The following is a 57,340-nucleotide window of genomic DNA, read 5'->3' as shown; positions in this document are numbered from 1 at the left end:
CACGACGCCGAGCTCTACAAGGCGAGAAACACCGTCGAGCGCCTGATCAACAAGATGAAAGCCTGGCGCGGCATCGCGACCCGCTACGACAAGACCCCCGAGAGCTACCAAGCCGGACTCCACCTCCGGGCCTCCATGATCTGGATCAAAGACCTCAGCCGAGCCACGTGATCACGACTCAATACGCGCCCTAGCGTGCTCGGTCCCAGGTAATTGATGCCGGCCATGAAAGCTCATCGTTCAGAACTCGAAATCCAGGTAGTCGATGTTCTCCAGCTCGATTTCGTGGAGGTCTCGTGCCCGGCGTCCGCCGTCCTGAAAATACTCTTCCCGGATTCCGTCTGCGACGATTTCCTTCATCTGCTGGTCGCTGGCCCCTTGTTCGCGGGCGTCGAACAGGCGGCGCGCGTGGGCTGCGGAGAGCTTGATCGTCACCCGGCGCATGCGCGCTTCGTCGGTCGATCCCCCGGCGGCCTTGTAGCCGAAGGCGGGGCGGGTTTCCACCTTGAGTCCGCTGCTGGCCGGCTGCCTACTTACTGATCGTTTCAGAATACGATTCGGAGGCGGCGGAGGCATATGAGGCTGCAGGTCAGTTCGAGCAGGCCCTGGTGGAGGTCGGCGCGTCGCTCGTAACGGGTGCGGGCCGTGGCACACGCCTCTTACGGGCGGGGGAGCGGTGCCAGTTCGGCGTGGGTGACGGTGTAGCCGCCCTTGACGACGGGGGCGTACGGGGCCGGGGCCATACAGGTGCCGACTTCGGCGTCCTCACTGTTCGGCAGCAGGTTCACCCCGTTCCACGAGAAGCCCACCCGATCGGCCTTGCCGCCCTTTCCGCCGTCGTGCACGCTCAGTCCGACGCGCTTGCCGAGCAGGCCGGTCTCCTCGTGGCTGACCTTCGTGATGAGGGCCGTGACCGTCGCCGTGTTCGGGCCGGTGACCAGGCACTCCACTTGGCCCTCGGAGGTATAGGTGACGTTCTGGTCAGCCGAGTGGTGCGAGATGCGTACTGTCCCCCGCGCGTCGACGGGCAGCCCCGTGGGAATCTTGGGCCGCGGGATGCTGTACGGGGCGGCCACCGCGTCGAAGCTGAAGGAGCGTACATCGTTGTCGTTCAGGTACGGCAGTACGAAGTCCCCGCTGCCGACAATTCGCGCCGCGCCCGGCCGGCGGTGGTCCGTGCGCTGCTCGGCGGACGAGGCGATGGACGAGGTGCACAGGGTGAACCCGGCCACCAGGGCAGCGATGGCAGCGGTGGCGGTGCGCCGAGCAGGCAGCGACAGCGAAGTCATGACGATCTCCTTTTCTGCGAAGGGGAGTTGGCTGGCGGAACGCGACCCATTCTTCGCTTTGACAGCCGCCCGGTCGTCATCCCAAGGCCGCAAGATCGATGCCGCCTCATCGCCCGCGCGGCTGACCAGACGACAGCCGAGAGTCGCACAGGGTGGATCACCGCCGGCCGCAGCCGTTCGCATATCAGTTGTCGCGCTGGCGCCGCCCAGGCCCCGGCTCAAGTGGGGCACTACGAAGACACCGTCCGTAGGAAGGACGGGGTCCTGCTGCACGCCGACCGGACCCTGTGCTTTGCCGGGCGGCTGGTGAGCGGCGGGCCAGCGTTGGTCCGATACCGGCCTTCGGCGACCGCGTACGCGGCCGCGTCGAGCTCGTGTCGCAGCAGGTGGTCCTCGGCCTCCGCGGTGCCCCGCTCATCGCCCTTGCCACCGCCGCCGGGTTCATACCGAACTGCAACGGCCTCACACCCTGGCCTGCGGTTTTTGATGATGTGCGTTACATCCTCATGTGCGTTACGTGCCCCTCTTCGACGCTCGAATGACGCTCTGGGAGGCATCCTGACGCTCAAGCGACGGGCGGTGCCGCCCCTCCCGGGGGCCGGCGAGGTGGTTCGGGGTTCATCGGGGGCCGGGCGGGTCGTAGCGCAGGGGGGTGATCTGCTCGATGTCGTACCGGGTGCGGAGGGCGTCGATCGCGGCGTCGCGCTCGGCGGGTTGCGCGCCGGAGGTGAGGATGTCGAGCAGTTCCTCGAAGTAGCGCTCGTGAGCGGGCGGCGGGGAGGACTGGAACAGCATCTTCGCCGTCGCGCCGCTGGTGTTGGCGAAGGCGTGCGGACAGCCCTGCGGTACGTGGATGAGGGTGCCGGGGGTGGCTCTGGTTCTCCGTTGTCCCGCGTGCGACTCCCAGGAGCGCCAGTTGTCGGGGGTGCGCACCCGGGGTTCGAACGCGAGCACGTCCAGTTCGCCCTCCAGCACGTAGAAGAGTTCCTCGCTGTGGGCGTGGGCGTGTGCGCCGACATCGAAGCCGGGCGGCACCAGCACCTCGAAGGTCGAGGCGGCGGCGGAGTTTTCGCCGGTCACCTTGTACGTGACGTGCTGGGCCTTCGCGGCCAGGACGCGGCCCGCGCCGGGCGGTACCACGAGCCCCTGGCCGCTTCCCGTGCTCAGGCCGGGGCCGGTCATACGAGGGCCCCCTGTCCGTCCAGGTCCTCGCTGTCCGCCAGCCCGTCTCGGAGCCGGTTCGGGGTGCGGGCGGCGGCTTCGGCCGTGGTCCAGGTGCCGAGTGCGACCTCGGCGGTGATGCCGGGGCCGAAGCCCGCGATCATGCCGTGGGCGCCGACGCCGGGGCCGCCCTCGGCGAAGAGGCGGCGCAGGGCGTCCAGCACGACGGCACTGGCGATGTTGCCGTACTCGGTGAGTGTGGCGCGGCTGAAACGGAACGACGCCGGCGGGACCTTCAGATGGGTGCACAGGTCGTCGAGGATGCGCGGGCCGCCCGCGTGGATGATGTAGAAGTCCATGGCGGAGGCGGACTGGCCGTGTTGGCGGGCCAACGAGGCCAGTACCGGAGCGAGTTGCTCCATCGTGCCGGGCACCCGTTTGTCGAGCATGAAGTGGAAGCCGGTCTCGCGGACGTCGTAGGCGATCCAGTCCTCGGTGTCGGGCACCAGGTGGCTGCCGTTGTGGCGCAGCTCGACGCCGGTGCCGCCGTCGCCGCGCACCACGGCCGCGGCGACGGCGTCGCCGAACAGCCCGTTGGAGAGCAGATTGCCCACGCCGAGGTCGGTGGGCTGGTAGCAGAGGGAGGAGAACTCGCAGGCCACCACGAGGGCATTGCGGCCGGGGTAGGCGGTGCAGAAGTCGTGGGCGCGGTTGATGGCGGCGCCGCCTGCCGCGCAGCCGAGTTGGGCGATGGGGATCTGCCGGGTCTCGGGCCGGAAGCCCATGGTGTTGATCAGCCAGGCGGTCGGCGAGGGCATGGTGAAACCGGTGCAGGACACGAAGACGATGAGGTCGATGTCGCGTGCCGTGAGGCCCGCGTGGCCGAGTGCCTCTTCGACCACCGCGGGGATCCGGGCCCTGGCCTGCGTGACGTACATGTCGTTGCGGGCGCGGAAGCCGGGGTGCTGGAGGGTCTCCTCGATGGGGCGCACCAGATGGCGCTCGCGCACTCCGGTGTTGCCGATCAGACGCAGCGCGAGGGGCAGCTGCGGATGACCGTGGTGCAGTCTGCGCGCCAGGGCGAGGGTCTCCTCCTGGGTGATGACGAATTCCGGAACGGCGACGGCGGGACGGCACAACGTGGGCATGGGATCACCTCGGGCGATGGGGGCGTACGCACGGCTGTCGCCGCGCCCGGGGACGGGCAGGGCACCCCACCCTCGGAACATCTGCTGGCATTCACACAAAAAGCGCATATAGAAGGGTGTGTCCACCGCTCGCGTCCGCTCGGCACGACGGAGGGTGGGGCGGCGGAGTGCTCCGGCCGCACAAGGGTGGTCTCTGCTATTTGTTCGCATTAGAGCACGAGTTGATCGGGTAAGACAGTATTTACACCTTTCTGGGTGAGACAGACGTGCGGCGGTCCGGTACGCGACGGCCGCCCCGCCGTCACCGAACGGCGGCGGTGAACGAACGCATGACGGCGAGGAGTGGTGGCGTGAGCGAGGGCCTGATGAGCGGAACGCGGCATCCGGACGAACCGGCGCACGCCTGCCCCGCGTCCGGGGTACGGACGTACGACGCCCACGACCTTCCGGCGCTCGACTTCGACCCCTTCCTCCGCGCCTCCCTGACCGACGCTCCCGTCTCGCGCATCCGGCTGCCGCACGGCGAGGGCGACTGCTGGCTGGTCACCCGCTACGAGGACGTCCGCTTCGTGACGTCGGACGCCCGCTTCAGCCGCGACATCGTCGGCCTGCCCATCCCCAAGATGACCAAGCACTTCATCCCGCTGGACCGGGCCGTCAGCTTCGTCGATCCGCCCGACCACGCCCGGGTCCGGGCCGTGGTCGCATCCGCCTTCACCCAGCGCGCCATGGACCGGCTGCGCCCCCGCCTCCAGGAGCTCGTGGACGGCCTGCTGGACGCCGCCGAGGCCGCGGGACCGCCCCTGGACCTGGTCGCCGCGGTCACCTCGCCCTTCCCGCTCGCCGTCATCGGCGAGGTGCTCGGCATGCCCACCGCGGAACTGCCCCAGGTACGCGACTGGGCGCAGACCCTGCTCACCCGAGCCTCCGACGCGGCGGCGGCCGAACGGGCCCGCGAGGTGAAGGAGCACGCCCGGGAGTACTTCCGGCAGCTGGCGGACCAGCGTCGCCGCCAGCCGCGCGAGGACCTGATGAGCACCATGGTCGCCGCCGTCGACGCCGGACGCATCGACGAGGAGGAACTGCTCGCCCTGGCCACCTTGATGGGCCTCAACGGCTGGCACGCCGTCTGCAACAACACCTCCAACATGGTCTTCGCCCTCCTCACCCGCGACGGCCTCGCCGACCGGCTGCGCGCCGAACCCGCCCTCGTACCGCGCGCCGTGGAGGAACTGCTGCGCTGGATCCCGCACAAGCACGGCGTCGGGCAGCCCCGCGTCGCCACCGAGGACGTGCGTGTCGGAGACACGTTGGTCCGCAAGGGCGAGTTCGTCTACGTGTCGTACGTGGCGGCCAACCGGGACGACCAGGTCTACCCCGAACCCGACCGTATCGACTTCGACCGCCAAGGCCCCCCGCACCTGGCCTTCGGGCACGGCCCGCACTTCTGCATCGGCCCGCTCCTCGCCCGCACGGAGGCCGAGATCCTGCTGGCCGCCCTGCTCACCCGCTGGCCCGGGCTCCGACTGGCCGTGCCGCCCGAGGAGGTGCCTTGGCAGACAGAGGTGCTCATCCGCGGACCCGAAGCGCTCCAGGTGCGTTGGTGAGGACCCGCCGGGGTCCCGGCCCCGGCCCCCGGTGGACCGGCGCGGCGACGCCCCGCTCAGGAAAGCCGCTCGCGAGGCTCCGACGAGCTCGCTCCCGGCGAGGGCTCCGCCCGCTTCCACCGCGACGGTGATCGCCGCGGCTGCCACGGGCGGGCCAGCGCTCCGCCCAGGCCGGTGACCACCGCACGGATCCGGCGTTCGGTCGCGATCCGGTGGTGTCCGGCTCCCCGCGGACCCGTCTGGCCGACGCCTCCCAGTGACGGGATGCCACGGCGGGGGCTGCGCCGGCCGTTCCGTTCAACAGGCTGGAGTGGCAGGTCGATCCCGACACGACGACCTGGTGGCACCATCCGCCCAGCGCGCCGCCCGGGATGCAGGAGATTCAGGTCCGCAGGGTTCGATGTCGATCGGATGGTTCAGGGGAGTTCGTGCCGAGTGCCGTCTGCGACGGCGTGGAGCTTGTCGGGGTTGGCCACGTTGTGGATGGTCGAGATGCGGCCTGCCGGGTCGAAGTCGAAGGTCAGCGTGGCGACCACGCGGTCCGGGCCGCGGAAGACCACGCCCGGGCCGCCGTTGATCGAGGTGAGTTCCGCCCGCATCTGCCCGGGCTCGATGCCCTGGTAGGTCACGGTGCCGAGCGCGGCGAACCAGCCGGCCACGGTCTCCAGGCCGACGACCGGCTTGAGGGCCTGGCGTACCTTGCCGCCGCCGTCTGTCCACAGCGTCACGTCGGGGGAGAGCAGCTCCATGAGGGTGTTGATGTCGCCGCCCGTCGCCGCCGCGAAGAAGCGTTCGGTGACGTTGCGTTGGCGGGCTCGGTCCGCGGTGAAACGGGGGCGGCGGGCCTGGACGTGCTCGCGGGCGCGGTGCGCGGCCTGCCGGACCGCCGGCTCCGAGCGTTCCACCGCCTCCGCGATCTCCGCGTAGCTGAAGGCGAAGGCCTCCTTCAGTACGAAGACCGCGCGTTCCAGGGGGCTCAGCGTCTCCAGCACGACCAGCAGGGCCGTGGAGACCGAGTCCGCCGCAGCAATGCCGTCGGCGGTGTCCGGGCCGGTGAGGATCGGCTCGGGCAGCCAGGGGCCTACGTAGGTCTCGCGCTGGTGGCGGGTGGAACGCAGCCGCTCCATCGCCAGGTTGGAGACGATCCGGGCCAGATAGGCCTTGGGATCGGCGACCTGGGAGCGGTCGGCCGCCGACCACTTGAGCCAGGCGTCCTGGACCGCGTCCTCGGCGTCGGCGGCGGAGCCGAGGATGCGGTAGGCAACGGAGAAGAGCAGGGTGCGGTACTGCTGGAAGGCGAGCTGGTCGGGGCCGGCCTGCTGCGGCTGGGTCACTTGGCGCTCCTGGTACGGGTGTAGCGGCCGCCGTGCGGCCAGAGGGCGCCCGAGGCGGGCACCTTCTTCATGCGGGCGAAGGTCGCCCACGGCGCCGCGGTGACCGTCTCCTTGTACTTCGCGGCCCGCTTGCCGGTCAGCACGATTCGGCGTGGGCTGTCGTCGGGGTGGGTGAACTGTACGACGGCGTCGTGGCGGCCCAGGCTGACGGGTGTGTGGTAGTAGCCGAAGCGGAAGGGCTTGGGCTCCTTGCCGGCGATCACCCGCAGGATCGAGAGAGCCGCGTGCACGCCGGTGGGCATGCCGCCCTGGCAGGTCCCGTGCATGACGCCGTAGCCCTGACGGACCGCCGCCGCGTCGCCCACGGCGTAGACGTCCGGGTGGGAGACCGAGCGCAGCGCGCTGTCGGTGACCACCCGGCCGCGCTCGTCGACCGTCAGGCCGGCGGCGGCGGCCAGCGGCGAGACACGGGTGCCGCTGGTCCACAGCACCGCGGCCGCCGGGATGCCGGTGCCGTCGGCGAGCTCGACGCTGTCCGGCAGCACCTTGACCACCTCGACGCCGCTGCGCACCTGCACGCCGAGCCGGGCGAGCGCCGCGTCCAGGTGCGCCTTGGCCTTCGGGTGCATGCCCGCCCCCGGCTCCTGGCGGCCCAGCAGCACCACCTGGAGCTCCGGGTGCCGCTCGGCGATCTCCGCGGCGGCCTCGACTCCGGTGAGGCCGTTGCCGCCGACCACGACGGTCCCGCCGTCGAGCCGGGTCAGCCGGTCGGCGAGGAGGGCGGCGTCCTGGGGGCTGTTGAGGGTGTAGGCGTGGTCGTCCACGCCGGGAACGGCGGCGGTGTCCGCGATGCTGCCCAGGCCGTAGACCAAGGTGTCGTAGCGCAGGACCCGGTCGTCGTCGATCCGGACGGTCTTCTCCTCGGCGTCCACGGCGGTGACCCAGCCGCGGACGAAGCCGGCCCCGGTGCCGTCCAGCAGGTCCGGGATGTTCATCTCGGCGGTCTCCTGGCCGGTGGCGGTCATGTGCAGCCGGAGCCGCTCGGTGAAGGTGTCGTACGGGTTGACCAACGTCACGCGCAGGTCCCCGCGCTTCCTGGTGCGGGCCGCGAGCTGGATCGCCGCCGAGAGGCCGGCGTAACCGGCGCCCAGGACCAGGACCTCGTGCTGCTGTGCTGCTGTCGCGTTCATCGCTCTGCCGCTTCTTTCCGGTGGTCGTTCCCGCCGTTCGGACGACCACCAGACGCAAGCTGCCTTCCCGTTCGTGACACGGGATCGAAGTGGCCTGCGTCACATCACGAAGAGGGGGCAGGCGCACGGCGTCAGCCCCCCGAGCGCCACGACGCAGCATTCAACCAGGATCGAACCGGCTGCGCGCAGGAACTGCTATCCCAACAGAAACCGCAGGTCAGCGGCAGGAATCGCGGTTTCCGCGCCACCCGCGAGCACGACCGTCTCCCCACTCCCAGCACCCGCTGACCGCACCATGCCGGTCTCGGGGAGCACCGGCACCGGATACAGCGGTGAGCGCGACCTGCACTGCCGCAGAACCGGAAGACCGCCCGTCTTAGCCGGGCGTCGGGCAGCAGCACCACCCGAGCGAACTGGTCTTCTCCGGCTGAAGGGGACAGGCTTGGTCGGGCCGTCCCGCCCGCGCGGTGTCGGCGGGGACAGCCGGGTGTCGGTCCCTGCCGGCACACCACGGCTCGACACCTCTCGCAGCGATCAACGGCTTCACCCGGCCGGACTGCGGTCGCCCTGCGATGGCAGTACGGACGACTCGAGCGTGCGGAGACTGGTGCCGTCGTGACATGCCGCGCGGCCGGTCGGGTATCCGGTGGTTCTGGTGTTCCTCGTGTACAGAGGAGCACTGAACCAAAGAGCGAGCTGTGAGGTGACCGTGAACAGATGCCGGCCCGACGAGAGCGGTGAGACTTCGGTGCGCGGTGCCGGAACGGGAAGCGGTACGGGCATGGCACTGACGTTGGCGGGTGCCCTGGCCGCGGCCGAGAGCGCGGCTCCGGTGGAGTCGCTCGACGTCGTCGCCGCCATGCTCCAGAAGCATCTCGGGGCGGTGACGGTGTCCTTTCTGATCAGTGACTTCACGGGGAGTTCCGTGGTGCGCCTGGGCGCGGCCGGCAGTGTGGAGACCCGGGAGATCGCTCGGCGCATTCCGCTGGCGGGCACCGTCTACGACGACGTGATCCGTACTCAGCGGCCGGCTGTGGAGGACAAGGACGGCGACGGGGGCGGGTTGGTGCGGGTAGTGGCTCCGGTGACCAACCGCGGGGACGCCATCGGGCTCCTGGAGCTGTTCCTGCCCGCCGCACCGGAGGCCGGGATGATGCGTGAGATCGGCGAGGCCGCGCACGCGCTCGCCTACATCGTGATCGCCAACCGTTCCTTCACCGATGTGTACCAGTGGGGACGGCGGACCTCCCCGCTGAGTCTGGCCGCGGAGATCCAGCACCGGCTGCTCCCGGCGTCGCTGGCCTGCGAGGCGGCACAGTTCGCCGTCGCCGGTTCGCTGGAGCCCGCCGACCACGTCGGGGGCGACACCTTCGACTATGTCGTGGACCGGGACACCGTCCAGCTCTCCGTCACCGACGCCATGGGCCACGATGTCGACGCCGCGCTTCTGGCGACCCTCCTGGTGGGTGCCCTGCGGCGGGCCCGGCGGGCCGGTGCCGGCCTCGCCGAGCAGGCCCGTCAGGCCGACCGGGCCGTGCGTGAGCACGGCCGCGGAAGTTACGTCACCGGCCAGCTCCTGCGGATCAGCCTGGTCGACGGGAGTACCGAGTTCATCAACGCCGGACATCCCTGGCCTCTGCTGATGCGCGACGGCCGGGTCCAGGAACTCACCCCGAAGGTCGACATGCCGTTCGGCTTCCACGTCCCGCACACCTACCAGGTCCAGGCACTGGACCTGCGGCCCGGCGATCGCCTCGTGATCCTGACCGACGGCATGCTCGAACGGAACGCCGACGCCCTCGACCTCTCCGCCCTGATCACCAGTACCCGCACCCTGCACCCCCGCGAGGCCGCCCGCACCCTCATCGGCGCCGTCGTCGCCGCCAACCACGGACATCTCCAGGACGACGCCACCGTCATGTGCCTGGACTGGCACGGAGTCGACCAGTCCCGCCGCAACGCCGACACCGGCGCAAGCCTCATCGACGCATCCCCCGCAACAGCGGGCCCTCCCCCTGTCTCCGGGGCGTAGGCAGCCGCGCGTCTAGGCGTCACGGGCTCCGCAGCGTGGTGGTGTTCGGCGTTGAGGCGCTGCGGTTGTACGAGCCGCCGAAGGCCGGCTCGTACAGAACCCCGCCCCCCGGACAGCACGACCCTGCTGCATGACGCCGCCGAGGATCCCTGAGAGGTGAAGGACGCATAGCCGTCAAGAGACAGCCCCGCGCCAACGCCTGCCCGCGCGGCAGGCACGGGCTCGATCGATCCGCTCCGTGTCCTCCTCGCACACGACTCGCTGAACGAGCGGGTGCACAACTCCCCTCCGGTCCGCTCCCCTTCCTGGGCGGGCCGACTGGTCATGAGCCGCAGGCCATGGTGTTCTCGCGCTCCCGGCGGGATCCACGAGAACACCACCGTCTGAGGCACCCCTCCCCCACGTCCTCACCACAGCACAAGGCGAGCAGGACCCGCGCGCACAGACGGTCAACGGAGCGGTCCGCCGTGTGGACGCCGAAAAGGCTTGTCCGGACTCACGAGATCCGGACATGACTTCCTCCTTCACCCCACCTCGGCGGCCCCACGCTGCTCGGCCTCCTGGCGCTGGGCCGTGTCGACGCCCCGTGACGTTCCGGGTGGGTGTCACCCCCTCGGAGACCCGCCGGCACACGGGTGTCGGGTGCTCCGACCGCTCGAACCAGGCGTCGGGCCGGTTCGTCGACCCGCGGGGCAGACCGGCCGGGCGAGGGCAACCGCGTCGTACGGCGGACGGCGCGCCCGCTCCCCGGCCCCGCCCGCCCGTCCCGACCCGCCCCGGTTCAGCCGAACCGGAGGATGCGGGGCGCGAAGGTGGACTCGGGGCCGCCCGCGCGGCCGACCGACCACACCGTCGCCGTTCCCGGCACCGGGGCCAGCGTCAGTGCGGAGGAGGCCCCCTCCCCGGCCACGGCCGGTTCGTCGTACGGGGTGAACGACTGGCCGTTCCAGGAGAGGAAGGCGGGCCCGGGGACCAGCGGCGGGTGACTGCCCGGCGGCCCCCACTTCAGCGAGCGGGCCACCGCGACCCAGCCGAGCGCACCGGAGGCCGAGGGGGCCAGGGAGGTGATCCCGCCGAAGTCCGTGGGAACGGTCACCCGGCTCCACGTCTGCCCGTCCCAGCGGACCAGCAGCGGCGGGATCGGCTTGCCCGCCGGGCCGCCGATGAAGCCGGCCGAGCCGCCCGCCCACACCTCCGTCGGCGAGACCGCCAGCACACTGCCGACCCCCGCCCGCGGGGACCCGCTCACGATCGTCTGCTGCCAGGCGGTGCCGTCCCAGTGCGAGACGGTCGCACCCTCTCCGGAGGAGCCGGCGGCCCACACGTCGTCTGCCGCCAGGAGGTGCAGGCCGTACACGGAACCCGGCGGCACCGGCAGATCCCGCCAGCCGCGCCCGTCCCAGCGCAGCAGCGCCTGCGCACCCTCCCGCGAGCCGATCAGCCAGGTCTCGCCGCCGCCCGCGACGACCTTGTTCAGCACGACACCGCGCGGCGCCCGGCTCTCCGACCAGCCGGCGGCGGTGAGGCGGAGCAGCCGGGCGGCGCCCGCCGTGTCACGGCCGACCGCCCAGGCCTCGGTCGGCGAGGCGGCGGCCACCGACAGCAGCTCTCCCTGCCAGTCGCCGCCCGGCAGGCTCTGGCGCTGCCAGGCGGTGCCGTTCCAGCGCAGCATCAGCGGATAACCGGGGGCCGTGCGGCCCACGGCGTCGGCGCCCACGGCCCAGGCCCGGTCGGGTCCGCTCGCGGCGGCCTCGTTCAGCCCGGCCTGCGGGCGCACCTGCGCCGGGACCGGCACGTGGTGCCAGGTCGGCGTGTCCGCGGCGGCCACGGGTGCCAGGGTCATGGCAGCCGCGAGGGCCGCGACGAGAAGTCTGCGTGCCATGGTCAGCCTCCGAGCCGCTCACTCATCGGATGGGGTTTCGAGCCGTAGATCTCGGCGGTCCCGAAGGACAGCAGTGCGGATCCGGCCCTGGCCAGCACTCGTGCCTGGACCTCGATCGCGTTCGTGCGCTGCGGGCCGTAGGAGAAGGTGGTGCGCGCGCCGTCCACCCGCGCGTACTTCGACTGGAACGCGCGGTCGCTGCGCATCGGCAGCCACAGCGCGCCGTCCGGGCCGCGCACCACGGCCTCGGTGGACGCGTTGCCCAGCGGCGGGTGAGTGGTGCGCCAGGCGGACCCGGTACGCGTCATCAGATAGGTGCTGTTCACGCCGTCGGCGTACTGGCTGCCGGCGATCGTGACCCGGCCGGACGGTTCGAGAAGGACCGACTGCACGTTGCTGTTCGGCGGCAGTGGCACCTTCGCGTCCCGCCACGTCGCGCCGTCCCAGCGCAGGACAGCGGGACCGGTGGCGGTGTCCGCCCAGGCCCAGGCGTCGTCGGCGCTGCGCGCGGTGATCCCCATCAGGAACGTCACGCCCTCGGGCGTGGGCTGTTCGGTCCAGCGGGAACCGTCGTAGTGCAGCACCTTCAGCCCCGTGTCGTCCTCGCCGACTACCCAGGCCGCGCCCGGGACCGCGGCGAAGTCCTGGTGGACCCACAGGGGCCGGGGCAGCGGGACGGTGCTCCACCCTCCCGCCGAACGGCGCAGGATCTCGCCCGCGCCGTCGCGGAGATGGAAGATCCACGCCTCCTCGCCGACGAACTGCACCTTGCCGAGCCGGCCCGGTTCGCCGGCCCCGGGGAAGGTGCTGTCCCGGCGCCATGCCGAGCCGTTCCACCCGTACAGGACAGGCCGCGGTCCTTCCGACACGTTCTCGGACCCGGTCGCCCACGCCTCGCCCGGTCCGCGGGCGGCGAGGTCGGCCACGTGCACCGGCGGAACCGCCGTCGGCACCGGCAGCGCGGACCAGCGCGGTGGCACGGCTCCGGCCACCGCGCCCGCGGCAGTCGGCGACAGTGCTCCCGCACAGGCGATCACCAGGCAGACGACGACCGTTCGGAGACGGTTCACGAGACCCCCAGGAGTACGAAGGTCGCACAAGCTACCGACGTCTTCGTCCCCGTGGACAGACGACAACCGGCCGAAGAAGGCCCCTTCCTTCGCGTCCTTCGCGCGCCGGGGCCTGAGGGCGCAGGAAGGCCGGGTGTGCGAACCCCCAGAGGGGCTGCTCCGCGGAGACCCTCCCGCGCCCTCTGTTTCCCTGGAGGATCTGAGCCGGCGCCGACGGCGCGGTTCACGTACGCGGCCACCGCATCTCGGTCCTGCCGCCCCGGTTACTCCGATGTCCGCACGAACCACGGGCCGCGCCGGGTGGCTTCCGTCGCCCCGGCGAAGGCCGGCGTCCAGCCGAGGCCCGCGGCGTCCTCGGCGCCCGGCTCGCCGCTCACCCGCCCGCCAGCTCAGTTCCTCCGTGAAGCCCGCCGGGTCCCCGGCGTTGCCGGTTCCGGTGCACCTGAACCCCGTGGTTGTCCAGGCGGCGGGGGCCTGGCCGCGCACGTGGGTGCTGCCGCCCCCTCCGGCCCCGCCGCCGTACCACTCCCGCTCCGCGTACAGCACCCACTGACACCGCACCCGCGTTGTCAGTGCCTCCGTCTACGGTTCGATCATTGGAATTCGCCGGTCGGACGGCGGATGCGCAGGGGAGGGGTCTGTCATGTCCCACGGTTCCGCCACGGTGTCGGCGACGTATCTGGAGCTGTCCCAGGAGGACGGCGCGGCGCACAAGTTCTACGAGGTGACGGTCGCCGGCCTGACCGTGAGCGTGCGGTACGGCCGGATCGGCGCCGAGGGGCAGACGCAGACGACGACGTTCGCCACGGCGGACAAGGCCCGCGCCGCCGCCGCGAAGAAGATCGGCGAGAAGGTCCGCAAGGGATACGCCCCGGCGGTCCCCGGGCAGCGCGCACCGCGCGCGGTCACCCGGCGGCAGGTCTCCTCCGCGCCTTCCACCGCGCGCTCGGCGGCACCCGTGCTGTGGCGTTTCCGCACCGGTTCGGCCGCGTTCGGGATCCACGTCGACGACGACCGCTGCTGGGTCGGAAACCAGCGTGGCGACGTGTACACCCTGGACCACGAGGGCGGCGTACTGGCCCGCTTCCGCCTGCCGGACGGCGTGAAGTGCCTGGTGGCCGACGACTTCTGGATCTACGCGGGCTGTGACGACGGCAAGGTGTACGACCTGTCGTCGAAGCTGCCGTTCGCGGCCTACAACATCGCGGCGGACGTCGACATCTTCTGGCTGGACATCCACGAGGGCGAGTTGAACGTCTCCGACCGCGACGGGCGTCTCACCGTCATCGACCACGAGGACGAGCACCAGTGGGCGCGCCGCAGCCAGGGCGAGCACGCCTGGATGGTCCGCGCCGACGACCGGGCCGTCTACCACGGCCACAGCAAGGGCGTCACCGCCTACGCCCCCGACGGCAGCGGGGAACTGTGGCACACACGCACCAAGGGCGGGGTGCTGTTCGGCTGGCAGGAGGGCGACGTGGTGTACGCGGGCACCGCGCACAAGGCCGTCCAGCGGCTGTCGAAGGCGACCGGTGCGATCGAGGCGACGTACACCTGCGACAGCGCCGTGTACTCGTGCGCGACCTCGCCCGGCGGGCGGTTCGTGTTCGCCGGTGACGCGTCCTCGTCCGTCTACTGCTTCGACCAGGACGGCACCCGGCTCTGGAAGCTGGGCACGGGCGACGGTTCCGCGCTGTCCATGCAGTACCACGACGAGCGGCTCTATCTGGTGACCACCGACGGCTCGCTGCTCTGCGTGGACGCGAGCGAGGCGGCCGTCGCGGCGGCGCAGCAGGGCACGGTGCCGGTGGCGCGGGACGTCAAGCTGGCGGCGGCCATGCCCGCCAGCGCGCCGGCCACGGACGCGGGCTCGGTGGCCACCGTGGCCCAGGCGCCCAGCGGGGCGATCGTCGTGGAGTGCGTGCAGGAGGCGGGCCGGGTACGGGTGCACGTCGTGTCCGGGGGCTACGACCCTTCGCTGAACGTTCAGTTCCCCCGGGCGATCCGGGAGCCCGGGGCCCGTTACGTGGTGGACGCGCTGCACACGGCGGCCGGCGGTTTCTACCGGGTGCGCGGAGACATCCAGCGACTGCTCTGACAGAGGCCGCGGTGAGGGCGGATGCGGCGGGCCGGACCCGGTGCGGGCCCGCCCTGAAGCAGGCCAGGCCCCCGTGGCTGAACCCCGTTCCCCCGCAGCGGAGTCGACGCGCCTGCCCCCGCGCGGTCAGGGCGTCCGACCCTCCCACGTGAAGGGAGCCTTGGATGAGGAAGGGGCTGGAGTTCTCACTGGCGCGCGGAGGCACGGACGGCCCGTCCGACTGGGCGTGGACCGCGAAGACCGCGAGGACCGCAAGGATCCCGAGGCCCGCAAGCCGGGCCTGTACGCCTGAGCCGACGCGAGCGGGGGCCGCCGGCCGGCCGCGGCGGGGCCGGCCGGCGGTTCTGCATCATGGGCATGCCGGAGGCGGGCCGAAAAACTGCTCAAGTAGGTTGGGCGGTGCCCGACTTGGGCGCAGACCGGAGGACCGACATGACGCTTCCGCCAGGACAACGTGCCCTCAGGGGATTTCCCAGGTTCGGCAAGGACCTGAAGAATCCGCCGCCGCCCGTCCCCGCCGACCCGGTGATCAAGCTGGTCGGTGCTCTGGCGGAGGACCTCACGCTGCCGGTGAAGGATCTGGCGGGGCTGCCCCGGCGCGAGGTGCGGGCCGACTTCCACTGTGTGGCCGGGTGGTCGGCGACCGGGCTGGTGTGGGAAGGAGTCGGGTTCCGTGACTTCTACCGGGAGGTGGTGCAACCGGCCCTGCGGCCCGGGGCGTTGGTGAGCCACCTGGTGTTCGTGGGTGCTGACGGGGTACGGGCGTCGGTGCTGCTGGAGGACGCGTTGGGTGAGGACGTGCTCCTCGCCGAGCGTCTCGACGGGGAGCCGCTCACCGGTGAGCACGGCGCCCCGGTACGGCTCGTCAGTCCCTGGCAGTACGGCTACGTGAACATCAAGCACCTCTGCCGCATCGAGTTCCACGTCACCGCGCCCCCGCCCGCCGACCGCTGGTCACCCCTGGCGGCGCACTCCCGGGCCCGGGTGTGGAAGGAGGAGCGGCACCGCCGGCTGCCCGGCCGGGTGGTGCGGCCGCTGTACCGGGTACTGGTCGCCGGGATCCGGGCGGCGAGCGCGCGGCAGGGACGCAAACAGGGGTGACGGCGGTCGTTCGGAGTCGGGGCGGCCGGGGCCTTGGTGCGGCCGTTGCGCAGACATGCGCACAACGGGGTTGGGCTGTACGCCACCGGGGAAGTGTCCGTCCCGCAGACCATCGGCGGAGAGGACAGCGGGGCAACGACCCTCCGTGACGCAGGCAGCCGTCGCCCGCGCGCACGGGGAACTTCGGCGAGGGAGTCCGTGGATGGTGGAACGACGCATATCGGTGGCGACCCACTGGGGCAGTTATGTCGCGGTGGTCGATTCCGGCCGGCTCGTACGCGTGGAGCCGAGGGGCGACGACCCCGCGCCGTCACCCATCGGCCCCGGAATGGTGACGGCTGCCGACGACAGCGCTCGCGTGCTGCGCCCCGCGGTCCGCAAGGGCTGGCTGGACGGCCTGCCGCGCGTCCACGACACGGCCAGAGGTGCGGACGCCTTCGTGGAGGTGAGCTGGGACGACGCGCTCACCCTGGTCAGCGATGAACTCCGTCGTGTGCGCTCCCAGCACTCGGACAGCGCGGTGTTCGGCGGCTCCTACGGCTGGGCGAGCGCGGGCGGGTTCCACAACGCGCAGGGGCAGCTCCAGCGTTTCCTGGCGCTGGGCGGGGGATACACCGACTCGCGCAACACGTACAGCACCGCGGCTCTGGAGGTCGTTCTCCCCCATGTGATCGGCGGGCACCCGTGGAGCTACCAGTCCCGGATGCCGATGTGGGACGAGATCGCCGAGAGCTGCGAACTCGTGGTGGCGTTCGGAGGGCTGGCCCTCAAGAACAGCCAGATCAACCCCGGCGGACTGGCCAGGCACCGGACGCGGGACCTGCAACGGCAGTGCCGTGAGGCCGGGGTGCGGTTCGTCAACGTCAGCCCTCTCCGCAGCGACACCGCCGGCTTCCTGGACGCCGAATGGCTGCCCGTCGTCCCCCACACCGACACCGCGGCGATGCTCGGCATCGCCCACACCATGCTGGTCAACGGATGGCACGACGAGGACTTCCTCCGCCGTTGCTGCGCCGGGTTCGACCGCTTCGCCTCCTACCTGCTCGGCGAGCTCGACGGCGTCCCCAAGGACGCCGCCTGGGCAGCGGGGATCACGGGCATCGGCCGCGACGTGCTCTGCGACCTCGCCCGCCGCCTCACCACCCGGCGTTCGCTCATCATGGTCAACTACGCGGTACAACGGGCGGACCACGGCGAACAGCCCATCTGGATGTCCGTCGTGCTGGCCGCCATGACGGGTTCGATGGGCCGGCCGGGCGGCGGCTGGGGCGCGGGTTACGCGACGATGGACGCGACGGGCGTCGCCAGGGGCCGCCCCTCCGTGGCGGCGGTGCCCAAGGTCCCCAACCCCGTTCCGGATTTCATCCCGGTCGCGAGGATCGCGGACACCCTGCTCCATCCTGGCCGGACCATCGACTACGACGGCCGGCGGCTCACGTTGCCCGAACTTCGCCTGATCTACTGGTGCGGAGGGAATCCGTTCCACCACCACCAGGATCTGCACCGGTTGACCCGGGCCTGGCAGGCCCCCGACACGGTGGTGGTCCACGAGGCATGGTGGAACGCCACGGCGAAGTTCGCGGACATCGTCCTCCCCGTCGCCACCAGTCTGGAGCGCGACGACTTCGCCGCCGGGTTCTCGGACCCCCACCTCGTCGCGATGCCGAAGGCCCGCGAGCCGGCGGGCGAGTCGCGCACCGACCACGACATCTTCCGGGGCCTGGCGGCGCGGCTCGGGTACGAGCAGGAGTTCACGGAGTCGCGCTCCGAGATCGAGTGGGTGCGGCACCTGTACGAGCAGACGAGGGCCGAGCTCGGCGTCGAGGCGTCCTTGCCGGGCTTCGACGACTTCTGGCGAAGCTCCACCGTTGAACTGCCGGCGTCGACCGGACCGTTCCCTGGCGACTTCGGGGCGCTCCGCGGCGCCCCGCGGCGCTTCCCCCTGCCGACACCGTCGGGCAGGATCGAGATCTTCTCCGAGGTGATCGACTCGTTCGGCTACGACGACTGCGCCGGGCATCCGAAGTGGTACGCACCGGTCGAGTGGCTCCGCGCCGATCTGGCCGGCCGGTTCCCGCTGCATCTGCTCTCGAACCAGCCCGCCTCCCGCCTGCACAGCCAGTACGACAACGGCGGACACAGCCTGAGTTCGAAGATCCGCGGCCGCGAACCGGTGACGATGAACCCGGGGGACGCCGCGTCGCGCGGCATCGAGAGCGGCATGGTCGTGCGCCTCTACAACGACCGGGGGAGCTGTCTCGCGGGTGCGGTCCTGTCGGAGGACGTCATGCCGGGCGTCGTACAACTGTCCACGGGAGCGTGGTGGGATCCGGTCCGGCCGGGCTTGAGCGGAACCATGGACCGCCACGGCAATCCGAACGTCCTCACGGCGGACCGGCCGTGCTCGCGCCTGTCCCAAGGGCCCAGTGCGCTCAGCACGCTGGTCGACGTCGAGCGGTACGACGGCCCCCTGCCCGACGTACTCGCCTTCACCCCGCCCCCTCTCGAACAGTGACACGAAGGGTCTCCCGCCCCGACGAACGGATCCTTCTCGTACGCCACCGCCGAGCGCGTCACGGGCCGACCCCGGACGCCGAGGAGCTCCCCTCGCGATTTGCGTATGCGTAATCGCATGAATACTGTCCGCGTTCGTGACTGCACTTCAAGAACGCAAGTACGGCCAGTGGTTCCGCGGCGCGGACGTCGACGGCGACGGGTTCATCACCCAGCGGGACGTCCGGATGATGAGTGAGCGCTACATCGCGGCCCGTGGCGCGGCGCCGGACTCCGCGACAGCCCGCACGCTCACCGAGGGGATGGACGGCTTCTGGGCGAACGTGATCGCTCCGATGGATCAGGACGGCGACGGGAAGATCGACCTGCGCGAGATGACCGAAGGGTTCAGGCGGGCGCTGACCGACCGCGCCCGGTACCCGGAGCAGATCGAGCCGGTGACCGACTGCTTCTTCGACCTGGCCGACCTCAACGGGGACGGCAGGATCGACCGGGCGGAGTTCCAGCAGATGTACGACTCGGTCGCAGGCGTTCCCGGCGAGGACTGCGCCGCGGTCTTCGCGGCCTTGGACCGGGACGGCTCCGGTGCGCTGGACCGCGCCGAATTCCACCAGGCGGTCGCGGAGTTCTTCTACGGCGACGACCCGGACGCTCCCGCCAACCACTTGTTCGGCAAGTTCGCCGGCTGACGCCCCGGACACGGACACCGCATGCCCGCACCACTCCTGGTGTGGGCATGTGTCGTGCGAGCTCGACGGCAGGGCTCAGGGCGCGGGGGTGCGGGACGGTGCGGTGCTCGCTCCGCCACGGCCGGGTGCGGGGGCGGAGCGGGGGTCGTACGGGGATTTCAGGCCGTGTGGGTGCGCCGGCGTCGCAGGAGCACGGCGGCGCCGCCCGTGACGGCGAGTGCCGCGCTGGAACCGCCGGCCAGGAGCAGGGTGGAGGACGGGGCGTCGTCCGTGCCCGTGGGCAGGGAGTAGCCGCTGGAGTAGCCCCTGGTGTCGTACTCCGAGCCGGGCAGCTTGTCGGCGTAACGGCTCTTGAGCAGCTTCTGGTAGTCGCTGAGCGACACCGACGCCTGGCCGCCCAGGCCTTGCCGCGCCTGGTCGTTGAGCGGCGTGACGGTGGTGAGCCTGAGCTGGTACCAGCCGCGGATCTGCGGTTCGGCGAAGACTACGGTGCCGGCGGCGGCCCTGCTCGCGAACGCGGCGTCGCTGTCGCCGTCGCGCACGGCCGCCAGGTGCCAGCCGCCGCCCTGGGTCGGGGCGAGCATGACGGTGGCGGTGCGGCCGTTGACGGTGGTGCTCAGCGAGGAGACCAGCTGGGTCAGCTTGACCGCGTTCGTGGGCAGCGGCGCGGCGGTACCCGCGACGAAGGCCGGGGTGATCTCGTTCAGGGCCACGGGGTCCTTGATCGTGAAGACCGGGAGGCCCTGGCACGGCTCGGCCGTGTCGGGGATCGGCTGCGCCGCACCGTTGGCTCCGGTCGGCAGCGGCGTGCGCAGGAAGCGGCAGACGGTATCGCGGACGTCGGCGGACTTCACCGCGTCGAGGGCGGCCCGGTAGTCCGGGATGTCCACCGGCAGCGGGTCCTTGGCCGGAGCCGCGTGCACCGGGCCGGCGGCGGACAGCAGCGCGGACGCGCTCAGGGCGAGGGCGGTGGACAGGAGGGAGAAGCGGGACGTGGCCCGCTCGCTGAATGCTCTGGTACCGCGGGTGTCGGGCATGTCGCCTGCCTTAGCGGGAGATACCGATGCGGGAATGGGTCCACTTGGAGGAGCTGTTGCTCACGTAGTCGCTGTAGTTCCACCACGTGTACGTGGTGGTGTCCGGCCACGGGTCGGCCACGGCGATCGTGGTCTTCGCCGTGTCGAAGCCGTAGACCACGTTCATGTGGCCGCCGCCGGAGGTCCACCCGATGCGGGCGCCGATCGGACGGGCCGCCTTGACGTCGGTGTACACCTGGTTGAACGTGGCCGCGGTGTTCAGGCCGGACCCGGTGCGGGTCATGCCGAGGCTGTGCCAGCCCTTGGCCATGTCGTCGAGGGTGGCGGGCTGGTTGTTGCAGCCGTAGTAGGGCTGCGCCCGGCTGCAGAAGTCGGCCTGGGTGGAGCCGAGTCCGTGGAACTTGGCGATGGTCAGCCCGGAGGCGACCCAGCACCACTGGGTCTTCTCCTGTTTCAGCATGGTGATGTTGTCCTGGCCCGCTTCCGCGTGAGCGGTGCCCGTCGCGGCTGCGAGAGAGCCCAAAGCGGCCAGCGCGAGAGCCGCTTTCGCTCTTCCGTACCTGAATCTGCCCATGTTCCTGCCTTCCCTGAAGGGTGCAACGCAACGAATGGGGTGATCAGGGACGAATATGCCAACGTGTTACCCATCGACACACCCGACTTGCGGAGACGTACCCGTGCGGCCTAGTTCTGGCGGACAGCCGTGGGTCCGCCCGCCCCGCCGGCCGCACCCACTGACGCCCGTAGGGGTACGGCGAGCGGGGATCGCGGCCGGGCAGGTGTCCCACGGGCCGTACCGGTCCGGCGCTCCCGGTGGGCTCCGGACCCGGCCCTCGCCCCACCGGCTCGGGCGTCGAACGACTGCGACTACGAGGACGCGGCGTGCTCCGCGGTGGTCGCCGAGCCGTTCCCGGCAGCGGGGAACCGGGCGGCGGTCTGCTGCAGGGCGAGCTCGCGCGCGACGGCCATGTCGCTGAACGGGATCAGTTCCTCCCGCACGGTCTGGTGCGGTTCGCTGCCCTTGCCCGCGAGGAGGACGATGTCGTCCGGCCCCGCCGCCGACAGCGCGAAGGCGATCGCCTCGCGCCGGTCGGCCAGCCGCTCGAACGGCGTGCCCGTCGAGGCGAGCCCGGGAGTGATCTCGTCCAGGATCGCCTCCGGAGCCTCGTTGCGAGGGTTGTCCGAGGTCAGGACGCACAGGTCGGAGTAGGTCCCGGCGATCCTTCCCATGTCGGCCCGCTTCGTGGTGTCCCGGTCGCCGCCGCAGCCGAACACGGTGATCACCCGGCCGCGCGAGTAGCCGCCGATGGTGGTCAGCACCTTCTCCAAGGAGTCGGGCGAGTGCGCGTAGTCCACGATCACCGAGGTGCCGTCCGGGGTCTCGAAACGCTCGAACCGGCCGGGCACCGGCGGCATCTGGGCCAGCGCGGCGACCAGGGAGTCCAGGTCGTGCCCCAGGACGTGGCAGGAGGCGAGGGCCGCGAGCGCGTTGGCGACGGAGTACCGGCCCGGGAAGGGGATGGCGGCCGGGCGGGCGCGCCCGCCGTGGTGGAGGGTGAAGCGGGTGCCGGACGCGCTCACCACCAGGTCGGTGGCCCGGTAGTCCGCCGGCTGGTCGAGGGCGTACGTGGTCACGGCGCCCGGCATCATCGCGGGGATGCCCGCCCCGACCGGGTCGTCGGCGTTGACCACCGCGTGCCGGCACAGGCCCTGGAAGAGGCGGAGCTTGGCGTCCCGGTAGTTGGCCATCGTGCCGTGGTCGTCCAGGTGGTCCTGGGTCAGGTTGGTGAACACCCCGACGTCGATGAACGTACGGTCCACCCGGTGGGTCAGCAGTGCCATCGAGGTGGCTTCGAGCACCACGCCGGTGGCCGCGCGGTCGCGCATGTGCCCCAGGAGGTACTGGAGGTCGGGCGACTCGGGGGTGGTGAGCACCGAGGGCGGCATCGGGATCAGCTCGTCGCCGATCCGGCTGCCCGACGTCCCGATGACTCCCACCTCGGCCCCCGCCGAGAGCCGCAGCACGGACTCGACCATGTACGACACCGAGGTCTTGCCGTTGGTCCCGGTGACCGCCACCATGTCCATCTGCCGCCCCGGCTCGCCGTAGTACCGGGAGGCCACCACGGCGGCGGCCCGCCGGGCGTCCGGCACCCGCACGGTGCACCTGTTCGCCGGCCAGAGCGTCTCCGGGAGCGCGGGGTCGGCCCCCTCGACGAGGACGGCCGCCGCTCCGCGGGCGAGAGCCGCCGGGATGGAGGCGGTCCCGCCCTCCCGGTGGCCGGGCACGGCGACGAAGACGGAACCGGGAGTGACCCGGTCGACGTCGAAGGTCACGCCCGCGGTGATCGACGTCGTACCCGGGTCGCCCTGGAGCACCTGGTGTTCCTGTCCGGCCAACAACTCGCTCAGCTGCACGATGATCCCTTCGAAGTGGCGCGGCCGTTGAACGCGGTCGCAGCCGGGCGGCAGCACCGGCGGTGGCCGGACGCTGCTGTGGTGGGGCGGAGCCGAGCGCGGTGCTCGCTCGGGTCGGACCGGGCAGCTCACGACCCGGCAGGAAGGCCCGGCGACCGGGCGCGGCGGCGCGGCGCACCGCCACGGGCGCGCTCACGTGCTGACACAGGGCGAGTTCGTCATCGGGCGCACGCAGTGGGACGTGCTGCCGGAGGGGCCGTGGAAACCGGCCGGATCGTTCGCCGCTCCTTGAAGCTACAGCGAGTTCCGTGCAGTGGCCAACCGCCCCCGGTGCGGGGAGCCACGGAACCCGGTTCGCGCGGTGCCGGTGTGCGCGCCGCCACCGGGTCGCCGCGGCCTGGAGGTTCTGCTCGGACGCGGAGGGTACCGGCCACCGCCGGGCCGGCGGCCACCGAGGCCCGGCGCCGGATCCCTCACCCGGTCCCTCACCCGCGAGAGCGGTCAGCGGCGGGTGTCCCCCTGGACGCGGCACGGTTCCCGGAAGGAGACGTCGGGGAAGTAGTGCTCCCACTGTGCTCGGGTGAGCGCGGCGGGGTTTCCGGCGCATCCCAGCTCGATGGCGTGCCGGGGGTCGGTCGGCCAGAGGCGGGCGGTGTGGTCGGTGCCCCCGGTGAGCAGGAACCGTCCGTCGGGGGACAGCGCCACCGCGTTGAGTGCCCCGCCGTTGCCCAGTACCCCCGCCGTCGCCGGGCGCCGGGGGTCGGCGACGTTCCACAGGCGTGCGAAACCGTCGTAGCCCCCTGACGCCAGCAGCCGCCCGTCCCTGCTCAGTGCCGCCGCGATGACGACTTCGCGGTGCCCGGTGAGGGTGGACAGAGTGGCGGGGCGGGTGGGACGGGAGATGTCCCAGATCCGTACGGTGCGGTCGTCGCTGCTGGACACCAGCGTGCGGTCGCCGGGACCGAACGTCACCGAGGTGACGAAGTTCCGGTGTCCGGTGAGGACGGACAGCCTGACCGGCTCGTGCGGTTGGGCGACGTTCCACAGCTGTACGGTGCGGTCGTCGCCGCCGGTGGCCAGGAGACGGCCGTCACGGCTGAACGCCACCGCCTTGACGTTCAGCCGGTGGCCCGTGAGCGCGGCGCGGAGAGCGGGTGGGCGCGCGGTGAGGTCCCAGAGCCGGACGGTGTGGTCGTAGCTCCCGGTGGCCAGGGTCCGTCCGTCGGGGCTGGAGGCGACGGCGTAGACCACGTCGGTATGACCGGTCAGCGCGGCCGTGGGCGTCGGGCGGTCCCGGTCGGTCACGTCCCAGAGCCGCACGGTGTGGTCGAAGCCGCCCACCGCCAGCGTGCGCCCGTCCGGCGTGAACGCCACGGACGCCACCCGACCGGTGGGCCGCGTCGCTCCCGCCCTGACCGGCGGGCCGGCCTCGGGCGTGTTCCACAGCTGAACGTCGGTGTCGCCCCCCGCGGCCAGCCCGCGCCCGTCCGGCGTGAAGGCGACGGAGGAGACGATCTCCCCGCGGCCGGGGAGCGGTTTGCTCACGGCCCCGAGAAGTCCGTCACGGGCCTCGGCGGTGGGGGAGAGCTGATAGGCGGCCATCATCAGCTGGGTGTGGAGGGCCGGTCGGCTGTCCCGCAGGGAGCTCGCCTCACCGGCCACGTTCCGGGAGAGGATCTCGTTGCGCTGCTGCGTGATCTCCCGGTGGGCGTGCAATGCGTAGGCGGCCGCACCGGAGGCGGCCAGCGTGGCGACGGCGAGGAGGGCGACGAGCCGCCGCAAGCGCCGGGCCCGGTGGAGGAGCCCGCGGTTGCGCAGGTCCTCGGCCGCCCGGCTGGCGTCCAGGAACGCCCGCTCGCGCACCGTCAGCTCACCGCGGTGCGCCGACGGATCGGCGAACTCCCCGACCATGGCCAGTCGCGCACCGCGGTACAGCACGTCCGGGTCGCGGTTCAGGGACTCCCAGAGCTGGGCCGCTTCGGTGAGCATGCGGTGGCGGCGCAGCCGTTCGCGGTCCTCGGTCAGCCACCGGTGCAGGCGTGGCCAGCAGCGGATCAACGCCTCGTGCGTCACCTCGATGTGGTGGTCGTCGAGAATGAGCAGCCGGGCGCGCGCCGCCTGTTCCAGCACGGTCGTGACGTCGGCGTCGCGGTCGAGCTCCCGGTGCGGCAGCCGGCGTCTGGTGTCCTCGGTCCCCTCCCCCAGGCTGGTCAGCCGCAGGAAGAGCTGCCGGGCCGACCGCTGCTGGGCAGGGGTGAGCGAGGTGTAGAAGGTCTCCGCGGTCCGGGCCAGCGCACCCTCCATTCCGCCCGCGGCCCGATATCCGGCCAGGGTGAGGGCGTTGCCGCGGCGGCGGCGCCACGTCTCCAGCAGGGCGTGCGAGAGCAGCGGCAGCGTCCCGTGCTTGCCGTGGCACTCGGCGACCAGCGCCGCCACCAGCGCGCCTTCGACGCTCAGCCCCGCGCGGGCGGCCGGCTGGACGATCGCCTGGCGCAACTGCTCGCTGGTCATGGGGCCGAGGGGGAGCTGCGACGCGGCGAGCGCGGCGAGCAGTTCCGCGTGATGTGTGCAGTGCGCGTAGAAATCGGCGCGCACCCCCAGCACGACTCGGCAGCGGCTGTTCGGCGCCCCCGTCGCGGTGACCAGCGCGGAGATGAAGGCGGCCCGCTCCTGCTCGCTCCGGCACAGGGTGAAGACCTCTTCGAACTGGTCCACCACCAGGATGACTTCGGCGGCCGGCGGCCGTCCGGCGAGCAGCTGCCGGACGAGGCGGTGCAGGTTGGCCGGATCGGCCGCGAGTTCCGCGCACAGCCGGCCCGCGGTGGTACCCGCCTCGGTGGCGAGTCCGATCGCGCACTCCTCCAGCGGGTGCGGGCCGGGCGTGAAGAGCAGCACGGTCGAGGTCTCGACACCGGCCGCCAGCCGGGGCAGCAGACCGGCCCGCAGCAACGAGGACTTGCCCGACCCGGAAGCTCCGAACACCGCGACGAACCGGTGCCCGGCCAACCGGCGCACCAGGTCATCGGTGACGTCCTCCCGCCCGAAGAACCGCTCTCCGTCCTCCCTCTGGAACGCGGCGAGCCCCGGATACGGCGCGGCCGGCCCCTCTTCGGCGCCGCACGCCTCCGGCCCCGCCGAGGCCGCACCCGCGGCGATCCGGGCAGCGGATCGGTGCCACAGCTGCTCCCACTCACCGACGTCGCCGTCGCAGGCACGCACGTAGGCGAGCGCCACCGGCAACGAGGGCAGTACGCGGCCCGCGGCGGCGCTGGAGAGGGTGGTGACGGAGTAGTGCGTACGCTGCGACAGCACCCGGTAGGTGGGACTGCCGGCCTTCTCCCGCAACTGCCGCAGGGATGCCGCGAACGCCAGCTCCGGAGTGTCCCCGCTGTCCAGCGGCCGTTCCTTGCGCGCCACCTTCGCCACCCCCGCACCATGTGCCCGTTCCGTGCCGGGAATGCTCCCCAGCCCTGTGCTCGCCTGACCGCTCCTTTGCCGATTCGGCTGTTTTCTGCCGGTGCTCACGTGCCCGGTGCGACCGGACACCGCCCTTGCCGACGGCTGTGACCAGCGGGAACGCGGACCGCTGCGCCGTGCTCTGTACGGAGTTGTTTGTCCGGCAAAGGTGTCCCGACGCCGAACAATCCCTTCGGGCTAGACAACTCCCTGGGCAGGACGGCGAGGACGACACGGGAGGAGGCCGGGAATGCGAGCGACGGCACGGGACGCGGCACGGGCGGTGGGAGCGGCAGCAGTCGCGTCACTGGTACTCGGATGCGCGGCGCAGTCGCAGGACACGGCATCGCGGCCGCCGGAGGCGGTGATCCGCCCGGTGGGTTCGCAGCAGACGCTGGACGTCGCCGAGAACCTGCTGGAACGCGACTGCATGCGGCGCAGCGGCTTCGACTTCTGGGTCACCCCGCCCGCCGCCCCCGGCACCCGGCGCGAATTCCCCTACGTCGTCGACGACGTGGCGTGGGCGAAGGAGCACGGCTACGGATCCGACCAGCGCGCCGCACTCCGGCGGGCCGCAGACGCCGATCCGAACAAGCGCTACCTCCTGTCACTGGACCCCCGTCGCCGCACCTCTCTGGTGGCGGCCCTGAACGGGCCCCGCCCGACCGGGCTCGCCGTCGACCTGCCGAACGGCGCGCGCATCAGCCACAGCGACGAGGGCTGTACGGCGGAGGCCGAGCGCCGTCTGTACGGCGACCTGCCGGCCTGGTTCCGGGCGACGCGGACCGTCCGCTTCCTCAAGGGCGAACGCGTCGCGGCCGTCCAACAGGACGCGCGCTACCGGTCGGCCCGGGACCGCTGGGCGGCATGCATGCGGGCCGACGGACTTCCGTACTCCGATCCCCAGGAAAGCCGCGCCGCGGCCGACCCGGAACGCGGCGCCGACCGGGCCCGGGAGACCCGGACCGCGGTGGCGGAGGCGACGTGCGCGGTGTCCACGGGCTTCTCCCGGGTCGCCGCCGACCTCGACACTTCCTACGGGACGACGGCGCGACGGCGCCACCCGAGGGTGTACGCCGACCTGGCCCGGCTCGCCAGGGCGGCGCTCCCCCGGGCCCGCGCAGTGGTCGCCCGCGGCTGACCTCCGCTCCCCACGCTCCCCCGGGACCGTGCACCGGCCACCGGAGGCCGAACGCACCCTCCCGGTGATTCCCCGGGCCCGCACACCGATCGGCCGAAGTCGGCCGCGCGCCCCCTCATGCTTCCCCGGCGACATCCGCCGCGGGACGGCCGGCCCACCGGCCACCACCCGAACACGGGCGGCATCCGCCGCCGGACAAGGAGAATTCCATGATCCGCAAGCACCTCACCGCCGCCGGAGCGGTCGCGGCAGGACTGGCGCTCGCGCTGTTCCCGGCGATCGCCTCCGGCGCCCCCGTCGGTCCCGACGACCGCGGGGCCGCCCCCGCGAACCGCAGCACGGCCGCAGCCGACGGTCTGCTGCACGCCTGGACCGACCCCTACGGCGGCGGCACCCCCTGCTTCTGGGGCGGGAACGCCGACACCTGGGGCCCGTGCCGGAACAAGGCGTCCGACATCTGGAACAACGGCTACGCCACCACCCTCGACGCGGTCGATCTCTACTACGGCCTCAGGGCCACCGGGGCGCATGCCTGCATCAGCCGGGGCGACTCCTGGAACAACCTCCCGTCGGGGAAGTGGAAGTTCACCTACGGCGCGGGCCAGGGCGGCTTCGGCCAGTCGGTCAACGACAACATCTCCTCGCACCGCTGGGTCGACTACTGCAGTCAGGGCTGACCCGCCTCGACACCCGGGGCCCACCGGCACACCGGTGGGCCCCGGGCCACGTCCGGCGTCACGGCCGGGGGCCGCCCCCCGGCCCTTCGGCTTGCGGGCGGGCCTTCGGCTGCCTGTCTCCTTGGATCACCCGCAAGGACTGCGCCGCACATGACGCGCTGGTTCGGTCTCCGGCAGGACCCGGTCCTCGACGCAGGTCATCACGAACAGTCGCCGAGGTCGGCGCTCTTGGGCTCTGGGGCTCTGAGGCTCGATGTCGTGCTCGACCGCTGTCCGCCGACGCCGGAGGATGCTGCCACCGGGAGATGATCAATGCCGACGCCAGATGCGGTTCCGCCGCCGGGTCGAGGTCTCCTCGGCTCAGGTCTGGTGCCCGGCGGCCAGTGGGTGTGCAGACGTGTACCGCCCGCGCGCGGGCGGTACACGGGCCTCGAGGAATCCCGGCACAGCGGTTCTCGCCGAGCCGGTGATCAGGTGTTCACCGGCTCGGGTCAGTCGGTGTCGATGCGGACGTCGTCGCCGCGGGAGGACTTGCCGAGGAAGGAGCAGTCGTAATCCAGCACCAGATGGCCGAGATCGTTCGTCCTCACCCGTGCCTGTGCGTAGCCGTCGCGGTCCCGGTACTCGACCTTCAGATCGTCGTCGTCGGCCTTGCCCTTCGCCGTGCCCAGGGCCACCGTCTTCTGCTCGGGCTCGCCGTACGCGGCCGTCAGCTCGTACACGACGTATCCGCTCCTTCCGTCCCATCCCCCTTTGAGCTGGAGGATGTCGTCGGAGAAGCTGAGGGGGGCGTCGAGCTCGTACTTTTCCCCGTCCTCGTTCTCGTACATGTAACCCATTGGTCTCTGCACCTTCCCGTCCACGCCGGCGCTTCACGTATGTCCGTCATCACTAGCCGTGACGCCCTGTTCTGGCCGGCCTCCGCTCCGTTCCTTCGCGGGGCGGAACTCGGAACCAGCGTGGGGCCGCCACGGGGGCTGGACGCCATGATCACCGTTCCCCGGGCGGGGCCGTGCATGCGCGCGACCGCAGCACCGGTGCTGGGGTTTCGCTGCTGGGGCGGTGCCCCGGCCGCAGGGACACCTGACGGACGGGGCAAGGCGCCGACGGAGATCGTGCTGGTCGTTGGTTTGAGAACCACTGCCGAACGGCGGTGCGCGCCATCGGTTTTCTTCGAGAGAGGGAAGCCGCGGACCAACCGAGGAACGCAGGCGTGCGTGGTCGACGGACAGCTGTCCAGGACTTCGTCAACGGCCGTTCGCGGAAGTTTCGTCCGGGGCGGGGGTGGTCGCTTCCGGTCCGGTCGTGCGAAGTGGGGTCACGGGGGCTTGTACGGGTCTGGTCTTCGCCAGCCACAGGCCGGTGAAGACCGCGGTGGCGAGGGTGACGGCGCCTGCGGTGAGGAAGGCGCTGTTGAGGCCGGTTTCGAAGGAGGCGCCATCGGACTGGCCGGCGCGGACGACAGCTCCGAGCAGGGCCACGCCGAGCACCGCGCCGATCTGCCGGGTGGTGCTGCTGACGCCTGAGGCCAGGCCGCCTTCTTGTGGGTCGACGGCTTGGATGGCGGCGCCTGTCAGCGGGGACATGGTGAGGGCGAAGCCGGTGCCGACGACTGCCAGCCGCCACCACACGTCTCCGTAGGGGGTGTCGGCGTGCACCATGCCGAGCGCCAGCAGGCCCAGGCCCGCCAGGGTGAGGCCGAGGGTGACGACGGCGCGGAAACCGCAGCGGGCGGCGAGCCGGCCCGCGTACGGGCTGACGACCACCATGGCGAGGGAGACGGGCAGGGTCTGCACGCCTGCGCGCAGGATCGAGCTGCCCTGGACGTGGACGAAGAACTGGGAGAAGAAGAACGACGAGCCCATGAGCGCGAATCCGACGACGACCATGGCGGTGTTGGACACCGTGAACAGGCGTTGGCGGAAGAGGTGCAGCGGCAGCATGGGGGCGGTCCTGCGTGCTTCCACGGTGAGGAAGGCGGCCAGGAGAGTCGCCGCGGCGGCGAAGCTGCCCAGGATGACCGGGGAGGTCCAGCCGCGGGCGCCGCCTTCGATCAGGCCGTAGGTCATGGCGCCGACCGATAGGACGGACAGGACGGCGCCCGGGACGTCGATCGCGGGCGCGTCGGGGTTGCGGGACTCGCCGAGGTGGCGCAGGCCGATGAGGAGGAGGACCACGCCGATGGGCACATTGACGTAGAAGATGGCGGGCCAGCCGTAGGCGTCCGTCAGGATGCCGCCGGCCACGGGGCCCGCGGCCAGGCCGATGCCGCTGAGTCCGGCCCACAGTCCGATCGCCTTCATGCGTTCCCGCGGTACGGGGTGGGCGGCGGCGAGCAGGGCGAGTGAGGCCGGGCTGAGGGCCGCGGCTCCGATGCCCTGGAGGACGCGGCCGGTGACCAGCCAGCCGAGGGAGGGTGCGAGGGCGCACACCAGGGAGGCGGCGGTGAAGACGACCACGCCGGTGAGGTAGACGCGTTTGCGGCCGAACCGGTCGGCGAAGACGCCGCCGGACAGCAGGAGCATGGCGACCAGCAGGACGTATGCGTCGACGATCCATTGCAGGCCGGTCAGCCCGGTCTGCAGCCTGTGCTGCATGTCCGGCAGGGCTGCTCCGACGATCGTGTTGTCGAGCAGGACCATGAACTGGCCCAGGCAGGTCACTGTCAGCAGCACGCCCCGGTTCGGCCGGCTGTCCGCGGTCGCAGGCGTTACCGCCATGGGACTCCTTTCCGTTCGTGCGTGTCTTCCACGGCCGATGTGATCGGTCGGCCCTCAAGCACGCTAATGCAGTCCTCGACTGCGTTAGAGGACTGTAAGGGCCGTCGCCCACAAACGCAACCAACGACTGCGTTAGGGTGAGGGCATGAGTGAGACAGAGCCGGCCCGGCGTCCTGGCGGGCGCAGCGCCCGCGTCGGGGCGCAGGTTCACCAGGCCGTCACCGAACTCGTCCACGAGCGGGGTTACGGCAACTTCTCCGTCGGCGAGATCGCGGCCCGTGCGGGCGTGGCCGACAGCAGCGTCTACCGGCGGTGGGGCAGTCTGGAAAGCCTCCTCAGCGATGTGGTGCTCACGCGCCTCAACGCGCGGTCGCCGATGCCCGACACCGGGAGCCTGGCCGGTGATCTGCGCACGTACGCCGCCCAGGTGGCCCGCGAGATCACCGGCCCGGACGGCGTGGCGGTGGTGCGCCTGGCCGTCGCCCTGTCGGGCGACGGTCCGCAGGGGCTGGGGGCCGGTGACGGGCTCCTCGCCGAACGCACGCGGCAGTTGCAGTCCATGCTCGACCGGGCCCGTGAGCGTGGCGAGCGGCCGCCGGACGCACTGGACGTGCTGGACCACGTCCTGGCCCCGATGTACATCCGCGTGCTGTTCGGCATGGGGATCACACCGGAGTACGTCGACGGGCTGGTCGACCGGCTGCTGTGAATCGGTGTGCACCAGGCGCGGGCACGCACGGGGGCGCCGCCTCAGGCGGGCTGCGCCGTGACGGTGCACAGCCGCGCGGGTGGCCCGGGCCAGGGCCACGTACAGGTCCCTTTCGCCGCCGAGGCGTGCCGTGACGGTCCCTTCCGGGCGCAGGACGACGCCGCCGTCGAAGTCGAGTCCGCGCGCTTCGGGGGCCAATACGACACGGGCGTGCTCGGCACACCCCGGGCCGTCAGTTCGTCCGCTCGGGCGTCGACGCAGACCGCGCCCGGGAGTCCGCCCGGGTGCGCGGCGCTCTGGGTGCGCAGTTCCTCGACGACGGCCGTGCCGGACTCGTCCGGCGGTGTGGTCACGGTGCGGGGCTCCCGCCGCTCCGCAGCGACCGTGTGGGCTCCTGGTGCGGGGCGATCCGCGAGAGCAGGTCGCTGACGCTCCATGGGATTTCCTGCGCGGGGCGGGTAGCTGACGGTCAGGTCGTGCGGTTTGGGCCGGATCCCATGGGCGGGGCCAGTACCTCCTTCCCGTCGCGTGCGGTCGTGATCGGGCCCGCCCGGGCGAAGTCGCCGACCAGCGCCATCGCCCTGTCCGGGCAATGGCGGACCGAACATCCGTCCCTGCATGACGGTGAGTTCCCGCGCTTCGCCTACGACGATGTGTCCGTATGACCGCTCGGGGCCCCTCGACCAGGGCCGCCGCCTCGTCCGGCAGCGGCACGTCGGCGACGGTCCACGGGTCGTGCGGGACGCGCAGCAGCAGGGAAACGGTGACCTCGCCGCGGACGTCGGCCTCCGAACACCGCCGGCCTGCGAAGCCGCCGCACACGAGGAGGCGGGGCTGTCGACAACCGGCCGACGCACCCGGGTGCCGCGGCGGCCGAACCGTCCGGCGTCATGCGGCACCCGAGCGAGATGTCCCCAGGCCACGCGCCGTGCCGGGGGCCCCTTACCGGCGACTGACCGCGTGTGGTTTTATTTGCCGTACGACAAGAGTTTAGACGGCAACGGCCCCGGGGTTCCGACCGATCCGCAGTCGTCCCAGGCGCGAGGGGGCGCGGGATGAAGTTCAGCAACAGGACGCCACGGGCTGTGGCGGGCCTGGGGGAACATCGCGTCGTCGCCGGCTCTGCCTCCGGAACCGGCTCCGCCTCCACCACGCGCCACGGGGCTTCGCGATGACCGCGGGAAAGCCGTCGGTGCGCACGGGTCCAGCACTGAGGGCGACGCCCGCTCTTCGGCAGGAAGTCCGACGCATCGCCAAGATCTATCATCTCGGCCCCGACACCGTCGCGCGGCTCGTGCTGACGGTGAGCAGCCTGGCCGCGAGGACCCTGGACGAAGGGGGCTCCGTCACCCTCGGCGAGGGCACCTGCGAGCCGCCGCCCCCTGCCGCGGGGCATGCCGTCCTCACCCTGGAAGGGCTGGACACCACGGGCGAGCCGGATCCGATGGACCTCCCCCTCCCGCCGACGCGCACCCGGCCGCACTCCGTGTCGTGGCACTTCCCGCTGCCGGATCGCCAGGGGCCCTTCCTTCCCTCGCCGCGGGCCGGATCGCCGTCGGCCTCGGACGTCGACGCCTACGAGATGGAGCTGCGGGCGGCGCTGGTGCGCCTGGACGGCCTGGAGCGTCAGCAGCAGCTCCTGGAGGACGAGCTGTCGGAGACGAACGACGGCGTACTCGCCCTCTACCTGCAACTCGAGGAACGCGAAGAGCAGTTGCGATGGGCCCAGGGCCAGACCCTGCTCGCGATGGAGGACGCGCTGCGCCCCGCCGCCCTGTCGGTTGCGGGGCTGGAGCTGGCTGTCCACTACGCGCCGTCCGATCCGGCGGCGCCGACCGGCGGAGATCTCTACGACTGGTTCCAACTGCCCGACGGCACGGTGCACATCACCGTCGTCGATGCCCTCGGACACGGCATCGGCAGCACCAAGAGCGCCCTGTCGGTGACCCACGCCGTACGCACGCTGGCACAAGAGGGTCACCCGTTGGAGTCGATCCTGGCGCGTGTGGACCGCCAGCTCTCCCCGGTCGTCCCGGGGTTGCAGGCCACGGTTCTGCTCGCCCGGCTCGATCCGACCACAGGTGTGCTCACGCTCGCCGGCGGCAGTCACCCACCCGCCCTGCTGCTGCGCGCACACGACGGCACCGCCGAGTTCCTGTCCGTCCGCGGGCGCGGGGTGGGATATCCGCTGCCGGGCAGCGAAACCCTGCGGCACGAGGTCCTGACACCGGGAGACCTCGTCGTCCTCTACACGGACGGGCTCACCGAGAGCCGACGCGACCCCCTCGAGGGCGAGATACGGCTCATCGCTGCCGCCCGTAAGCACGCCGTCCTCCCCCTCGGTGAGATCCCGTCCGCGATCGCGGCCGACATGCACACCGTCGTTCTGCACGCCGACGACACCCTCGCCCTCGCCCTGCGCCTCGCCCCGGGGCCGCACCACCGCAGCGACGCCGGCCGGTAGTCCCTCCGAGTGGGCATGCGGCCCGCACCGGCGGACGGCAGCGGAGAGCCGGTTTCCTCACCCGTCAGAATTTGCCGTTTGACAACAATGACTGTTGGCAACATTCTTGCGTCTGGTTCCGGAAACCGCCGCTACCACCCAGCGGGACCACAGTCCGCCGGCGCAGGACGAGAGAGGCTGGGGTGCACCAACTCATCTGCCACGCCGCGGCGTCGCCCCCGAAGTCAAGCGGTCCAGGACATCCCGTGCTGAGTATCCGTCAGTTCTACGGCATGCTCCGCGCCCGCGGGTCTTTCGTCTTCCTCGCCACCCGGCTCAGGGCTCGGGGCCGCACCCGCCCGGGCGGCCGCTCGTGGGGTGGCGGCGTCGTGGGCCTTGCGGAACGCGGCCAGCCCGCTCATGAGAGCGTCCCGCTCCTGCGCCGTCATCGCCGCGAGGGTCGAGGCGAGCTCCTGTTCGCGGTGGGCGCGCAGATCGGAGAGATAGGCGCGGCCCAGAGACGTGATCCGCAGCGTGACCTCGCGGCGGTCGGTGCTGCTGAAAGAACGGTGCAGATAGCCGATGGCCTGGAGCCGATCGCACAGCCGGCTCGCCGATGACGCGGCGGCCCCGATCTGCCTGCCGAGATCGCGAAGATTGATGCCGTCCTGCTGGTCGAGGGTGTAGAGGACGCGCAGCTGCGAGGTGGACACCGGCGCGGTCGGCACCGCGTCCCGGCCCCGTTCCCACAGCATCTCCAACTGCTCGACCACCGCCCGTGCCACCTCAGCGGCCTTGCCGTCCGCGAGGTCCGCAGCAGCCGGTTCCATTCTCCGCACCGTGAATCTCCGATTCAGCCCGTCGGCGTCCCTACCGACCGGGCGCTCAGTCTGCCAGTCGAACTGTACGAAGGTCGAACCCTTCGACCCGCCGAGAAAGGCCCCCAGCCGTCCATGGACCGTTTCGCCACCGCCGCTCAGGCACTGCGCACCGCGCTGCCCCACGCCCTTGTCGACACGGTCCGTGCCGTCTGCGCCGACCAGTACGGGGCGATCGCGGTCGATTTGTGGATGGCGGACTACGCCATGACCATGCTCCAGCCCGTCACCGTCCCGCCGTACACCGCGCAGCCCGTCCCCATACGCACCAGCGAGCCCGGCCGCGCGCTGGGAGCCCAAGAACCCTTCATCTGCAGGGCCCGCTACCCGAAGCCGACCCGTACACACCTGTCCCGTCCGACGAAACCGCTGGCCAAGCAGCCCGAACCCGTTCCAGCCGTGACGGCCCACCTGCCCGTCAGCGTCCGCGGCGACCGCCTCGGCGTGCTGTCCGTCACCGTCCCCGAAGGGGGCGACTCCCCGCAGGTCCTCGCCGAGCTCGTGCAGCTCGCCGATGTCCTGGCGCACGAGCTCGTCGTCGCCGACCGCGACACCGACCTCTACCTGCAGGCCCGTCGGGCTTCCCGCCTCACCCTCGCCGCCGAGATGCAGTGGCAGCTCCTGCCCGGACGCTCCTGCACCCGCCCCGAGTACACCCTGGGCGCCCAGCTGGAGCCCGCCTACGCCATCTACGGCGACAACTTCGACTGGGCCACCACCGCCGACACCCTCACCCTCACCGCCACCAACGGCATGGGCGAAGGCATCAAAGCGGCCCTCCTCACCAACCTCGCCGTCAACGCCCTGCGCAACGCCCGCCGCGCCGGACTCTCCCTGGCCGACCAGGCCGCCCTCGCCGACCAGGCCCTCTACGCAGAGCACCGGGGCGCCCAGCACGTCGCGGCCCTGCTCTTCGAGTTCGATCTGGCCACCGGCGCCTTCGAGGTCATCGACGCGGGCTCCCCGAAGATCTGGCGTCTGCGCAAGGGCTCCGTCGAACCGATCGAGCTCGAAGCCCAGCTGCCGCTCGGCATGTTCGAGGACACCCCGTACATCCCCCAGTACCACACCATCGAGCCAGGCGACCGGCTCCTGATCGTCAGCGACGGCGTCTACGCCTCCACCTCGAAACACGGCGAACTCTTCAGCGCCCGCCACCTCACCCGGGCACTCTCCGAAACTCGGCTCCTCCCCGCCACCCAGGTGCCGCACGCCGTCCTCGAAACACACGCCGCCCACCACGTCCCCGGGGCCGACAGCGACGATGCCATGATCATCTGCCTCGACTGGCACGGACGCCCCACGGACGGACACCTCACGGCGGGAGAGCGCACGCCCACGACGTGATGCCATATGCGGTCGAGGACGCACGGCGATCGTCGGGGGGTGGTCTGCGGGACATCGCAGGTGTACGGGAACCCCTCCCCCGGCCGGGCGGCCTCCCCGTCGAGAACTCCGTACGGCCGGGGCCGGTCCGGCCAGTGGCAAGGCGACCCTCCCGGACGCCCCCCCCCGACACCCGACCCGGGCTGCCGTCGCGAGCCCGGACGCCTCTCCCGCCTGGTCGGTGACGGTGCCGCTGTCCGGTTCGGACAGTACGCAGCGACGTCGCGCGGGAAGGCGAGGGAGCTGGCGCAGTCGGCAGGAATTCCCTCATTCCGGGACGGTTCCTCGTCAGAAACGCGTCTGGCGGGGTAGGCGTGGTTCATGGAGCAGAGTGCGGTGGTACCCCAGAACGCAAGTGAGGCCCGCGCGACAGTGAAGAAGGCGCTGCAAGCCCGAGGCCGCCCGGAACACACAGGAGTCGGTGCTTCCCTCCAGGACGCCCTGATGGTGGCCACGGAACTGGTGTCGAACGCGCTCAAGTACGCGGGACGCCTTACGGACTTCACCGTCAGCCTCCGGGACAACCGCATCGTCATCAGCGTGAGCGACACCAGCGACTCGACTCCACCAGCGCGCCCCGAGCGCCCTGCGGGCGCGACGCCGGGAACGTGGGGGTGGTGGATGGTGCACCACCTCGCGCACGCCGTCAGCGTTGTCCGGGTGTCCGGCGGCGGGAAGACCGTCACGGCCTCCCTGGTGCTCGCCTGAGGCACGCGGCATTCCTGACGTCGCCGGGTTTCGACTGTTCCCGCAGGACGATGCGGCGGCGCGGGAGCTTCGTCTGCGGCGACCACGGCGTGGTCCCACCGTGCGGTGCCTGGCCCGGCCGCCGTCGACGCGCCGGCGGTCCCGGGCCACAGGCTGATGTGGCGGCAGTGAAGCGGGGGATGGTCCTGGGCACCATCCGTCAGCGAGCCGACGAGCTCGGTGAAGAATGCCGGGCTGAGCTGGACGCGCTGGGGATGCGGTGGGCCTTCCCTGTCGACAGGCACTAGGGGGACGCTGAGCCCTTCGGCGCCCGCGAGCTGTCGGCTGACGATGATCCGCAGGCCGTACGGTGCGCCCGACCTGATGACGGCGGCCTGCTCCTGGAGGTCGGCCTCGGTGAAACTCGGCAGGACGCGGTCTGCGGCACGGCACAGCAGGGGGCCATGGCCGCTGGCGGATGCTCCCGGTGGGGGCGACGGGCTCGGCGACATCGCGATCACGCGTGTGGCTCTGCTGAAGCGCGAGGCTCGCGCGGCTCGGCCGAGGTCGACGGTGGTCGAGTCCTGCTGGCGCGGCGAGATGAGGTCGACGTCGAGCTTCGGGTCGTACGCGTCGGGCCGGTCGCGCGGGGTCGCGAACGTCACGCACTCGAGGATCTTCGCCGTCCCGGGCTTGTCCGGCACATCCTCGGCGGTGCACCGGCGTCGGCCCAGGTCCTGTTCGGCGTAGCGCGCCTGGATGCCGGTGGTCTCCAACGCGCCGGGGTCCGTCGGCGCGGGGGTCGTTCCCGCGAGCAGGCCACCTGCGACCGCGGGGATCACCACGGCGAACCGCGATCTCCTGTGCACACAGCGATCACTGGGACCGCCGCGTCCCGTGTGGCGGTAGTTGCTGAGACCGCTCCTGGCAGTCCAGTACGACGCTGCGGTCACGGTCGGCAACCGGCTCATGGGAACGGAGGCCACGGCGGGGTGTACTGGGCGGGCTCGGACTCACCGTCAGGGGCGGAGAGTCGTGCTGCCGCCCTTGATCAGTTCTCCGTTGTGTCCCGTGGGAGCGAACCCGCCTTCGCCACGTCCTGGTGCGCCGTTCCCACCGCCGGCCGGATCTCCGGGGTGTCGGCCAGGTCGTGCACCACGGCCAGCGTCTCCGCCGCCGCGGCCGGCCCCGGGTCGCCGACCGCGATGCAGGCCGCTCCGCTCGCCCTCGCTGCCTGGATGCCTGCCGTCGAGTCCTCGAAGACCAGGGCCTGGCGCGGGTCAACACCCAGGCGGCGGCAAGCGAGCAGGTAGCCCTCGGGATCGGGCTTGCCATGGGTGACGTCGTCCGCCGTGACGAGAGTCGCGAAGTGGTCGATCTCCAGCCGCGTCAGGTGGTGGGTTGCGTACGTCAGGCCGCCCGAGGTGACCAGAGCAGTGGGGATTCCGGCGTCCCGGAGCCGGGTCAGCAGGATGCGGGCGCCGCGCTTGAGCCGCACCTCGGGCAGGCCGGTCTCCTCGTCGAGCCTGCGCAGGTCAGCGCGGAGGTCGTCCGGAGTGAGGCCGGGGCCGAAACGGTGGAGGTGTTCGGCGATGACGTCCGCGCTACGGCGCCCGCCGAACGAGGCGAGCAGTGCGGGCGTGAGGGCGATGCCACGGGCGGCGAAGAGCCTTCGCCACAGCTCCTGGCTGCGGGGCTCCGAGTCGATGAGAGTGCCATCGAGGTCGAAGAGCGCCGCTGCGGCCGTGAGGGGGGTGGTCGCGACGCCTGACATGTGGGCTCCGTTGGTGCGGTGGGTGAGAGAGGGGCGGTCCTGGACGGTTGTCGATCGGGAGGCGGGTGCGCGTCCTGGGGGCCGGGGCCGCGCCTTGGGCGCCGGGTGCGCGTCCTGGGGGCCGCACGGTCGAGCACCTCAGTCCAACGGTGGGCGACAGGCAGGGTTCGACACCGCCGACTCGAGTGCCTCCACCGCTTCGACGGCCCCCCGGTGCCGACGCAGCAGATCCCCCAGACGGGCAGCGTGCTGGGCGGCGTGCCCGGTGAGAAGTGTCTGTGCCGCTTCGGCCAGAGCTTCGGGGCCCGGCTCGTCGAGCAGGGTCAGGGCCGCCCCGTGTGCCTGGAGCGCGCCGAGGTTGAATATCGGTTCGGGACTGCGTCCGGGGGTTCCGATGACCGGCACCCCGGCAAGCAACGAGGCCATCAGGGCGTTCTGGCCGCCACGGGTGACCAGGAGATCCGTGTCCTGGAGCAGGCGGGTGATCCCAGGAGTCCGGGCCACGATGACGTTGTCCTGCCGGAAAGGCACCTCCCGTCCGGCGATGTCCTTCTCGCGGGCGGCGACCACCACGCTGTGCCGGGGGGCCGGGAATGCTTTCGCGATGACCGGGAGGAATTCGTCGAGGGTGAGCGCGCCGAAGCTGAGGTAGACGAGGACGCGGACCTCGGCGTCGTCGTACCGGGGTGCGGGTGCGAGTTCCAGGGAAGGCAGCAGCACTGGCCCGACATAGCGGGTGCGGGGCAGCGCGCCCAGGGCCGGTTCGAGAACCTCGGCTGTCGGCGCGATGTTCACGGCCGCACGCTGGTGCAGCAGGTCTTCGAGTGATGCGGGTTCGGGCAGTCCGTGCGCGCGGGCGAGGGCGGCGAACGTGGCCTCCACCCGGGCGCACGATTCCGGACGGTCGCTCGGTCCGGCGAAAGCGGCGAGGTTCGGGCTCTGTACCGTGCAGGCGAACGGCACGCGGGCGATGTGTGCGGCGATCGGGACAGTGGGCTGCATCTCAGTGACGACCATGTCCGGGCGAAAGGCACGGTAGGCACTGACCTCGGCGTCGAGTGCCGCGCGCACGTAGGCGGGCTCCCCCATGCCGCGTATCAGGACGGCTTCCGTGAAACCGTCCGCCTCGCCGCTGCCCACGAGTTCGGGAGTGCGCTCGGGGAAGGGAGCGAAGTACCGCTCGCCCAGGTCCAGTTCATCGATCAACGGGTAACCCTCCGGGGCGAGGAAGGCGACTCGGTGTCCGCGCATGGCGGCGGCCTGCGCCATGGCCAGGCAGCGGGTGATGGCTCCGATGCCGAGTGCTCCGCCGATGGGCTCGAAGAGAATCCTCATGTGCGTTCCTTACGGGAGGTAGGGGAGGTACGGAGGGTGCGGGAGGGCAGGGCGGTCGTCGCTGTCCCGGGTGGGGAGATCTCAGGTACGGCTCTTCCGATTGGCCGCCTTCGGGGCGGCGGCCTCGCCCGGTCGGCCGGCGTGCTTCGCGCCGGTGGTGCCGTGGTGGGTGAGCAGGGCCGCGCCGAGCAGGGTGGCGAGGACCTGGCACGCGGCGATCGCCAGCAGGAGGGCACCGGTGCCGGCACCGCTGACGACTCCTGCGGCGGCCGCGCCTCCAGCGGCGGCGGTGCTCTTCAGCCCGGCGCCCAGGGTGAAGACCTGGGTGCGGACTCCAGCCGGTGCGTACCGTTCCCGGGCGGCGAGCAGCGCGCTGAAGAGCGGACCGGTGCAGGCTCCGGCGAGTACGAACAGCGCCGTGGTCGCGCTGAGTGCCGGTTTCGTGGCGGCCAGGGCGAGCGGCAGGCCGGTCGCCGCCAGGCAACCCAGCACCACACGTTCGGGGTGCGTGTCGGTCCACGGGCGTACCGCGTAGATCAGCGACCCCGCCAGGGCGCCGGCGGCGAAGGCGGTCATCAGGCCGCCCGCCGCCCAGCCCGCCCCGTACTGCTGGGCGAGCAGGGCGGTGAGGACGGGCAGTGCGCCGACGCCGATCTGGCCGGCGCTGCTGGACCAGGTGACCGCGCGCAGGGGCGGGTTCCTGAGCAGTTCCAGCAGTCCGGTGGCAAGGTCGGCGGGGCGCAGGCGCGCATCGTGCCCGGCCCCTCCGGTCCTGGGTGCCAGGGGCAGCGTGAGCATGACGAGGCCCGCGATCGCCCCGGCCGCGCCGAGTGCGATCAGGGCGGTGTCCGGGCCCGCCGCCGCGGACAGGGCCGCGGCCAGGGCCGGACCGCAGATGCCCGCGAGGTTGTACGAGGTGGAGTCGATGCTGAAGGCCCTGCTGAGACGGTCGGCCGGAACCAGCTCGCCGAGGAGGCTGGTCAGACCTCCGGTGACGAGCGGTGCGCAGCATCCGGCCGCCGCGACGAGGGCAAGAGCGAGTCCGGCCGGTGCGCGGCCCACCACCACCGCCGTGGCGGCGAGCCCCAGGCCGTACGCGAGCAGGCACGACGCGTGGAAGAGGCGACGGCGGCGGACGCGGTCGGCCACGGCACCGAGGACCGGTGCCGCGACGACGTGGGGAATCATCAGCGCCGCGACCAGCGCGCCGCCCAGGCCTGCGCTGTCCGTGCGTTCCAGGGCGAGCAGGACCAGGCCGATCCGGGCGCCTTCGTCGGCGAGCCGGGCGGGGACGGCCACCCCCAGGTAGTGGGTCAGCCGGAATGCGGCGGTGGCGGATGCGGCATCGGTGGTCATGTGCCCTCCTGCCGGGCGGCGGCCGCGGTACGGGTGCGGCGGGGCGTCGAACCGGCCTGGCGGCTCCGCCCGGAATCATCGGTCAAGGGTATGATTCCACGATCTTGCTGTTCCATGCCGGCGCGCGCCACACTGGGGTGGTGGACTTCCTCTTCGTCAGCGATCACCTGGCCCTCGATTTCGCCGCGACCCTGAGCTGGCGCACCACTTGTCCCATCGACCTCCTGGCAGAGCCGGCGGACCTCGCGGCGTGGGCGGTGCAGGCCGGTCTGGCCGACCGCCCCGGCCGGGTGTCCCGCTCTGCGCTGGACCGCGCCCGCCTGCTGCGCGAGGCCGTCTACCGAACGGCTGTCGCGGCGGAACGGGGCGCGGATGCCGCCGTGACCGACGTACGGCTGATCCGCGAGTGCGCCGGTGGCCCGCAGGTCACCGTGGCGCTCAGGGCACTGGGCGAGGTCGAGCGGCACGGTGGCGTCAACGAGGTGCTGGCCACGCTCGCGACCAGGGCCGGGGAACTGTTCGGCGGCGAAGACCGCCACCTCGTACGCCTGTGCGCCGGTGCGGAGTGCACCCGGCTCTTCCTGGACCGTTCGCGCGCGGGCAGCCGCCGCTGGTGCGACAAGCTGTCGTGCGGGAGCCGGGCCAACGCCATTGCCTACCGCCGCCGCAAGGCCGCCATGCTCTCTTCCGGAGCCGCGCCGACCGGCCCGTACGACACCTGATCCGCCCGCGGGGGCAGGCAGGGCGAGTGCCTCGCGGCGAGGCGTACCGGTTTCCAGGGTGAACGCGCCGAGGGCCTGCTCGCGACCGGGATGCTGTGCGTGCGCATCGACCTGCCGGTCGGCGTCTTCGGCGACGCCGAGGCCCAGTCGGGGCACGGTGTCCCGAAGAGTGCCGGGAGGATCTGCCGCGGTGAGCGGGACAGCCGACATCGGCACGGCCGGGGCGCGCAGTTCGTCCCCCGTAACGCGACGGACCGTGGGTCGGGCGCTGCCCCATGGGGTTTCGAGGTGGCAACCGTCCTCCACGACGGCGATCCGACCGGCGAGGACAGGTGCCACGGCCGGATCTGGTTCCGCGCTCGCAGCCGGCCTCAACAGGTAGATGTGCTGCCGCTGACAGGAGGGAACCCACGGCAAGCCGCAGGCGTCCGCGACGATGCAGTGGATGCCGGACGTGAGCCGCTCCTCAAGGCCGGGCATGGCAGCCGCTCCGGTGCTTTCGAGGGAAATCGCAGGCCGAGGAAATCTTGCGCGCCAGCGAGATGCCGCTGCACGGTTCTGGCGTCCGTGGGCAGTCCCTCGGCGGCCGCTGCCGGGTTGAATCGCAGCACGGTGCCCAGGCGCAGCGAGGTTGCCGGGCCGTGCGGGCGGTCGGCTACGAGCGCCAGATTCACCTGGAGGAAGTCGAACAGGTGGAGAGGAGTTCGCTTCCGGGTCATGACCCGCCTTCCTTTTCGGGGGCGCGACCCAACAGCATGGCCACACACCCGACGACATCCGGGCGATGCGAACTCGAAGCATGAGCAGAGAGCAGTAATGGCGTGGGCGGAATGTTCGGGCATCATGAATTCATTCCGCACTCCCGCCCTGTTCGACATTCACTGAGGAATTCTCCGACGTTCCGCAGGATCACACGAAAGTTTTCCCGCTCGAACAGGCTGAAATGGTCACAGGCGAGAGGTGCGACCGTGAGCCGGGAGGACCACCGTGACCAGGAATGGATCTGGCGGCGCTGCTCGGGTCCGTCACACGGCATGAGGAGGGCGGGGCCGGCATACGGCTCCCGCACCCGGTGCGCGGCCGAAGCCATGACATGGGCCGTCGCCGTCTCGATCAGCCTGGCGTACGCCGCCGGATCGTCATCGCCCGGCAGACCGCCTTCGACGATCTTTTCCAGCACCGTCCGGCGCCCCGAGTCGTCGGCGCACACCCCCCAGGGCTCGGCGAAGCTGTCGAGCATGACGACCGCGGGGAAATGGCCCTGGGACGCGAGCGCGCTCGCGAGTTCCCAGGCCAATACGCCTCCCAGTGACCAGCCGATCAGCAGGTCAGGAGGGTGTGGAAGCTCGCGCAGCAGGGGAAGATAGCGCTCCACCATGGCGGCGACACTTGTGTCCGGCACCTCGTGGGCTCGCAGTCCGCAGGCACGGATACCGTGCACCGTTCCCCGACGGGCCAGTGACGCCATCAGGCCGACGTACTGACCGAGACCTCCGCCGGACGGATGCAGAACCACACTGCTGAACTCCTGTCCGCGACCGTAGGTGCTCAGGAGACCGGCCGCCCGGCCGCCCGGCCGACCCACTGCCCGGTCAGCCGATCGGACATGGAAGGCACGATTCGCACGCACATCACGGACTGATCGACTCTCGAGCACACCGCTCCCCCAACCTGGTATTCGCCGACTCGAATAAAGGATTCGACGCCACTTTCCAGCCTGCTCATCCAGTAATACCCAGCGAAGTCCGGGCACTCCGGTCGCACTGCACCGGAGCTCCGAGCAATTTCCCTGCACACACAGGATCAACAGAGTCCAATTTGAATGTCAACCCCCAATTTTGCGGCCACCCACGAAAAGAACTCATACGAGTGCCCGGACTCGGCTCGACGATTCACAGTTTCGGTTCGCTTGACCAGGAGTTGACCAACCGAAGGCGCGCTTGACTCGACCTTGGCGAGTTCATCGCCCAACCTGACCCACTTGTCCGAATTTACGTGACAGCCATCCAGTAAGGTGCAACGCCTCGCAATTCCACCGTTTTGAGAATGACCGCCTCCGCGGGTGGTGTGAGTCATGCACCGTGCGGGACTTTATGAAAAGGCATTGAATAAACACCTCAGGCGGGACACGGGGCATCGGCACACGAAGGGATTCAGCGACGAATCCGCACTGCCGTTCGGATACGCGCCCTTCGCGCAACCGCCTCCCCGCAGCCGAACCCGGAAACACTCGCACCAGGCAGAGGTTTCACCGGGCTCCTTGGCCGGTCACTCCGAGCTACCAACGCCACGCCCGGTGACAACGACCTGGTCAACGGCGCCTTTGCCGACGGCCTGGTCGTCGTCGGCCCCAGCGAACAGTGCGCGACGGTGCTGACCGGCAGTGAATTCGGCACCGTTCCCGCCACACTGCGGCCAGGCCGCACCGCATCCGCCATGGACGCCTCCGGCTGGCAGGAAGTGGCGGAGGTCAGGATGTTCCTCCCTCCCTGGGGCCACCGCTCCCACACCTCAAACTCACCGATGGCCACGGCACACGCCTGCGCACCGCGAACAGCCACGCACACACGTACGGATGATGACGAGCCGCCCCCCGGATACGCAGAACCCAAGCGGTGGCGAGAGCGGTGGCGAACGACCGATACCGCTGGTCGCCGGCCACCACCGCGCCCGCCACCCGGCACCGTCCGTACCGGCGTCGGAATCCAGCTCGACACGAAACGCCGCCTGCCTGTTTGCAGACCGGGTCGGAGAGACACACTCTTGCTGCACCCGTGCACACGAGCAGCGGCAGGGAACCGCCCGCGACACTCCTCCTCAGTTCTTTCACCAAGGAGCGGCCATGCCGGGCCCCAGACTTCGATCGCCGTGACCACGAGAACACAACTCGGCTTTGACCTGGCCTTCTCCTCGACTGCTGTTTCATGTGGTGACGGCTCGATGTGATGTTCCCGTGCCCTCCGGCGTGGCGAAGAGCGTGGGCGACCGGTCTGGGGGCATCCGGACAGGGGGCGGCTTGCCAGTGTGTGGTCCAGTGGTGGATTGTTGTCGTACGACAACGGTTTCCGGCTGATTGAGGTGAGGGGTTCGCACCGCGGGCCCTGTGCTTGTGACTTCCACACGGCAAGAACACGCAGTGGGCCCCCGCGCTCCGGCGTCTTTGGCGTGGACGTCTGTGCCCTACCCCGTCCTGATCGCCAACCGGTCGGGCACCGTGCGGCACGCCAATGATCATGCCACCGCCCTGTTCCCGACCGCGGCCCCCGGGCTGGCCCTGGCGGACTGCACGGTTCCCTGGCTCGCGGACGCCCACGCCCACAAGGTGGCCACGAACGCGCACGGTGCGGGCACGGTGGTGTCCGGTGACGTCGCGCACCGGTCGTACGAGGCGCATCCGACGGTGCAGGACGACGGGGATGTGGTGTGGTGGCTGATGGACGACACCGACCACCGGCTCGCCCGCGAGGCTCTGCACATCGAGCAGGAGCGAACCGCGTTTCTGGCGGAGGCGTCCAACGCCCTGCTGTCCTCGCTGAACTTGGAGCGGTGCATGGACGTGACCGCGCAGCTCGCCGCCGAACACCTGGCGGACGCCGCCGTAGTCATCGCCCCGAGCAGCGGTTACCGGCTGCCGGTGGTCAGCTGCCTGCGCGGCCGGCGGCCGGTCCGTGATGAGTGGGAGGTCGACCCGCGGGAAGTCCCCGGTCTCGCCGAGGCGTTGCAGGGCTTCCCGCCGGTGCCGTCCCGCTGGATCGACCCGGTGACCGCCCCCCAGTGGCTGATCCCCGAAGGTTTCGACGGGCATGTCGGCTCGATCGTGGTCACCCCGCTGCCCGGCCACGGTGTGCCCGCGGGTGCCCTCATTCTGCTGCGCCGCAGCGGAGAGGCGGCGTTCAGTGAGGAGGAGGAGGTCTTCGCCCGCCTCTTCGCCGCACGGTCGGGGGCGGCGATGTCCGCGGCCCGCATGTACGCCGAGCAGTCGTCGGTGTCGCAGGTGTTGATGCGGGAGCTGCTGCCGCCGGTGCTGCACCAGATCTCCGGGGTGGAGTTCGCCGGCGGCTACCGGCCGTCGAAGGACCGCGAGCGCATCGGCGGCGACTTCTACGACGTCCACCCCGCCAGCGTCGAGGGCGAACCCTCCTTCGCCGTTCTCGGCGACGTGAGCGGCAAGGGCCTGGAGGCGGCCGTCCTCACCGGCAAGATCCGCAACACCCTGCACGCCCTGCTGCCGATGGCGGGCAATCACCAGCGGATGCTGGAGCTCCTCAACGGGGCCCTGCTCAGCTCCCACCACACCCGCTTCGCCACCCTCGTCCTGGTCTCGGCGGTGCGGGAAGGAGGGACGGTGAAGCTGCGGGTGACCAGCGCCGGGCACCCGCCGGTGCTGCTCGTCCGCGCCAACGGCACGGTCGAGGAGGGCGCCTCCCGCGGCACCCTGGTCGGCGCGTTCCCCGAGGCACGCGCCACCACCGTGCACGAGACCCTGGCGCCGGGCGACTTCTGTGTGCTGTTCACCGACGGGTTCACCGAGGCCAAGGGCGGCCCCATGGGCGGCGAGATGTTCGGTGACGAACGCTTCCAGGAGGCGTTGTCACGGTGTGCGGGGATGCCCGGCGAAGCGGTGGTGGAACACGTGCAGATGCTCGCCTCCCAGTGGGTCGGGACCGGCCCGCACGACGACATGGCGGTCATGGTCATCACCGCCCCCAGGACCCACCACCTGAGCATGGTGGGCGGACACACCAAAGGCAGGTTCACCGCGTGACGAGCACCACCCTCCCCCCGACTCCGCAGGACCTGCTGTGGGAGGCGGTGTCCACCGGCAACGAACACGCCGCGACCCTCGTCGTCTTCGACGCCCTGGAGCACGGTCTGCCCGCGCAGGAGGTGCTGCTGAGTCTGATCGCCCCGGTGCAGCGCCGCGTCGGAGAGGAATGGGCGGCCAACCGCCTCACCGTCGCCCAGGAGCACGCCGCGTCCGCGATCAACGACCGGGCGATCGCCGCCCTCTCCCACCGCACCGCCGCCGCCCCGGGCACGCCGGTGAAGGGGAGGGTCGTGGTGGCGTGCGTGGACGGGGAGTGGCACGGGCTGCCCGCCCGACTGCTCGCCGAAGTCCTCAAACTGCGCGGCTGGGCGGTGGACTACCTCGGCGCCCAGGTCACCACCGACCACCTCATCCAGCACGTCCACCACGTCGGCCCCGACCTCGTGGCCCTCTCCAGCTCCATCCCCACCCGGCTCCCGGTCGCGCACGCCGCGATCACCGCCGTCCAGGCCACCGGCACCCCCGTCCTCGTCGGCGGCGCCGCCTTCGGACCCCGCGGCCAGTACGCCGCCCTGCTGGGCGCGGACGCCTGGGCACCCGACGCAGGAGCGGCAGCCGACCGGCTCGACCAGGGGCCGCTGCGACGTCCCGCCCCGGCCCATCAGCCCATCGACGACCTGCCCCACCTGGGGGACCAGGAGTACACGATGGTCACCCGCACCAGGACCCAGCTCGTGCGGACGGTGATGGCGGGGCTGGAGGACCGTTTCCCCGCGATGCGCGCCTACACCCCTGCCCAGCGGGGGCGCACGGCCGAGGACGTCGCGCACATCGTCGACTTCCTGGCCACCGCCCTCTACACCGACGACGCCGACCTCTTCACCACGTTCCTCGCCTGGACCGCGGGAATCCTCACCGCCCGCAACGTGCCCGCCCGCTCCCTGGTCCCGGTCCTGCACATCCTCGGCGAGGAACTCAAGGACTTCTCCCGCGCCGCGGACATGCTGCGCCATGCCGCCGGCCGTCTCGCCCCGCCGCACAACGGCCGCCTCGCCCAGGAGCAGGCATGACGCCGCCGTACCCCTTCGACCCGCCCCTGCGCCTGGAAGCGGTCACCGGCACCGATGCCCGGCTGCTGGAACTCGCCCTGAAGGGGCACCTGGGCCACGGCAGCGCCGACGATTTCCTCGACCAGACCTGCGGACACCTCCAGGACCGCCCGCGCACCGCCGTTCTGCGCCTGGACTGCGCAGGACTCACCGGCATGGACTCCATGGGGCTGTCCGCCCTGCTGATGCTGCACCGGCGCACCACCGCTGCCCGGATCACGCTGCACCTCGATGCCCGACCGTCGGCCGTGGACCGGATCCTGGAGATCACCGGCTGCCTCGCCCACCTCGATCCCGAAGCGGCCGGCGCCGGCGGGGGGCGCCGCTCCCGGGAAAAGGCATATCGTCAACCATGGGAGGAGGTCATATCCGCCTCCCTCCCCACCGGGCCGCCGCCGCGGCCCGCCGAACCGGAGACCACTGCCTGACCGCCCCAGCCACCACGATGAGGAACCTGCCTTCCTCGGACGGGTAACGACATGACCGAGCGCACCGATCACGCTCGCCACACCGCCCACCGGACAGCCCGCCTCGCCGAACTCCTGGACCTGCTCTTCGAGCAGAACCGCCACGACGCCCCCAACCCGCTGCTGCCCGCACCGCAGCTGAGGGCCATGAGAGTCATCGACGGCCAGGACCACATCCCCATGCGCACCCTCGCCCACCGGCTCGGCGCGTCGCCGCCCTCGGTGTGCCGCCTCGTCGACCGCCTCCAGGCCGCCGGGTTCGTCCAGCGCGACCCGCACCCCGCCAGCGGACGCGAGATCACTCTCGCCCTCACCCCGGCCGGCCGCGCCCACCTGGCCCAGGTCCGCGCAGGCCGCGAGCTCTTCCTCCAGCAGGCCCTGGCCGGCCTGCCCGAGGAAGAGCACACCGCCCTCAGCAGCGCCCTCGACACCCTCCACCGCGCCCTGGCCGCCGACCGCTCTCCCCTGTACGCCGTACGCCCGCAGACCGCGGACACCGCGCTCCCGCGGGCCGGCCGTCCGGCCCGGTCCGCCTGACCGGCTCCTACGGAACGGAAGCGACGAGGGCCTCCGCGAGAGTGGGAGCGACGGGGAACAGCGCACCGGCGCCCGTCACCGCGAACCGCACGCACAACAAGGGCGGGAGCGGACCCACCAGGACCACGGCGGGATGTCGGCTGCGGGCGTCCAGGAGGACCCCGATCAGGTCCCAGCCCCCGAAGACCAGCTCGTGCAGATCCACCACCAGCACCGTGCGCCCGGCTGAAGCCTGCCCGAACTGAGCGGCCAGCGCTTTGGCGTTCCACGGCTCCACCGACCCTATGACGGACAGCACGTAAGCGGGCGGGAGCACGTACGGGCGGTGCCGCACAGCCAGCACGTCGTCAAGGCGTTCCGCAGGATCTGCCACGTATGGAGCATGTCAGACAACCCACTCGACCACCGGGGAAGGAAGCGTGGCACAGCAGTTTGAGCAGACCTGCCGGTGGAGACCGGCCCACGCAATGCGGGTGGGCGCCCGCCGTCCCGCCGGGCGTGGTCGGTCACGGCTGGGCAGGGGCGGGGTGGCGCCCGCGAGGCGGCACCCCGCCACATCCTGGTGTGCGTGAGCTCCGATCACTCAGCGGCATGCCGGCCACGCGGACATCGTGCGAGCGCTCATCGACGGATCCGTCGGGCAGGTGCGGGGCAAAGACGACATGCCGCCAATGATCAAGCACGGTCGGAGGGCCGCCGGAGCCGACTGGAGCACGTGGCGCGGGAGCCAACGGCTGATGTCGTGCCCTTGTGGCGACTCCACGGGTCCCACTGCCGCGACGAGCCGATCCGGGTGATGTCCATGGCGGACAGGTGAGCCGATGGATCATGGAGCGCGGTTTCCCGGACGCCCTTCGCGGATCCCGTCGCCCCGCCTATACGGTCGCCTTCATGAACAGCGACGGAGTGGTGGTGGACGAGGCGGTCCGTGCGGCGTGGGACGCCTACCGGGCCCTGGAGAAGCGGACACCCGCCCAGGAGCGCCGGAAGGCGCAGCAGCGGGTGCGGGCGGCGATGGACTCCGTGGGGCGCGAGGAGGTTTCGCGGGGCACGGTGTTCCTGGTGGGGGTCCTGACCGGGTACCTGATCGGGGAACCGCCCGGCGGGGATCGGCTCGATCCGCTCAACGACCTCATCCCCGCCGTGATCCGCAAGCTGCCCTCCTTCGAGTCGGCTGACCCGGAGCAGGTGCCGATGGCCACCGGTGTCCTCATGGCTGCCGCGATGGGCATGGACACCGTGGCCTGGCGCGACCGGTTCGGGACGATCGGGCCGAAGGAGGCGACGGTCCACGGCTTCGTGCTGTGGCTGCTCGCTGATCTCTTCGACACCCTGGCCGAGAAGCCGGGCACCATCGACCAGTTGATGCGCGGAACCTTCGAAGCCATGGGCACCGAGGAGAACTGACGGTGGGCGGGGGCGGTTCACCCGGCAGGTGAGCGAGAGCTGACCGACGACCGCGTGGCGCACGTCCTCGCCGTCGGGGCCGTCGGGGTCGTCGGGCAGCCTGTGGCACCGCATCCACGGTGAACGGACAGGCTGCCCGGCCGGTCGCCGGAACCTCACCGGACCGGAGGCTGACCGCGGCGGCGTGCGGTGCGCAGGAGGCGCCGCTGGTACAGGTAGGTCCGGCGGCCTGCCCACCAGCCGAGGCGGTCGGTGGAGTCCTGCGGGAACACCACCTGCAGGGCGCCCAGCGCGAGGCTGAGGGCGAGGCAGGCGACCACGCACCACGGGGGTGCGCCGACCAGGGCCTGCGCGAGGCCGCTCACTCCCGACACGATGCCCGGCGCCATGTTCTGACCGTTCGTCATCAGCCTGCCCCCGCTTCTTCCCCTCCCCGCACCTGGACGTGCGGGGACGAAACCGAGCGTGGCGGGCCGGACGATCCTGCAGAAGCGGGAACGGGCCCTGGAAGGTGTTCCCGCACGAATGGCAACGGACGGCGATCTCGTCAACCACTCCCCCGGGCCCCGCACCGTGCGTGACAATCACAGCACCGCCGTACGTCCCGCCCGTGAAGGTGGAGGGCGGGCCCGCAGGAGTGGGAGCAGCATGAGCGAAGCTGGTGGGCGTGAGGAGTCCGCGGCCGTACGGCGCGAGGCCGAGGTGCGGGCCGCGGCGTACGCGCGGGCGTTGGGCGACATGCTGGAGCCGGGGCTGGCGAACACCTCGCAGAACGCGCTCGCGAAGGCCACGCACGTCGCCCCTTCGACGGTGTCGCGGTACCTGTCCGGGGAACGGATCGCACCAGCAGAGTTCGTCCAGGCCGCCGTGGCCTTCCTGGCGGACCGAGGCGAGGAGGTCGCGCCGGAGGTTGTGGAGGAGCTGAACGTGCTGCGTCGGGCGGCGCAGAGAAGCAGCCCGCGTCCGGACACCAGGGCGCTGTACTGGATGGAAGAAGCAAGGCGGGCCACCGATGCGCGTGCCCGCAGCGAGGAGGCGCACCGGGCGACCGCCGGGGAACTGGAGGAAGTCGCCGTACGGCTGGGCGCTCTGGAGAACGAGCTCGACCAGGCCCTCGCGGGGCGGGCGGCCGCGGAAGAAGAGCGTGATGCCGGCCGGGCCGCTTTGGCCGTCCAGCAGGAGCAGTTGGCGCACGCCCGGCGTTATGCCCGGCAGATCGAGGGCGAGTTGACCGCGCACCACGCGGAAGTGCACCTGCTGCGCAGAGAGGTTACGGTGCTGCGCCACCAGGTGGAGAGGCTCCGCGACGAAGCCCCGCCGACAGCGGGCGGGGAGACCGTTCCCGGCATGGCAACGCAGGTCACCGCCCCCGTGGCCGCCGGGGCGGTGCACACGGAGCCCGGAGAGGTCGTCTCCTTCGCACCGCCCGGGCCTGCTTCTGCGCGGTCACCGGGTGGCGGGCGTGCTCCCTCCCGCGTTCTGTCGGCTGTCCCGCGTACCGATTTCCGGCGCACGGTGCTGAGCGTGGTCCTGATCGTGCTGGCCTGCGGCCTTCAGGTCGCGTCGTTTCAGCAGGCCGGTCTCGACAGGGCGGACAGGATCCCGGGCGGGTGGCTCCTGCTGCTCATGATCTCGCCACTCGCGGCCGTACTGGGAACGCTGTGGGTACACCACCGAAGCCTGCCCACCCCCCTCGTGGTCGGCGGCGGGAGCGTCCAGGGGTGGACCATCACGTCGGTCGGCGACCGCCAGAACCCGCGAGAGCTCCGCATCAAGCCGCAGCACCCACGAAAGCCGCAGAAGGGACACCCGTCGGCACCCACCGGCGGTTCGGTGCGCCTGGACGTCCCGTGGCGGCGCTCCGGCCGCAAACATCCGCTCCCCGACGACGTACGGCCGCAGTACCTCACCGCAGCCTTCGGCGGCTTCCTCCGCCTGCGGGGACGGGTCCCTGAAGACGTACACGTGCGGTGGCAGCTACGCACCGCCGCACGCGGCCGTCTGCTGGCCGAGGGAACCCTCAGGAATCAGATCCTCCTCCCGCGCACCCCGGGCAAGACCCCCCTGCTCACCGGATGCCACCTCACCTGGCAGGCCCACCGCACCCCGAACCCCGGCACCGCATACCCGCTGGTGTGGCCCGAAGACCTCCACCTCACCTGGAGGTCCCCCGGCCTCCACGGCCCCGCGAAAAAACTCACCCGTGCCACACAGCAGTAGGGAGATGGCCGAGGACCAGGCCGACGGCCGCTGCTGTGGACCGACCGGGTCGTGAGGGTGCGTGTCAGAAGGAGCCGAGCCCGTCCTCGGGCTGAGGTGACCGTACGAGTGGCCGGTCACGGTTCCGTAGGCCGCCGTGCACACAAGGGCGAGGGTGTCGGCCTCCTCGACGAGCCCTGCGCAGAGGGGTTCCTCCAGCGGATCCGGAGGGCTGTCATCGACGAAGAGCGCAGCTCTTCCTTCGGGGGATCTTGAAGGTTTGCCGTGACAGCATGCGCGTGCGAACTTCGAGTCGGTCCCGCCCCGATGGGCACCGGTTCTCCGCAGATCGGCAGGCCGCGCGAGGCCGCGAACCGCGCACTGGAGTCCCTGCGTGGCATGGGGCTGCTCGCCACGGCCGATCGGACGGGGCTGCGCTTGTTCTCCTGCCACTCGCCTAGGGCGCCGCTGTCGGGCTGGACACCGACGAGAAGGTGGATACGCACCTCGCGGCCGACGAGGAGCACGTACCCGAGGACGTCGACGGCCCGGGGACAAGAAGTGGATCCCGCTGATGCGCTCGCCTTACTTCAGGGGTAATCGTCTCGGCCGGGCTGTGCCGGCAGGGTTGGCGATCACTCCGTGTCAGAGGATGCGGACCAAGACGGAGAGGCATGCCATGTCCACGGCCACAGGTACGAACACGCGCACCGTCGTTGAGGAGTTGCTGCGCAGGATCGGCGAAGGCGACCCGGAGCGCATCGCCGAACTGTATGCCGAACACGGCGATTGGAAGCTCAACTGGCCGGAAGGCGAACACGGCCGCACCGCCACGCCGTGGATCCGTCACCGGTCCACCCGGGCCGACGCGGCCGCACACTATCGCGAGCTTGCTGAGCACCATGTGCCGGAGCACGTCGCTACTGAGGTCGAGCACGTTCTTGTCGACGGAGACGATGCGGTCGTGCTGGGCGAGATCCGCCAGACGGCACGGCCCACGGGCCGGGCGTATCGGGCCCGGTTCGCCCTTCACCTCACCGTCGAAGACGGCCTTGTCACCCGGCACCATGTCTACGAGGACAGCCTCGCCGTCGCCCGGGCGTTCGAGACGGAGGACCGGTGAGGGGCTACCGGATCACCGGCCAAAGTTCTGGTCACAGCCACTCGTCGACGGCTGCGACGAGAACGGTTGCTTCGTAGCGGACGGCGGGTTTGTCGTAGCGGGTGGCGGTTGGCCGGTGCCTTCTGAGGCGGTTGCTGCCGCACTCGACCTCGTGTCGTTCGGGGTGGTCAATCGTGTCGAACGCTGGCGGGCGGCCGCCGTGACCATCAGCACCCGCTCGGCGAGCGGCAGCGCCCATGGCCGGCCTCCGTCGGGACCGTTGCCGCCGCGTTCACGCGCCACCTCACGCATCGCTCATACCGTCTGTGTACGCCGTCTCGGTGCCACCTGCGACTCGTGGGGTCCGGGCCCCGGCGGGACAGGAGGTGCCTGCTGGGGTGCCGTCTGCCGCGTGAGCGTCAGTGGTGCCGTTGCATGTCGAGACGGGACCGGTACAGGCGGGCCGAATGCATGACCGGCACGTCCCCACCGCCGAGTTCCACCCAGTCGAACAACACGGGACCGGTGCGGGAGCCGTGCGGCGACGGCGGGCCTGACGGTGCGCGGAGAGATGAAGTGGTGGCCCCGTGTACGTGCGACGGCACGGGACCACCGGTGCTTCGTCCTGTCGGGAACGTGCACGCACGACCGTACGGGCACCTGCATCCGGCCGCATCCTGACGGGCCCGTGCGCACGCAGGCGGGTGACAGCCGGTCAGACCCGGAAAGCGATCACGGTGGTGCCGCCCGCCGCTGCGGGAGCGGCCGTCGCGAGCCCGGAGGCGATCGCTGCTGAGCTGAGGACGAGTGCCGGCGGTGGCCTGGCCGCCGCGCTGAGTCTGTCGGCGCGCGGCAGGGGTGGTCCGCGGCTGGTCGGGCAGTCGCTGTTGTGCCCCGTGCTCGGCGACCGCGACGACAGTGCTTCGGCTCATCGGATGGAAAAGGTCGATGTCTGGGCCGAGGCCGGAACGGCTCCGGGCGGAAGGCCCTGCCCAGGTCCAGGTGTGGGGCACAGACGGGTCGCCCTGCGCCGCGCCCGCCCGCTCCACGGATCTGTCCGGACTGCCGCCCGCCTTCACCGACGCAGGCTCCGCGGAAACGCTGCATGACGAGGCCGTCGCCCATACCGACCGGTATCTGACGGGCCGGCGACTCTGCCGAGCTGCATGCGTGGTCCCAGGGGCTGCCACATGTTCAACCTGGTGGTTTCGGGCGCGGTGATCAGCCGGGCGGCGTGGCAGACCTGTCGTTCCTGGCTGGAGCGGGTGCTGGCGGCGGATCGACGTCCCGCTCGGGTCCCGGGCGGACACACCCGGCACACCCGGCACACCCGCGACCAGACGGCCCGCCCAGGCCGCCCGGTCCGGCAAGGGCGGTTCCCCGGTGCACGGAGGGTATTGATCAGCCGACCGGAGCGGGTTGACGCGGCTTCAGGTTCATTCACGTCATTGCGGCTCTGCCGATGGAGCAGGTGGAAGTCGCACGGTGCGGCGTGCGACGTCCGGCGTCCGGCGTCCGGCGTCCGGCGTCCTCAACGAGAACGCCGCGCGGCACCCCTGCGGTTCCGCTTCCGCGGCCGGGTCCGGGACCGTATACGGTCGCGCAGCGAGGTCAGGCGCGGCATGCGTTCGCGCTGTTCACGCGAGTACCGGTCCAGTTCCTCCAGGAGCCGGCGTGAACGGTGCTCGACGTCCATTTCGTCGATGATGCGGTTGACCTCGCTCAGCACTGCGCCCTGCAGTTGCCACTGCCGCGGGTCGCGCCGGACGTCGTCGAGGAGCAGCGCGGCCAGCTTGTCCCGGGTGATCGCGGCCTGCCGCAGCTCGGCGGAGAGCCGTTCCTCGGCGGACTCGGCGTTGTCGCTGACGCTGGTGGTGACCAGGACCGCGAAGCTGACCACGGCGTCGGCGATCTCGGACAGGAGCTGTTCGACCTTGGCACCCGTCTCAGGCGGGAACAGCGGCTCGGGTTCCCGTTCCTTCGCGAGGTCGGTGAAGGTGCGGGCGAGCACCCGCATGACCACCGTGCAGATCTCCAGCGTGTCCAGACCGGAGCGCAGCACCACCCGGTGCAGCAGCCCTTCGCGCACGCGGGGGTTGAGCCGCAGACTGTCTTCGGCCTGCCGGAGGTCCTCGTCCACCTCGCCGATCTCGTGGTCGAGGCGGCGGGCCTCGTGCAGCCGGGCCGCCGCCTCATGGAACGCCGTACTGCCCGCGGCCTCCTCGCCCATCCGCAGCATCAGTTGCCGCACCCGCCGGGCCAGCCCCTCGATCGACTCGCCCGCCTGCTCCACCCACACCGGGGGCGCGAGTACGAAGTTGAAGGCGAGACCGACGATCGCGCCGATCAGCGTCTCCACGACCCGCGCCCACGCCAGGGCCCCGTGCGAGGTCACGCCGAGCACCAGCATCGCGCTGATCGCCACCTCCGCCACGAACTCGTGCGCCCGCACGAGGTGTCCGACGCCCAGCGCCGCGACGATCACCAGCGCCAGGCTCCACCAGCTCAGGCCGACCAGTTGGCTGAAGGCGATGGCGACCAGGACGCCGGCCACCACGGCGTTCACTCTGCGGAAGCTCATCTTGAGCGTCGCGTACAGAGTGACCTGGACGACCAGCAGAGCGGTGAGGGGCGCGGTGAGCGGCGCCGCCGACTTGTCGGGGGACAGGCGCACCGCGATCACGTAGGCGATCGACGCGGCGGCGGCCGAGCGCAGCGCCTGCACGACTGCGGGGTCCCGGAGCCACTTCATCCGCCGCAGAGCCGTCGCGGCCTTCTTACGTACCTTGTGCATCCGTAGGCTGTTCCCTTCGTCAGGCACATCGAACGTATTCGGACAGGACCGTAACCGGACAAACGGCGGCGGGGGCGTCCTACGCGCCACGCGCCGCAGTGCATCCGCGCACGTCGGGCGACCTGGTCGTCGGGCGACCCGGTCGTCGGGCGCTACGTTCGTCAGGCGTTCGCCGTGGCGAGAACGGCCGGCAGATCGCCGAGGGGTCCATGCGGCCCGTTCACCGACGTGCTGGTGAAGGTGTGCTCCGCGCCCGGCAGCGGCCTAACGCAGTCCAGGGGGGCGGAGGCACCGCCGGGGAGGGGACTACCGCTCCTCCTGGCTGCGCGACTCCGCGCTTGCCGTAGGGACCGCTTCCGTCCTGCGGCTTCGTCGACGAGGCGCGGGCCCGGATCGACTGGCCGCACGTCACGGTCGGCGGCCTCCCCGAGAAAGTGGAGGTCTTGTACGGGGTGGTGGGCGAGCGCTGTCTGCCCGAGTTCGAGCTCCCGTGACTGCCCGGTCACCGGAACTCCGGGCCGGCGCGCGTCGGAAAGGGTGCCGTGCGCCAACTCCGGGTCGACGTCTGCGGCGTCGGGTACGAGGCCCACGAACGCCACTCCTCAGAGGATCGGCTTCCGGCGTTCGTACCTCTCGGAGAGGGGCCCGAGTGCCAGTTGGCCGACGGCCTGCCCGAAGAGGGATGCGGTGAAGGTGAGTTGGAGGCCGGAGGCGTCCGTGGGCAGTTCCCGGGCCGTGGCCGGAAAACCCGGAAGGTACATATCCGTGGACAGTGGGATCACGAAGGACGGCGGCGCGAGGGTCCGCGGTCAGACGGCCCGGCGGGGATGGGGACGGGGGCTGCGGCGCAGACCGGCCGGCTTGGGTGTGGGCAGAGAAGGGCTCAGACACTCCGGGGAAAGAGAGGGACGACAAGGCACGTCGACTTCAGACACCCCCGCCCGCGTCCTGCGGCTGCGAGAAGCGGATGAAACGGAGAAGCGGGGCTGCTTCCGCTGCCGGCGTCGGACCTGGAGGTCCTGCGCCATGTGCTGGACTCCCCCGTCGGTGTCGGCCAGTCGCAGACGGCCTTTACCTTGATGCCATGGAAGAGACGAACGCGA

45 protein-coding genes and 4 pseudogenes (2 of these 49 only partly in view) are annotated in these 57,340 nt (G+C 71.4%); 23 read left to right on the top strand and 26 right to left on the bottom strand.

Translation table 11 applies throughout. The features are described 5' to 3' along the window. Positions 1-171 (top strand): annotated as a pseudogene (locus ACZ56L_RS12935) (transposase); its annotated part reaches 187 nt to the left of the window's first position; the annotation flags it as partial. Positions 172-240: 69 nt separating this feature from the next. Here ACZ56L_RS12935 and tpg read toward each other — a convergent pair. The 5 genes and pseudogenes from tpg to ACZ56L_RS12910 all read right to left on the bottom strand — a co-directional run bounded on the left by tpg (position 241) and on the right by ACZ56L_RS12910 (position 3,598). Further along, positions 241-576 (bottom strand): telomere-protecting terminal protein Tpg, encoded by a 336-nt coding sequence (gene tpg, locus ACZ56L_RS12930; protein ID WP_471063730.1) that lies wholly within the window; start codon positions 574-576, stop codon positions 241-243. Then, positions 546-641, bottom strand: a pseudogene (locus tag ACZ56L_RS12925) (IS5/IS1182 family transposase); the annotation flags it as partial. The pseudogene ACZ56L_RS12925 and the gene tpg, both read right to left, overlap by 31 nt. Positions 642-659: 18 nt before the next feature. Continuing rightward, positions 660-1,289 (bottom strand): hypothetical protein, encoded by a 630-nt coding sequence (locus tag ACZ56L_RS12920; protein WP_471063728.1) that lies wholly within the window; start codon positions 1,287-1,289, stop codon positions 660-662. A 618-nt stretch (positions 1,290-1,907) separates the two neighbouring features. Continuing rightward, positions 1,908-2,471, bottom strand: coding sequence for a cupin domain-containing protein (locus tag ACZ56L_RS12915; protein WP_471063726.1), 564 nt, complete (start codon positions 2,469-2,471; stop codon positions 1,908-1,910). Continuing rightward, positions 2,468-3,598 carry a type III polyketide synthase gene (locus tag ACZ56L_RS12910; RefSeq protein ID WP_345227131.1) on the bottom strand — a complete coding sequence of 377 codons (1,131 nt, stop codon included), beginning with the start codon at positions 3,596-3,598 and terminating at the stop codon, positions 2,468-2,470. The genes ACZ56L_RS12915 and ACZ56L_RS12910 overlap by 4 nt, the downstream gene beginning before the upstream one ends. Before the next feature lie 350 nt (positions 3,599-3,948). Between ACZ56L_RS12910 and ACZ56L_RS12905 the strand changes: the two genes are divergently transcribed. Continuing rightward, positions 3,949-5,205, top strand: a complete 1,257-nt coding sequence (locus tag ACZ56L_RS12905) for a cytochrome P450 (protein ID WP_471063724.1) — start codon at positions 3,949-3,951, stop codon at positions 5,203-5,205. A gap of 416 nt (positions 5,206-5,621) precedes the next feature. Here the strand turns inward: ACZ56L_RS12905 and ACZ56L_RS12900 are convergent, their stop codons facing one another. Together ACZ56L_RS12900 and ACZ56L_RS12895 are read right to left on the bottom strand one after the other, a co-directional pair. Further along, complete coding sequence (locus ACZ56L_RS12900; RefSeq protein WP_471063722.1) at positions 5,622-6,539, bottom strand: RNA polymerase sigma-70 factor; 918 nt, start codon at positions 6,537-6,539, stop codon at positions 5,622-5,624. Beyond that, a complete protein-coding gene (locus ACZ56L_RS12895) occupies positions 6,536-7,729 on the bottom strand; it encodes an NAD(P)/FAD-dependent oxidoreductase (protein WP_471063720.1) in 1,194 nt (397 codons plus the stop codon). The genes ACZ56L_RS12900 and ACZ56L_RS12895 overlap by 4 nt, the downstream gene beginning before the upstream one ends. Before the next feature lie 787 nt (positions 7,730-8,516). Between ACZ56L_RS12895 and ACZ56L_RS12890 the strand changes: the two genes are divergently transcribed. Continuing rightward, positions 8,517-9,761 carry a PP2C family protein-serine/threonine phosphatase gene (locus ACZ56L_RS12890; protein WP_471063858.1) on the top strand — a complete coding sequence of 415 codons (1,245 nt, stop codon included), beginning with the start codon at positions 8,517-8,519 and terminating at the stop codon, positions 9,759-9,761. A gap of 781 nt (positions 9,762-10,542) precedes the next feature. Here the strand turns inward: ACZ56L_RS12890 and ACZ56L_RS12885 are convergent. Then, entirely contained in the window at positions 10,543-11,643 is a 1,101-nt protein-coding gene (locus ACZ56L_RS12885) for a hypothetical protein (RefSeq protein ID WP_401761842.1), read from the bottom strand. A gap of 2 nt (positions 11,644-11,645) precedes the next feature. Beyond that, complete coding sequence (locus ACZ56L_RS12880; RefSeq protein WP_471063718.1) at positions 11,646-12,713, bottom strand: beta propeller repeat protein; 1,068 nt, start codon at positions 12,711-12,713, stop codon at positions 11,646-11,648. A gap of 643 nt (positions 12,714-13,356) precedes the next feature. Between ACZ56L_RS12880 and ACZ56L_RS12875 the strand changes: the two genes are divergently transcribed. The 4 genes from ACZ56L_RS12875 to ACZ56L_RS12860 all read left to right on the top strand — a co-directional run bounded on the left by ACZ56L_RS12875 (position 13,357) and on the right by ACZ56L_RS12860 (position 19,115). Continuing rightward, positions 13,357-14,811, top strand: coding sequence for a WGR domain-containing protein (locus ACZ56L_RS12875; protein WP_471063716.1), 1,455 nt, complete (start codon positions 13,357-13,359; stop codon positions 14,809-14,811). Between the two features lie 432 nt (positions 14,812-15,243). Beyond that, positions 15,244-15,912, top strand: a complete 669-nt coding sequence (locus tag ACZ56L_RS12870) for a molybdopterin-dependent oxidoreductase (protein ID WP_345227150.1) — start codon at positions 15,244-15,246, stop codon at positions 15,910-15,912. Positions 15,913-16,114: 202 nt separating this feature from the next. After that, positions 16,115-18,427, top strand: coding sequence for a molybdopterin-dependent oxidoreductase (locus tag ACZ56L_RS12865; protein WP_471063714.1), 2,313 nt, complete (start codon positions 16,115-16,117; stop codon positions 18,425-18,427). Between the two features lie 136 nt (positions 18,428-18,563). Continuing rightward, positions 18,564-19,115 carry an EF-hand domain-containing protein gene (locus ACZ56L_RS12860; protein WP_345227155.1) on the top strand — a complete coding sequence of 184 codons (552 nt, stop codon included), beginning with the start codon at positions 18,564-18,566 and terminating at the stop codon, positions 19,113-19,115. Between the two features lie 158 nt (positions 19,116-19,273). Here the strand turns inward: ACZ56L_RS12860 and ACZ56L_RS12855 are convergent, their stop codons facing one another. From ACZ56L_RS12855 to ACZ56L_RS12840, 4 genes are all read right to left on the bottom strand, one after another. Beyond that, positions 19,274-20,152, bottom strand: a complete 879-nt coding sequence (locus ACZ56L_RS12855; protein WP_471063712.1) for a hypothetical protein — start codon at positions 20,150-20,152, stop codon at positions 19,274-19,276. 10 nt (positions 20,153-20,162) lie between these two features. Continuing rightward, positions 20,163-20,612: a papain-like cysteine protease family protein gene (locus ACZ56L_RS12850; protein WP_345227159.1), complete on the bottom strand. Its 450-nt coding sequence runs from the start codon at positions 20,610-20,612 to the stop codon at positions 20,163-20,165. Between the two features lie 407 nt (positions 20,613-21,019). Next, entirely contained in the window at positions 21,020-22,570 is a 1,551-nt protein-coding gene (locus tag ACZ56L_RS12845; RefSeq protein ID WP_345227161.1) for a UDP-N-acetylmuramoyl-L-alanyl-D-glutamate--2,6-diaminopimelate ligase, read from the bottom strand. Positions 22,571-23,071: 501 nt separating this feature from the next. Continuing rightward, entirely contained in the window at positions 23,072-25,996 is a 2,925-nt protein-coding gene (locus ACZ56L_RS12840; RefSeq protein WP_471063709.1) for an nSTAND1 domain-containing NTPase, read from the bottom strand. A 280-nt stretch (positions 25,997-26,276) separates the two neighbouring features. Here ACZ56L_RS12840 and ACZ56L_RS12835 point away from each other — a divergent pair, with 280 nt between their 5' ends. Further along, the gene (locus tag ACZ56L_RS12835) at positions 26,277-27,167 is read left to right on the top strand and encodes a hypothetical protein (RefSeq protein ID WP_468689234.1); all 891 of its coding nucleotides are present in this window, start codon (positions 26,277-26,279) and stop codon (positions 27,165-27,167) included. 209 nt (positions 27,168-27,376) lie between these two features. Beyond that, positions 27,377-27,844, top strand: coding sequence for a hypothetical protein (locus ACZ56L_RS12830; RefSeq protein ID WP_345227167.1), 468 nt, complete (start codon positions 27,377-27,379; stop codon positions 27,842-27,844). 491 nt (positions 27,845-28,335) lie between these two features. Here ACZ56L_RS12830 and ACZ56L_RS12825 read toward each other — a convergent pair whose 3' ends face one another. Further along, positions 28,336-28,683: a hypothetical protein gene (locus tag ACZ56L_RS12825; protein ID WP_471063706.1), complete on the bottom strand. Its 348-nt coding sequence runs from the start codon at positions 28,681-28,683 to the stop codon at positions 28,336-28,338. Between the two features lie 408 nt (positions 28,684-29,091). Continuing rightward, on the bottom strand, positions 29,092-30,564 hold the full coding sequence (locus ACZ56L_RS12820) for an MFS transporter (RefSeq protein WP_471063704.1): 1,473 nt from the start codon (positions 30,562-30,564) through the stop codon (positions 29,092-29,094). Between the two features lie 145 nt (positions 30,565-30,709). Here ACZ56L_RS12820 and ACZ56L_RS12815 point away from each other — a divergent pair, with 145 nt between their 5' ends. Next, positions 30,710-31,273: a TetR/AcrR family transcriptional regulator gene (locus ACZ56L_RS12815; RefSeq protein WP_345227173.1), complete on the top strand. Its 564-nt coding sequence runs from the start codon at positions 30,710-30,712 to the stop codon at positions 31,271-31,273. Between the two features lie 41 nt (positions 31,274-31,314). Here ACZ56L_RS12815 and ACZ56L_RS12810 read toward each other — a convergent pair. Continuing rightward, positions 31,315-32,032 (bottom strand): annotated as a pseudogene (locus ACZ56L_RS12810) (ATP-dependent DNA helicase); the annotation flags it as partial. Positions 32,033-32,444: 412 nt separating this feature from the next. Here ACZ56L_RS12810 and ACZ56L_RS12805 point away from each other — a divergent pair. Continuing rightward, a complete protein-coding gene (locus ACZ56L_RS12805) occupies positions 32,445-33,737 on the top strand; it encodes a PP2C family protein-serine/threonine phosphatase (protein WP_471063702.1) in 1,293 nt (430 codons plus the stop codon). A gap of 224 nt (positions 33,738-33,961) precedes the next feature. Here ACZ56L_RS12805 and ACZ56L_RS12800 read toward each other — a convergent pair whose 3' ends face one another. Then, positions 33,962-34,546 carry a MarR family winged helix-turn-helix transcriptional regulator gene (locus ACZ56L_RS12800; RefSeq protein ID WP_471063700.1) on the bottom strand — a complete coding sequence of 195 codons (585 nt, stop codon included), beginning with the start codon at positions 34,544-34,546 and terminating at the stop codon, positions 33,962-33,964. Positions 34,547-34,669: 123 nt separating this feature from the next. Here ACZ56L_RS12800 and ACZ56L_RS12795 point away from each other — a divergent pair, with 123 nt between their 5' ends. Further along, positions 34,670-35,941, top strand: coding sequence for a PP2C family protein-serine/threonine phosphatase (locus tag ACZ56L_RS12795; protein WP_471063698.1), 1,272 nt, complete (start codon positions 34,670-34,672; stop codon positions 35,939-35,941). Positions 35,942-36,301: 360 nt separating this feature from the next. After that, complete coding sequence (locus tag ACZ56L_RS12790) at positions 36,302-36,688, top strand: ATP-binding protein (RefSeq protein WP_345227183.1); 387 nt, start codon at positions 36,302-36,304, stop codon at positions 36,686-36,688. 1,030 nt (positions 36,689-37,718) lie between these two features. Here the strand turns inward: ACZ56L_RS12790 and ACZ56L_RS12785 are convergent. The 3 genes from ACZ56L_RS12785 to ACZ56L_RS12775 all read right to left on the bottom strand — a co-directional run bounded on the left by ACZ56L_RS12785 (position 37,719) and on the right by ACZ56L_RS12775 (position 41,132). Further along, positions 37,719-38,441 (bottom strand): HAD family hydrolase, encoded by a 723-nt coding sequence (locus ACZ56L_RS12785; protein WP_471063695.1) that lies wholly within the window; start codon positions 38,439-38,441, stop codon positions 37,719-37,721. 138 nt (positions 38,442-38,579) lie between these two features. Next, positions 38,580-39,776, bottom strand: coding sequence for a glycosyltransferase family protein (locus ACZ56L_RS12780; protein WP_471063694.1), 1,197 nt, complete (start codon positions 39,774-39,776; stop codon positions 38,580-38,582). 81 nt (positions 39,777-39,857) lie between these two features. Further along, entirely contained in the window at positions 39,858-41,132 is a 1,275-nt protein-coding gene (locus tag ACZ56L_RS12775) for an MFS transporter (RefSeq protein WP_471063692.1), read from the bottom strand. 140 nt (positions 41,133-41,272) lie between these two features. Between ACZ56L_RS12775 and ACZ56L_RS12770 the strand changes: the two genes are divergently transcribed. Further along, complete coding sequence (locus ACZ56L_RS12770) at positions 41,273-41,854, top strand: CGNR zinc finger domain-containing protein (protein WP_471063690.1); 582 nt, start codon at positions 41,273-41,275, stop codon at positions 41,852-41,854. A gap of 841 nt (positions 41,855-42,695) precedes the next feature. Here the strand turns inward: ACZ56L_RS12770 and ACZ56L_RS12765 are convergent. Then, a complete protein-coding gene (locus ACZ56L_RS12765) occupies positions 42,696-43,370 on the bottom strand; it encodes a thioesterase domain-containing protein (protein ID WP_345227196.1) in 675 nt (224 codons plus the stop codon). 1,659 nt (positions 43,371-45,029) lie between these two features. Here ACZ56L_RS12765 and ACZ56L_RS12760 point away from each other — a divergent pair. The 4 genes from ACZ56L_RS12760 to ACZ56L_RS12745 are packed head-to-tail and all read left to right on the top strand — an operon-like array spanning position 45,030 to position 48,735. Then, positions 45,030-46,619, top strand: a complete 1,590-nt coding sequence (locus tag ACZ56L_RS12760; RefSeq protein WP_468689207.1) for a PP2C family protein-serine/threonine phosphatase — start codon at positions 45,030-45,032, stop codon at positions 46,617-46,619. Continuing rightward, entirely contained in the window at positions 46,616-47,692 is a 1,077-nt protein-coding gene (locus ACZ56L_RS12755) for a cobalamin B12-binding domain-containing protein (RefSeq protein ID WP_468689205.1), read from the top strand. The genes ACZ56L_RS12760 and ACZ56L_RS12755 overlap by 4 nt, the downstream gene beginning before the upstream one ends. Then, positions 47,689-48,159, top strand: coding sequence for an STAS domain-containing protein (locus tag ACZ56L_RS12750; protein WP_471063687.1), 471 nt, complete (start codon positions 47,689-47,691; stop codon positions 48,157-48,159). Before ACZ56L_RS12755 ends, ACZ56L_RS12750 begins: the two co-directional genes overlap by 4 nt. 51 nt (positions 48,160-48,210) lie before the next feature. After that, complete coding sequence (locus ACZ56L_RS12745) at positions 48,211-48,735, top strand: MarR family winged helix-turn-helix transcriptional regulator (protein ID WP_471063685.1); 525 nt, start codon at positions 48,211-48,213, stop codon at positions 48,733-48,735. A gap of 7 nt (positions 48,736-48,742) precedes the next feature. Here ACZ56L_RS12745 and ACZ56L_RS12740 read toward each other — a convergent pair whose 3' ends face one another. Next, entirely contained in the window at positions 48,743-49,108 is a 366-nt protein-coding gene (locus ACZ56L_RS12740; RefSeq protein ID WP_471063683.1) for an STAS domain-containing protein, read from the bottom strand. A 518-nt stretch (positions 49,109-49,626) separates the two neighbouring features. Here ACZ56L_RS12740 and ACZ56L_RS12735 point away from each other — a divergent pair. Further along, entirely contained in the window at positions 49,627-50,142 is a 516-nt protein-coding gene (locus tag ACZ56L_RS12735; protein ID WP_471063681.1) for a hypothetical protein, read from the top strand. Positions 50,143-50,297: 155 nt separating this feature from the next. Here the strand turns inward: ACZ56L_RS12735 and ACZ56L_RS12730 are convergent, their stop codons facing one another. Further along, positions 50,298-50,549, bottom strand: a complete 252-nt coding sequence (locus ACZ56L_RS12730; protein WP_345227211.1) for a hypothetical protein — start codon at positions 50,547-50,549, stop codon at positions 50,298-50,300. Between the two features lie 241 nt (positions 50,550-50,790). Here ACZ56L_RS12730 and ACZ56L_RS12725 point away from each other — a divergent pair, with 241 nt between their 5' ends. Both ACZ56L_RS12725 and ACZ56L_RS12720 read left to right on the top strand, forming a co-directional pair. Beyond that, entirely contained in the window at positions 50,791-52,362 is a 1,572-nt protein-coding gene (locus tag ACZ56L_RS12725) for a helix-turn-helix domain-containing protein (protein ID WP_471063679.1), read from the top strand. 658 nt (positions 52,363-53,020) lie between these two features. Continuing rightward, entirely contained in the window at positions 53,021-53,464 is a 444-nt protein-coding gene (locus tag ACZ56L_RS12720) for a nuclear transport factor 2 family protein (protein WP_471063677.1), read from the top strand. A gap of 174 nt (positions 53,465-53,638) precedes the next feature. Here the strand turns inward: ACZ56L_RS12720 and ACZ56L_RS12715 are convergent. After that, positions 53,639-53,749: pseudogene (locus ACZ56L_RS12715) on the bottom strand (IS5/IS1182 family transposase); the annotation flags it as partial. 281 nt (positions 53,750-54,030) lie between these two features. Between ACZ56L_RS12715 and ACZ56L_RS12710 the strand changes: the two are divergent. After that, positions 54,031-54,552 carry an alpha/beta hydrolase fold domain-containing protein gene (locus ACZ56L_RS12710; protein WP_468689196.1) on the top strand — a complete coding sequence of 174 codons (522 nt, stop codon included), beginning with the start codon at positions 54,031-54,033 and terminating at the stop codon, positions 54,550-54,552. A 422-nt stretch (positions 54,553-54,974) separates the two neighbouring features. Here ACZ56L_RS12710 and ACZ56L_RS12705 read toward each other — a convergent pair whose 3' ends face one another. Both ACZ56L_RS12705 and ACZ56L_RS12700 read right to left on the bottom strand, forming a co-directional pair. Then, complete coding sequence (locus tag ACZ56L_RS12705; protein WP_345227218.1) at positions 54,975-56,237, bottom strand: FUSC family protein; 1,263 nt, start codon at positions 56,235-56,237, stop codon at positions 54,975-54,977. Positions 56,238-56,839: 602 nt separating this feature from the next. Continuing rightward, positions 56,840-56,998, bottom strand: a complete 159-nt coding sequence (locus tag ACZ56L_RS12700) for a hypothetical protein (protein ID WP_471063674.1) — start codon at positions 56,996-56,998, stop codon at positions 56,840-56,842. 323 nt (positions 56,999-57,321) lie between these two features. Here ACZ56L_RS12700 and ACZ56L_RS12695 point away from each other — a divergent pair, with 323 nt between their 5' ends. Further along, positions 57,322-57,340 carry the 5' portion of a hypothetical protein gene (locus ACZ56L_RS12695; RefSeq protein ID WP_401761902.1) on the top strand. The gene runs 548 nt beyond the window's last position, so 19 of the gene's 567 nt are visible here — the first part of the coding sequence; it begins with the start codon at positions 57,322-57,324; the stop codon falls past the right edge of the window.

The organism is Streptomyces sp. NPDC039736, from assembly GCF_055596485.1.
Note: the sequence above shows the minus strand (reverse complement) of the source record. Positions and strands in the feature narration are given on the sequence as shown.

Excerpts from the sequence above, each read along its gene's own strand:
- ACZ56L_RS12870 (WP_345227150.1), top strand. The coding sequence starts at position 15,244 with ATGACGCTTCCGCCAGGACAACGTGCCCTCAGGGGATTTCCCAGGTTC.
- ACZ56L_RS12920 (WP_471063728.1), bottom strand. The coding sequence starts at position 1,289 with ATGACTTCGCTGTCGCTGCCTGCTCGGCGCACCGCCACCGCTGCCATC.
- ACZ56L_RS12855 (WP_471063712.1), bottom strand. The coding sequence starts at position 20,152 with ATGCCCGACACCCGCGGTACCAGAGCATTCAGCGAGCGGGCCACGTCC.
- ACZ56L_RS12720 (WP_471063677.1), top strand. The coding sequence starts at position 53,021 with ATGTCCACGGCCACAGGTACGAACACGCGCACCGTCGTTGAGGAGTTG.
- ACZ56L_RS12780 (WP_471063694.1), bottom strand. The coding sequence starts at position 39,776 with ATGAGGATTCTCTTCGAGCCCATCGGCGGAGCACTCGGCATCGGAGCC.
- ACZ56L_RS12815 (WP_345227173.1), top strand. The coding sequence starts at position 30,710 with ATGAGTGAGACAGAGCCGGCCCGGCGTCCTGGCGGGCGCAGCGCCCGC.
- ACZ56L_RS12875 (WP_471063716.1), top strand. The coding sequence starts at position 13,357 with ATGTCCCACGGTTCCGCCACGGTGTCGGCGACGTATCTGGAGCTGTCC.
- ACZ56L_RS12865 (WP_471063714.1), top strand. The coding sequence starts at position 16,115 with ATGGTGGAACGACGCATATCGGTGGCGACCCACTGGGGCAGTTATGTC.
- ACZ56L_RS12885 (WP_401761842.1), bottom strand. The coding sequence starts at position 11,643 with ATGGCACGCAGACTTCTCGTCGCGGCCCTCGCGGCTGCCATGACCCTG.
- ACZ56L_RS12910 (WP_345227131.1), bottom strand. The coding sequence starts at position 3,598 with ATGCCCACGTTGTGCCGTCCCGCCGTCGCCGTTCCGGAATTCGTCATC.
- ACZ56L_RS12825 (WP_471063706.1), bottom strand. The coding sequence starts at position 28,683 with ATGGGTTACATGTACGAGAACGAGGACGGGGAAAAGTACGAGCTCGAC.
- ACZ56L_RS12800 (WP_471063700.1), bottom strand. The coding sequence starts at position 34,546 with ATGGAACCGGCTGCTGCGGACCTCGCGGACGGCAAGGCCGCTGAGGTG.
- ACZ56L_RS12750 (WP_471063687.1), top strand. The coding sequence starts at position 47,689 with ATGACGCCGCCGTACCCCTTCGACCCGCCCCTGCGCCTGGAAGCGGTC.
- ACZ56L_RS12835 (WP_468689234.1), top strand. The coding sequence starts at position 26,277 with ATGCGAGCGACGGCACGGGACGCGGCACGGGCGGTGGGAGCGGCAGCA.
- ACZ56L_RS12700 (WP_471063674.1), bottom strand. The coding sequence starts at position 56,998 with ATGTACCTTCCGGGTTTTCCGGCCACGGCCCGGGAACTGCCCACGGAC.
- ACZ56L_RS12785 (WP_471063695.1), bottom strand. The coding sequence starts at position 38,441 with ATGTCAGGCGTCGCGACCACCCCCCTCACGGCCGCAGCGGCGCTCTTC.
- ACZ56L_RS12705 (WP_345227218.1), bottom strand. The coding sequence starts at position 56,237 with ATGCACAAGGTACGTAAGAAGGCCGCGACGGCTCTGCGGCGGATGAAG.
- ACZ56L_RS12820 (WP_471063704.1), bottom strand. The coding sequence starts at position 30,564 with ATGGCGGTAACGCCTGCGACCGCGGACAGCCGGCCGAACCGGGGCGTG.
- ACZ56L_RS12795 (WP_471063698.1), top strand. The coding sequence starts at position 34,670 with ATGGACCGTTTCGCCACCGCCGCTCAGGCACTGCGCACCGCGCTGCCC.
- ACZ56L_RS12725 (WP_471063679.1), top strand. The coding sequence starts at position 50,791 with ATGAGCGAAGCTGGTGGGCGTGAGGAGTCCGCGGCCGTACGGCGCGAG.
- ACZ56L_RS12850 (WP_345227159.1), bottom strand. The coding sequence starts at position 20,612 with ATGCTGAAACAGGAGAAGACCCAGTGGTGCTGGGTCGCCTCCGGGCTG.
- ACZ56L_RS12830 (WP_345227167.1), top strand. The coding sequence starts at position 27,377 with ATGATCCGCAAGCACCTCACCGCCGCCGGAGCGGTCGCGGCAGGACTG.
- ACZ56L_RS12745 (WP_471063685.1), top strand. The coding sequence starts at position 48,211 with ATGACCGAGCGCACCGATCACGCTCGCCACACCGCCCACCGGACAGCC.
- tpg (WP_471063730.1), bottom strand. The coding sequence starts at position 576 with ATGCCTCCGCCGCCTCCGAATCGTATTCTGAAACGATCAGTAAGTAGG.
- ACZ56L_RS12735 (WP_471063681.1), top strand. The coding sequence starts at position 49,627 with ATGAACAGCGACGGAGTGGTGGTGGACGAGGCGGTCCGTGCGGCGTGG.
- ACZ56L_RS12895 (WP_471063720.1), bottom strand. The coding sequence starts at position 7,729 with ATGAACGCGACAGCAGCACAGCAGCACGAGGTCCTGGTCCTGGGCGCC.
- ACZ56L_RS12915 (WP_471063726.1), bottom strand. The coding sequence starts at position 2,471 with ATGACCGGCCCCGGCCTGAGCACGGGAAGCGGCCAGGGGCTCGTGGTA.
- ACZ56L_RS12775 (WP_471063692.1), bottom strand. The coding sequence starts at position 41,132 with ATGACCACCGATGCCGCATCCGCCACCGCCGCATTCCGGCTGACCCAC.
- ACZ56L_RS12790 (WP_345227183.1), top strand. The coding sequence starts at position 36,302 with ATGGAGCAGAGTGCGGTGGTACCCCAGAACGCAAGTGAGGCCCGCGCG.
- ACZ56L_RS12805 (WP_471063702.1), top strand. The coding sequence starts at position 32,445 with ATGACCGCGGGAAAGCCGTCGGTGCGCACGGGTCCAGCACTGAGGGCG.
- ACZ56L_RS12730 (WP_345227211.1), bottom strand. The coding sequence starts at position 50,549 with ATGACGAACGGTCAGAACATGGCGCCGGGCATCGTGTCGGGAGTGAGC.